The sequence below is a fragment of the Mariniflexile sp. genome, assembly GCF_052728615.1.
Map to the genome: position 1 here is coordinate 1 of NZ_JBFVFE010000017.1, position 57,671 is coordinate 57,671.

59 protein-coding genes and 2 pseudogenes (1 of these 61 running past the window's edge) are annotated in these 57,671 nt (G+C 35.1%); 21 read left to right on the plus strand and 40 right to left on the minus strand.

The features are described 5' to 3' along the window. Positions 1-116 precede the first annotated feature (116 nt). Positions 117-1,586 (plus strand): sulfatase, encoded by a 1,470-nt coding sequence (locus tag ACU1LP_RS08415; protein WP_445734025.1) that lies wholly within the window; start codon positions 117-119, stop codon positions 1,584-1,586. Between the two features lie 1,101 nt (positions 1,587-2,687). On the opposite strand, the gene ACU1LP_RS08420 is transcribed toward ACU1LP_RS08415, so the two are convergent. Continuing rightward, entirely contained in the window at positions 2,688-4,142 is a 1,455-nt protein-coding gene (locus ACU1LP_RS08420; protein ID WP_445734026.1) for a sulfatase family protein, read from the minus strand. 1 nt (position 4,143) lies between these two features. Then, positions 4,144-5,211: a glycoside hydrolase family 5 protein gene (locus ACU1LP_RS08425; protein ID WP_445734027.1), complete on the minus strand. Its 1,068-nt coding sequence runs from the start codon at positions 5,209-5,211 to the stop codon at positions 4,144-4,146. A 424-nt stretch (positions 5,212-5,635) separates the two neighbouring features. On the opposite strand from ACU1LP_RS08425, the gene ACU1LP_RS08430 reads away from it, so the two are divergent. The 5 genes from ACU1LP_RS08430 (at position 5,636) to ACU1LP_RS08450 (ending at position 12,341) form a co-directional block, all read left to right on the plus strand. Further along, complete coding sequence (locus ACU1LP_RS08430) at positions 5,636-7,912, plus strand: GH92 family glycosyl hydrolase (protein ID WP_445732825.1); 2,277 nt, start codon at positions 5,636-5,638, stop codon at positions 7,910-7,912. A 431-nt stretch (positions 7,913-8,343) separates the two neighbouring features. After that, positions 8,344-9,768, plus strand: a complete 1,425-nt coding sequence (locus tag ACU1LP_RS08435; protein WP_445736032.1) for a glycoside hydrolase family 125 protein — start codon at positions 8,344-8,346, stop codon at positions 9,766-9,768. A gap of 217 nt (positions 9,769-9,985) precedes the next feature. After that, the gene (locus ACU1LP_RS08440) at positions 9,986-10,801 is read left to right on the plus strand and encodes a T9SS type A sorting domain-containing protein (RefSeq protein WP_445736033.1); all 816 of its coding nucleotides are present in this window, start codon (positions 9,986-9,988) and stop codon (positions 10,799-10,801) included. 201 nt (positions 10,802-11,002) lie between these two features. Further along, complete coding sequence (locus ACU1LP_RS08445; RefSeq protein WP_445736034.1) at positions 11,003-11,278, plus strand: acyltransferase family protein; 276 nt, start codon at positions 11,003-11,005, stop codon at positions 11,276-11,278. Positions 11,279-11,420: 142 nt separating this feature from the next. Further along, positions 11,421-12,341, plus strand: coding sequence for an alpha/beta hydrolase (locus ACU1LP_RS08450; protein ID WP_445732231.1), 921 nt, complete (start codon positions 11,421-11,423; stop codon positions 12,339-12,341). 282 nt (positions 12,342-12,623) lie between these two features. Here the strand turns inward: ACU1LP_RS08450 and ACU1LP_RS08455 are convergent. The 12 genes and pseudogenes from ACU1LP_RS08455 to ACU1LP_RS08510 all read right to left on the minus strand — a co-directional run. Next, positions 12,624-13,139, minus strand: a pseudogene (locus ACU1LP_RS08455) (transposase); the annotation flags it as partial. 23 nt (positions 13,140-13,162) lie between these two features. After that, positions 13,163-13,585, minus strand: a complete 423-nt coding sequence (locus ACU1LP_RS08460; protein WP_445732232.1) for a helix-turn-helix domain-containing protein — start codon at positions 13,583-13,585, stop codon at positions 13,163-13,165. A gap of 93 nt (positions 13,586-13,678) precedes the next feature. Beyond that, entirely contained in the window at positions 13,679-14,458 is a 780-nt protein-coding gene (gene murI / locus ACU1LP_RS08465; protein ID WP_445736035.1) for a glutamate racemase, read from the minus strand. Between the two features lie 66 nt (positions 14,459-14,524). Beyond that, on the minus strand, positions 14,525-15,031 hold the full coding sequence (locus ACU1LP_RS08470) for an OmpH family outer membrane protein (RefSeq protein WP_445732234.1): 507 nt from the start codon (positions 15,029-15,031) through the stop codon (positions 14,525-14,527). Between the two features lie 30 nt (positions 15,032-15,061). Then, positions 15,062-16,066 (minus strand): OmpH family outer membrane protein, encoded by a 1,005-nt coding sequence (locus ACU1LP_RS08475; protein WP_445736036.1) that lies wholly within the window; start codon positions 16,064-16,066, stop codon positions 15,062-15,064. 281 nt (positions 16,067-16,347) lie between these two features. Further along, positions 16,348-18,963 (minus strand): outer membrane protein assembly factor BamA, encoded by a 2,616-nt coding sequence (bamA, locus tag ACU1LP_RS08480; RefSeq protein ID WP_445736037.1) that lies wholly within the window; start codon positions 18,961-18,963, stop codon positions 16,348-16,350. After that, on the minus strand, positions 18,896-19,636 hold the full coding sequence (locus ACU1LP_RS08485) for an isoprenyl transferase (protein WP_445732237.1): 741 nt from the start codon (positions 19,634-19,636) through the stop codon (positions 18,896-18,898). Before ACU1LP_RS08485 ends, bamA begins: the two co-directional genes overlap by 68 nt. Before the next feature lies 1 nt (position 19,637). After that, positions 19,638-20,324, minus strand: coding sequence for a type IX secretion system protein PorG (gene porG, locus ACU1LP_RS08490; RefSeq protein WP_445732238.1), 687 nt, complete (start codon positions 20,322-20,324; stop codon positions 19,638-19,640). A gap of 112 nt (positions 20,325-20,436) precedes the next feature. After that, entirely contained in the window at positions 20,437-21,321 is an 885-nt protein-coding gene (locus ACU1LP_RS08495) for an NAD kinase (protein WP_445732239.1), read from the minus strand. Between the two features lie 92 nt (positions 21,322-21,413). Further along, on the minus strand, positions 21,414-22,073 hold the full coding sequence (locus ACU1LP_RS08500; protein ID WP_445732240.1) for a CBS domain-containing protein: 660 nt from the start codon (positions 22,071-22,073) through the stop codon (positions 21,414-21,416). A 124-nt stretch (positions 22,074-22,197) separates the two neighbouring features. Next, positions 22,198-22,359, minus strand: a complete 162-nt coding sequence (locus ACU1LP_RS08505) for a hypothetical protein (protein ID WP_445732241.1) — start codon at positions 22,357-22,359, stop codon at positions 22,198-22,200. 32 nt (positions 22,360-22,391) lie between these two features. Further along, positions 22,392-22,859: a PIN domain-containing protein gene (locus ACU1LP_RS08510; protein ID WP_445736038.1), complete on the minus strand. Its 468-nt coding sequence runs from the start codon at positions 22,857-22,859 to the stop codon at positions 22,392-22,394. A gap of 166 nt (positions 22,860-23,025) precedes the next feature. Between ACU1LP_RS08510 and ACU1LP_RS08515 the strand changes: the two genes are divergently transcribed. Both ACU1LP_RS08515 and ACU1LP_RS08520 read left to right on the plus strand, forming a co-directional pair. Further along, positions 23,026-23,739, plus strand: a complete 714-nt coding sequence (locus ACU1LP_RS08515) for a pyridoxine 5'-phosphate synthase (protein ID WP_445734507.1) — start codon at positions 23,026-23,028, stop codon at positions 23,737-23,739. A gap of 166 nt (positions 23,740-23,905) precedes the next feature. After that, complete coding sequence (locus ACU1LP_RS08520) at positions 23,906-24,670, plus strand: alpha/beta fold hydrolase (RefSeq protein ID WP_445736039.1); 765 nt, start codon at positions 23,906-23,908, stop codon at positions 24,668-24,670. 448 nt (positions 24,671-25,118) lie between these two features. On the opposite strand, the gene ACU1LP_RS08525 is transcribed toward ACU1LP_RS08520, so the two are convergent. From ACU1LP_RS08525 to ACU1LP_RS08600, 16 genes and pseudogenes are all read right to left on the minus strand, one after another. Beyond that, positions 25,119-25,334, minus strand: coding sequence for a hypothetical protein (locus ACU1LP_RS08525; protein ID WP_445736040.1), 216 nt, complete (start codon positions 25,332-25,334; stop codon positions 25,119-25,121). Between the two features lie 905 nt (positions 25,335-26,239). Then, a complete protein-coding gene (locus tag ACU1LP_RS08530; protein WP_445736041.1) occupies positions 26,240-27,544 on the minus strand; it encodes a cryptochrome/photolyase family protein in 1,305 nt (434 codons plus the stop codon). A 22-nt stretch (positions 27,545-27,566) separates the two neighbouring features. Continuing rightward, positions 27,567-28,037, minus strand: coding sequence for an SRPBCC family protein (locus ACU1LP_RS08535; protein ID WP_445732582.1), 471 nt, complete (start codon positions 28,035-28,037; stop codon positions 27,567-27,569). 1 nt (position 28,038) lies between these two features. Beyond that, positions 28,039-28,500: a TspO/MBR family protein gene (locus tag ACU1LP_RS08540; protein ID WP_445732583.1), complete on the minus strand. Its 462-nt coding sequence runs from the start codon at positions 28,498-28,500 to the stop codon at positions 28,039-28,041. Then, the gene (locus ACU1LP_RS08545; protein WP_445736042.1) at positions 28,487-28,669 is read right to left on the minus strand and encodes a Lacal_2735 family protein; all 183 of its coding nucleotides are present in this window, start codon (positions 28,667-28,669) and stop codon (positions 28,487-28,489) included. The genes ACU1LP_RS08540 and ACU1LP_RS08545 overlap by 14 nt, the downstream gene beginning before the upstream one ends. 5 nt (positions 28,670-28,674) lie before the next feature. Further along, positions 28,675-29,217, minus strand: coding sequence for a glutathione peroxidase (locus ACU1LP_RS08550; RefSeq protein ID WP_445732585.1), 543 nt, complete (start codon positions 29,215-29,217; stop codon positions 28,675-28,677). Between the two features lie 151 nt (positions 29,218-29,368). Then, positions 29,369-30,052 (minus strand): SDR family NAD(P)-dependent oxidoreductase, encoded by a 684-nt coding sequence (locus tag ACU1LP_RS08555; protein WP_445736043.1) that lies wholly within the window; start codon positions 30,050-30,052, stop codon positions 29,369-29,371. Between the two features lie 3 nt (positions 30,053-30,055). Then, positions 30,056-30,286 (minus strand): hypothetical protein, encoded by a 231-nt coding sequence (locus ACU1LP_RS08560; protein WP_445732587.1) that lies wholly within the window; start codon positions 30,284-30,286, stop codon positions 30,056-30,058. 4 nt (positions 30,287-30,290) lie between these two features. Beyond that, entirely contained in the window at positions 30,291-30,989 is a 699-nt protein-coding gene (folE, locus tag ACU1LP_RS08565; RefSeq protein WP_445736044.1) for a GTP cyclohydrolase I FolE, read from the minus strand. 57 nt (positions 30,990-31,046) lie between these two features. After that, a pseudogene (locus ACU1LP_RS08570) lies at positions 31,047-31,320 on the minus strand (TIGR03643 family protein). Beyond that, a complete protein-coding gene (locus ACU1LP_RS08575; protein ID WP_445732589.1) occupies positions 31,317-31,745 on the minus strand; it encodes a hypothetical protein in 429 nt (142 codons plus the stop codon). The pseudogene ACU1LP_RS08570 and the gene ACU1LP_RS08575 overlap by 4 nt, the downstream one beginning before the upstream one ends. Positions 31,746-32,206: 461 nt before the next feature. Further along, positions 32,207-33,631, minus strand: a complete 1,425-nt coding sequence (locus tag ACU1LP_RS08580) for an SDR family oxidoreductase (protein WP_445736045.1) — start codon at positions 33,629-33,631, stop codon at positions 32,207-32,209. Between the two features lies 1 nt (position 33,632). Beyond that, positions 33,633-34,268 (minus strand): flavin reductase family protein, encoded by a 636-nt coding sequence (locus tag ACU1LP_RS08585; RefSeq protein WP_445732591.1) that lies wholly within the window; start codon positions 34,266-34,268, stop codon positions 33,633-33,635. Next, positions 34,268-35,578 carry an ABC1 kinase family protein gene (locus ACU1LP_RS08590; protein ID WP_445732592.1) on the minus strand — a complete coding sequence of 437 codons (1,311 nt, stop codon included), beginning with the start codon at positions 35,576-35,578 and terminating at the stop codon, positions 34,268-34,270. The genes ACU1LP_RS08585 and ACU1LP_RS08590 overlap by 1 nt, the downstream gene beginning before the upstream one ends. Positions 35,579-35,682: 104 nt before the next feature. Continuing rightward, positions 35,683-36,339, minus strand: a complete 657-nt coding sequence (locus ACU1LP_RS08595; RefSeq protein WP_445736046.1) for a TetR family transcriptional regulator C-terminal domain-containing protein — start codon at positions 36,337-36,339, stop codon at positions 35,683-35,685. A gap of 841 nt (positions 36,340-37,180) precedes the next feature. Further along, a complete protein-coding gene (locus ACU1LP_RS08600; RefSeq protein WP_445736047.1) occupies positions 37,181-38,083 on the minus strand; it encodes an alpha/beta hydrolase in 903 nt (300 codons plus the stop codon). A gap of 448 nt (positions 38,084-38,531) precedes the next feature. Between ACU1LP_RS08600 and ACU1LP_RS08605 the strand changes: the two genes are divergently transcribed. Further along, positions 38,532-39,593 carry a hypothetical protein gene (locus tag ACU1LP_RS08605; RefSeq protein ID WP_445736048.1) on the plus strand — a complete coding sequence of 354 codons (1,062 nt, stop codon included), beginning with the start codon at positions 38,532-38,534 and terminating at the stop codon, positions 39,591-39,593. Between the two features lie 232 nt (positions 39,594-39,825). Here ACU1LP_RS08605 and ACU1LP_RS08610 read toward each other — a convergent pair whose 3' ends face one another. From ACU1LP_RS08610 to ACU1LP_RS08635, 6 genes are all read right to left on the minus strand, one after another. Then, a complete protein-coding gene (locus tag ACU1LP_RS08610; protein ID WP_445733267.1) occupies positions 39,826-40,341 on the minus strand; it encodes an IS1096 element passenger TnpR family protein in 516 nt (171 codons plus the stop codon). 37 nt (positions 40,342-40,378) lie between these two features. Next, positions 40,379-41,401, minus strand: a complete 1,023-nt coding sequence (locus ACU1LP_RS08615) for a COX15/CtaA family protein (protein ID WP_445734430.1) — start codon at positions 41,399-41,401, stop codon at positions 40,379-40,381. A gap of 199 nt (positions 41,402-41,600) precedes the next feature. After that, entirely contained in the window at positions 41,601-43,025 is a 1,425-nt protein-coding gene (locus tag ACU1LP_RS08620) for a CCA tRNA nucleotidyltransferase (protein WP_445734429.1), read from the minus strand. Between the two features lie 357 nt (positions 43,026-43,382). Then, complete coding sequence (locus tag ACU1LP_RS08625; protein WP_445734428.1) at positions 43,383-43,772, minus strand: GxxExxY protein; 390 nt, start codon at positions 43,770-43,772, stop codon at positions 43,383-43,385. Positions 43,773-43,978: 206 nt separating this feature from the next. Next, complete coding sequence (locus ACU1LP_RS08630) at positions 43,979-44,539, minus strand: L-threonylcarbamoyladenylate synthase (protein ID WP_445734427.1); 561 nt, start codon at positions 44,537-44,539, stop codon at positions 43,979-43,981. 12 nt (positions 44,540-44,551) lie between these two features. Then, positions 44,552-45,619 (minus strand): glycosyltransferase family 4 protein, encoded by a 1,068-nt coding sequence (locus ACU1LP_RS08635; RefSeq protein WP_445736049.1) that lies wholly within the window; start codon positions 45,617-45,619, stop codon positions 44,552-44,554. A gap of 97 nt (positions 45,620-45,716) precedes the next feature. On the opposite strand from ACU1LP_RS08635, the gene ACU1LP_RS08640 reads away from it, so the two are divergent. Continuing rightward, positions 45,717-46,493 (plus strand): DUF5672 family protein, encoded by a 777-nt coding sequence (locus ACU1LP_RS08640; RefSeq protein ID WP_445736050.1) that lies wholly within the window; start codon positions 45,717-45,719, stop codon positions 46,491-46,493. Positions 46,494-46,576: 83 nt separating this feature from the next. Next, a complete protein-coding gene (locus ACU1LP_RS08645) occupies positions 46,577-47,338 on the plus strand; it encodes a lipopolysaccharide kinase InaA family protein (protein ID WP_445736051.1) in 762 nt (253 codons plus the stop codon). A gap of 69 nt (positions 47,339-47,407) precedes the next feature. On the opposite strand, the gene ACU1LP_RS08650 is transcribed toward ACU1LP_RS08645, so the two are convergent. From ACU1LP_RS08650 to ACU1LP_RS08660, 3 genes are all read right to left on the minus strand, one after another. Next, positions 47,408-48,163 (minus strand): glycosyltransferase family 2 protein, encoded by a 756-nt coding sequence (locus ACU1LP_RS08650; RefSeq protein WP_445734657.1) that lies wholly within the window; start codon positions 48,161-48,163, stop codon positions 47,408-47,410. 32 nt (positions 48,164-48,195) lie between these two features. Next, positions 48,196-49,242, minus strand: coding sequence for a glycosyltransferase family 9 protein (locus ACU1LP_RS08655; protein WP_445734656.1), 1,047 nt, complete (start codon positions 49,240-49,242; stop codon positions 48,196-48,198). Positions 49,243-49,349: 107 nt separating this feature from the next. Continuing rightward, entirely contained in the window at positions 49,350-50,165 is an 816-nt protein-coding gene (locus ACU1LP_RS08660; protein ID WP_445734655.1) for a 2,3,4,5-tetrahydropyridine-2,6-dicarboxylate N-succinyltransferase, read from the minus strand. Positions 50,166-50,492: 327 nt separating this feature from the next. Here ACU1LP_RS08660 and ACU1LP_RS08665 point away from each other — a divergent pair, with 327 nt between their 5' ends. The 10 genes from ACU1LP_RS08665 (at position 50,493) to ACU1LP_RS08710 (ending at position 57,008) form a co-directional block, all read left to right on the plus strand. Continuing rightward, entirely contained in the window at positions 50,493-50,810 is a 318-nt protein-coding gene (locus tag ACU1LP_RS08665) for a hypothetical protein (protein WP_445733218.1), read from the plus strand. Between the two features lie 114 nt (positions 50,811-50,924). Then, a complete protein-coding gene (ruvX, locus tag ACU1LP_RS08670; protein WP_445736052.1) occupies positions 50,925-51,338 on the plus strand; it encodes a Holliday junction resolvase RuvX in 414 nt (137 codons plus the stop codon). 155 nt (positions 51,339-51,493) lie between these two features. Next, positions 51,494-52,084: a peptide deformylase gene (gene def / locus ACU1LP_RS08675; protein ID WP_445736053.1), complete on the plus strand. Its 591-nt coding sequence runs from the start codon at positions 51,494-51,496 to the stop codon at positions 52,082-52,084. 54 nt (positions 52,085-52,138) lie between these two features. After that, positions 52,139-52,573, plus strand: coding sequence for a DUF5606 family protein (locus tag ACU1LP_RS08680; protein WP_445736054.1), 435 nt, complete (start codon positions 52,139-52,141; stop codon positions 52,571-52,573). Between the two features lie 73 nt (positions 52,574-52,646). Beyond that, positions 52,647-53,207, plus strand: coding sequence for a TlpA family protein disulfide reductase (locus ACU1LP_RS08685; RefSeq protein WP_445736055.1), 561 nt, complete (start codon positions 52,647-52,649; stop codon positions 53,205-53,207). A 178-nt stretch (positions 53,208-53,385) separates the two neighbouring features. Further along, complete coding sequence (locus tag ACU1LP_RS08690; RefSeq protein WP_445736056.1) at positions 53,386-54,351, plus strand: D-2-hydroxyacid dehydrogenase; 966 nt, start codon at positions 53,386-53,388, stop codon at positions 54,349-54,351. Between the two features lie 100 nt (positions 54,352-54,451). Continuing rightward, positions 54,452-55,315 carry a DNA cytosine methyltransferase gene (locus ACU1LP_RS08695; protein ID WP_445736057.1) on the plus strand — a complete coding sequence of 288 codons (864 nt, stop codon included), beginning with the start codon at positions 54,452-54,454 and terminating at the stop codon, positions 55,313-55,315. Between the two features lie 6 nt (positions 55,316-55,321). Beyond that, complete coding sequence (locus ACU1LP_RS08700) at positions 55,322-56,062, plus strand: DUF3883 domain-containing protein (RefSeq protein ID WP_445736058.1); 741 nt, start codon at positions 55,322-55,324, stop codon at positions 56,060-56,062. Then, positions 56,059-56,283: a hypothetical protein gene (locus tag ACU1LP_RS08705; protein WP_445736059.1), complete on the plus strand. Its 225-nt coding sequence runs from the start codon at positions 56,059-56,061 to the stop codon at positions 56,281-56,283. The genes ACU1LP_RS08700 and ACU1LP_RS08705 overlap by 4 nt, the downstream gene beginning before the upstream one ends. An 89-nt stretch (positions 56,284-56,372) precedes the next feature. Continuing rightward, entirely contained in the window at positions 56,373-57,008 is a 636-nt protein-coding gene (locus ACU1LP_RS08710) for a hypothetical protein (protein WP_445733000.1), read from the plus strand. A gap of 144 nt (positions 57,009-57,152) precedes the next feature. On the opposite strand, the gene ACU1LP_RS08715 is transcribed toward ACU1LP_RS08710, so the two are convergent. Beyond that, a protein-coding gene (locus ACU1LP_RS08715) for a lycopene cyclase family protein (RefSeq protein WP_445736060.1) crosses the window boundary here: on the minus strand, positions 57,153-57,671 show its end. The gene runs 627 nt beyond the window's last position; the window shows 519 of its 1,146 coding nt (coding positions 628-1,146); its start codon lies beyond the right edge, outside the window; the stop codon is at positions 57,153-57,155.

Consider the following 57,671-nt stretch of genomic DNA (forward strand, 5'->3'; position numbering starts at 1 on the left):
AAAGTGAAAAGTCTTTAAAGCACTGGTTTTACTGACTTTTCAACTTTCTTTTCAACATTCGCTTGCGGATTTAAGGTCTAATTATTGATTTTAGTAGTTCATTAAAAATCACTAATATGATATTGAAGTTTCCGTTTAAAATTTTATTGATAGTACTTACTGTATTTTCTTGCACCTCTAAAAATACTACAAAAAAAGCACCGCCAAATATTGTATTCATTTTAGCTGATGATTTAGGATGGGCAGATTTACCTATGTATGGTAATACGTTTAACGAAGCTCCCAACCTAGAAAAGCTAGCCCAAGATGGTATAAAATTTACCAATGCCTATGCTGCAAACCCCGTTTGTTCGCCAACCAGAGCTAGTATCCAAACGGGATTATACCCTGCTAGAATGGGAATTAATGATTGGATTCCCGGACACTGGAGACCTTACGAAAATGTTCTTGCCTCCATAAATACGGTTCAACATTTACCTTACAATACCGAAACTCTAGGTGAACTCCTAAAAAAAGCAGGTTATACCACAGCTTTCTTTGGAAAATGGCATTTGGGAAATGACGAAAAATCCATACCGAAAAATCGAGGTTACGACGAAAGTGTAATATTTGATAGTGCACCATTTTTTGGATATCAATCTACAATGCAACCAAAACAAAATTTTCCAGAAGATATGGTACTTTCTGAAGCATTAACGAATCTGAGCACCGATTTCATAACAAAAAATCAAGACAAACCATTTTTTCTATTCATATCACATTTTGATGTGCATGTTCAACTGGACGCCCAAAAAGAGCTAGTGGAAAAATATTTAGACAAGCCTAAGGCAAAAGATTATCCGTCCAATGCGGTATATGCAGCTATGATAGAAAACATTGATAACAGTGTTGGTCGTGTAATGGCCAAGTTAAAAGCTTTAAATCTGGAAGAGAACACAGTCATTGTTTTCTTTTCTGATAATGGAGGATTGGTACATAGATATGACAAAATACCTTTGTTAGACCCACATAGTTTGCCATTTTATGAGAATGATACGCTACAATATATTGCCACTTCAAATAAACCTTTAAGAGGTGAAAAAGGAACCGTTTTTGAAGGCGGCATCAGGGAACCTTTAATAATAAAATGGCCTGGGACCGCAAAAAAAGGCGCCCAAAATAATGCCTTGGTAAGCAGTATAGATTTTTTTCCAACCCTATTAGATATAGCCAACGGCACTTTAGAGAAAAATCAAGTTATGGATGGAAAAAACATAGTTTCCGAAATAAAAGGAGCGAATAGCGATATTAGTCGAACCCTTTTTTGGCATTACCCAGTTTATCACCATGATGTACCTGCCAGTGCCGTGAGAAAAGGCGATTGGAAGCTGATTCAATATTTAGATGATAACCACGTTGAATTGTTCAACTTAAAAAAAGATGTGGGAGAAACCACAGACCTTTCAAAAAAAGAGCCAGAAAGGACAGAAGTTTTATTAAACTTATTAAAGAATTGGCGTAAGGACATACATGCTGAAATGCCAAAACCCAACCCCAATTTTGATGAAGCCAAACGGAAAGAATGGGGCAAACATCCGGATGCTTAAATTTATAAGAAGAACTCGTCGAAGTATTTTAACTTATTGATTTTAGTACACAATGCGAATCAAGTGTTGAAAGTATTAAAACCCATAAGGATTTAGAATACACTATTAGGGGCGTTAGCCCTAAAATCGTCGTAGATACAAACGTTAATGAAATAAAAAGGGGCGTAGCCCTGTTATCTTCACAAAATAACACGATAACGAACAAAAAAGATATAACCTGAAATCTAATAAACATGGGAAACACGTACACAATTATTTAATCATAGATGTCAGGGCTAACGCCCCTAATTCATCTTCATGTCACATTTTGCTACAAAGACAACAGGGCTAACGCCCCTAAGTCAAACGCGCACTCCAATTTTCAGTCGGCTGAATAGTTGCAATATTTTAACCCTTGATTCGCATACACAATAAAAATATCCCATAGTGAACTCGTTTAAATTTTTCCCAATTTGTAATACTAAACCGGTTTAAACTTTTGAAAATCGAATTTGAATCTTTATCTGTATAGAATTTCATAAATTACTTAAATTTAAATATCAAATGTAACTTTCCCCTCTCGGGAGCTAGCGTGTAGCCACATGTTTTTAGGGAAATAATTGTTTTGCCCGTAGGGCATTAAGTATTTTAGAAACAGATGACTTCCCAATGTTATACTCCGTAGGAGTTATGCCCAAACACCCATTTCGGATGCCATTATGTACTGAACATTATGGAATACGGCATTGATTTTTATGTTTATCCCCTACGGGAAACTTGTGGTAGGTAGAAATTGTATGGCTAAAATACTGTAACCGCTATGCGGTATGCGCGTAAAAGCGCTGAAAAAAATCAATAAACTTGTAGTACACGGTAACCTATTGAAAGGGGTTAGTGGTGGGCTGAACTTTAAGGAAAATAATAGGCTTCGATTAAATTTAGGTTTTTGAAATATTAAAAACCCACCCCTAACCCCCTCCAAGGAGGGAACATCTCCACTTTATGTTTCAAATTTTTAAAAGCTTTCGTAAATAGTTTCTAATTAATCTTACCTCAGAACCTACCAAAAAGGGGAATTAAACCAGAAAAAGATTAAACAGACTTTTTGAACAGCCTCAGTTATTATCGAATAATACTATCCAGTTTTTTAAGAAGTTTTTGTTCTAATTCTTTATTCTTTGATATTAACAACTGCTCAGGGTTTTTATTTAAATTATAGAGTTGAAACGGATTTTTAACCTGTGTAGTGTCTGGAACTTCTATAAAGCCACCACTACCCTTTCCTTTCACAAAAACCATGTCTTTATCTCTTAAGGCAAACATGCCCACCACGGAATGGTAAACCATACTGGTACGCATACTATCTTTAGGATTTTCTTGCAACAGAGCTGGTAAAAAAGACTGACTGTCCTTTCGATTTGAACCTTTACCTTGATCCAAATAAACATCTATAAGATCCGCAAAAGTGGCATAAAAATCGGTAGTGGAAATGAGTTGATTGGACACCGTGCCTTTCTGTATTTTCCCCGGCCATTTAACAATAAATGGTACGCGGTTACCGCCTTCATAAATATCGCCTTTTCTTCCTCGCCATGCGCCATTGGCAAAATGTTGAAAAGTTTGCATCTCCTCACTTTTTAATGCAGATCCATTATCTGAAGTAAAAATGATAATGGTGTTTTCATCAATATGCAATCGTTTTACTAAAGCCTCTATCCTGCCTACCACACCATCCACCTCAGCGGCTAAATCGCCATAGTTTCCAGCTTGACTTTTACCTTTAAACCCATCTTTAGGAATCCAAGGCGTATGTGGTGCCGTTAATGGCAAATATAAAAAGAAAGGTTCCTTCTTTTTGGAAAAATCAGTAATGGTCTTTTCAGCATGTTCGGTTAAATTATCTAAAACTTTGTAGTGATCAAAATTGGGAGCTGCCAGTCCTTTTCGCCAATAATCATCTTTATAAACTTTAGAACCCCCTTCAGAATAATGGGTAGGCAATTCGGTTACTTTATTGTTTTCAATGTACACATAAGGTGCTATGTCTAAAGAAGCTGCAATGCCGTAATAATAATCAAAACCCAAATCGGTGGGTCCTGCCGTTAAAGGTTTATCGAATAAAACGGAATCCTTTTCTTTTTGCCAACCTAAACCCAAGTGCCACTTTCCTATGGCTGCTGTTTGATAACCATTCTTCTTTAAAAGTGACGCGATGGTTTTGGTTTGTTTAGTTATAATCAAAGAATCATAACTCCAAGTAACCCCTTTTTTCAAACTGCTCCTCCATGCATATTGCCCTGTTATAATTCCATAGCGCGTTGGCGTACAAACGGAGGAATTGGTATGGGCATCTGTAAACAACATCCCTTCCTTAGCTAATTGGTCAATATGGGGCGTCGGGATTTTAGAGTTTTCATTATAACATTTCGGGTCGCCGTAACCCATATCATCTGCTAGAATCAAGATGATATTGGGGTATTTTACTTGGGGTTCGTCCACCTTTTTTTTATTTGAAGACCCACATGAAATAAGGAATCCAATGGCGCAAACCCCAACACGAAACTTTAATTTTGACATATCACTTTTTATTCTTTTTAAAATACGTTTTTAACAATTCCCAACGGGGTGCATTCACGATTTGTGTGCTATCATTTCTGTTGGTAATATTCATTTCCGGATCCCATACATGGTTTTCGCGAAATGCGTGGTATGCCCAGGACCAGTTGTGCTTTTCGGCAATTTCTATAACATCGGTTAAATAACGAATGCCATCTTGCCCAGTCCATCTAGGACAACTAAATTCCCCCACTAAAATGGGGATATTAGGGTGCTTTTGAGAAAACGCTATCAGTTCTTTTTGTTCCTTTTCAAGATAAGCTCTATCCCAAGTAATACCATCTATTGTTGTTGGATACGGTACATATTCGCCTTCTTCCCAAATGTTTTGATGTGTAAAAGGCATGGGCATGTAGGTATGCGTCTCGATGCAAATATTATCATCCAAAGGAATATCCATAATCTCTATACCTTTATGATAACCTTGCATAACCTTTGTTTTTTCATTGTAAATACGAGGTAATGCATAAACAATTGTATGTATGGTATCTACTTCCCTGATAGCTTTCGTTAATTTTTTATACAACAAATTAAGATCTTTGGGTGTGTTTAGGGGCATATCCACATCTACTTGTGGTTCGTTAAGCAAATCATATCCAGCAACCACACTCCCATGCGAAGCACATTGTTTTGCCAGTTTCTTCCAAAATTCAATTAAAATATCGTGATATTTAAAATCGTTGAAAAAAGGGTCGTTCCCGAGCATGGTCCATTTATGCATCGTACCAGGATATCTGTGTGGATCAATTATAACATCAACCCCATACTTTTCTCCCCAATCTAATACAGAATCTAATTTTTGGAATGCGGTTTCATTATAATTATAAGGTGCTTCCAATTGCATAAAAGTGCAAACCGGCGTACTTAAACGCATCAAATTGGCTCCGGAATTTCCCAAATCCTCAACATCCTTTTCGGTAATATGACATCCTACATTAACACCTCTATAGGTTTTCCTTGTATGTTTACTTTTTACAGCAGAAGCTATTTTTTCTTTTAAAGTTTTATTTTTATCAAATCTGCATGACATAAAAAAAGCACTTATAAAGATTATGAGAATCAACTTGGTACAACCTTTCATTTTTTATACTTTGTTTAAATTAATTTTATCATCTTATTCCAAAGGTGTTTCTTTTTGATGGTTTAACCATATTATTTTATAAATTCAAAGGCAATAACTATTGGTCTATTTAAAAAACAGGTTTATTAAAATGGGATTTTCAAGTATAAATACCACATGTATAACCCAAAAAAAAAGATGTCAAACACCACATAAACAACCTCTTAGTAAATATGAAATTTATGATGTGCAATAAAAACCCGATGCTAATTTGTCCTTAAATCAATACGATTTCTTTGTTGTTATATTATCTCTTGTTTTCTAAAATAATAGCCTTGAAAAACTCTTCTGCCATAATTTTATTTAAAATTAAAAATATATAATCTGTTACTACATGTTATCAAGAACAAAGATTAAGTACACCTTCGTTTTAACCCTATTTATTATTGCATGCCTTTATAGTTGTAAATCTGAAACTGAAAAATTAATTGATAATAAAGATCAACGAACTTTAACATCTTACGTAAACCCATTTATTGGTACAGAAGGAAATGGGTCGCACCACACAGAAGGAAATGTGCACCCAGGTGCTGTTCGCCCATGGGGCATGGTAGCGTTTAGTCCGCAATCGTTCGATTTCACAAAAATGGAATTGGCAACAGGCTATAGAAATGATCAAGATAAAATATTTGGTTTTAGTTCTGTAAATTTTTCTGGGGTAGGTTGTCCCGGTGCTGGGAGTGTTCCCTTTAAATTCTTTGCAAAACCTTTTCAAGGCAACTATCTAGGGTCAAAATATTCCGAACAAGTGGCAAGTCCAGGGTTCTACAGTGTAAAACTCGACGATGAAAACATAAGGGTAAGTGCTACAACCACAACAAGATCTGTTTTATTGAAAGTGGAGCTTCCAGCAGGAAAAAGCCACGTGTATTTAGATTTAATGGCACAACAAGGCCATGTTAAGGGCGGGGTTGTTGAAGGTTATACCAATAATTCAGTAAAGGGCTATCAATTAGAGGGGTATTTTTGTGGAACTGAAAACAGAAACAATGTTTATTTTAATGCTGAATTGGATAAAAAAGCAGATTCAACATACCTAACCTACACAAATAAGACCAATCCTAAATTCAATCAAAATTTAGAACAAGAACCCAGTGGCATCATATATGTTTACCAAAATGAAAAACCAACAACCATTTACATAAAAGTTGGAGTGTCGTATGTTTCCACCGATAACGCCTTACTGAATTTAAATGAAGAGCAACAAGGTTTTCAATTTGAAAAAGTCAAAAAAGAATCGGAAGATGAGTGGGAGCAAGAATTAAGCAAAATTACTGTTGAGACAAATTCCTTAGATGACAAAACTGTTTTTTATACCTCATTATACCATGCCCTTCTTATGCCCATTACCTATAGCGATTCCAATGGCGAGTACTTAAAGATGGGAAGTGAAGAGATAGGTAAAACCAACCATACACGTTACACGGCATTTTCACTTTGGGACACTTATAGAACCACGCATCCATTGTTCACTTTGGCTTACCCAGAAAGACAACTGGAAATGATCCAAACCATGTTAGACATCTATGATGAATCGGGATGGTTGCCAAAATGGTCTATTTTTAATTCTGAAACGTATTTAATGACGGGCGATCCAGCACCCATTGTTATAGGGGACGCTTATATTAAAGGCATTAACCAATTTGATATCAACAAAGCTTATGAGGCCTTCGAAAAACACGCCAACCACGTTGAAGGTAATTTGATGCGAAGAGGCTTAAAAGAATATAACAGCTTAGGATATATTGCTATGGATGGCGAATTTAGCGATGTGAAGAATTTTCAATGGGACAACGGCATTGTATGGGGTGCGGTTTCTAGCGTTATGGAATTCAATCTTTCAGATTTCAACATCGCCCAGGTTGCCAAATCATTAGGAAAAGACGCCGATTATAAAAAGTATCTGAAACATTCCATGTCTTTTATGAACAATTATAATGATGACATGGCACTGTTTCAGCCAAAGAATAAGGACGGGAGCTGGTACGAACCTTTTGATCCTACACAAGAACTTTGGAGTGAAATGAATTTTGGCTTACGGGGAGGCCCCGGTTTTTGTGAAGGCAGCTCGTGGCAATATCTGTTTTCCGTACCGCATGGTATAGAAACCTTAAAGAAAAAAATGGGAGATGAACGATTTTTGTCACAGTTAAATACCTTGTTCGACAAAAATTATTTTGATATGACCAATGAACCCGGTTTAGGCTTTCCTTACTTTTACAACTACACCGAACAAAAAAATTATAAGACCGCAGAAACCGTGCACCGTTTGTTAAAGGAACATTTTACAACCAAGCCCAACGGCTATCCCGGAAACGATGATGCAGGTGCCATGTCTGCTTGGGTGGTGTTTTCCATGATGGGCATTTATCCAGACACTCCAGGGTCTCCAGAGTATTTAGTAACTGCTCCTGTGGTTGAAAAGGCGACCATCCAATTGAATCCTAAATTTTATAAGGGTAAACAATTGGTTATTGAAAGAGACGGCCCTATAGATGGTGTCATTAAAAATATGTCTTTTAACGGAAACCCTATTGATTACAAAATAAACCATATTGATATGACTACCAACGGTGGCACTTTGGTTATTAAAACTGAAAAGACAAAATAAACAACCTCTGGGAAAAGTACGAGAAATCTAAAGTCCAAAAAACAAAAACACTCGACAAATATTTAACGTAAATCTACTTCTTTAATAAGTACTTGACACGCTTAAATCATTAATAATAAGCCTCCTATATAATTCCTCTCCTTTTTTTCAAGGGGAGAGCCTGTGCCGAATTTATTTCGGTATGCCGATAGGCGGAGGGGTTAATAGCAGTAAATCATTTTAATACAATTACTTAAGTACATGACAAAAATTTATTAACATCAAATTATTAAAAGAAGCTCCTGAAATAATTCCTCCCCTTTTTTCAAGGGGAGGTGCCGATAGGCGGAGGGGTCAACTTTAATAGTTATTTTAATGAAATATCTTTTTTTGTCATGTACTAAATACAATTACATATTTTTGTCAAGTATAAATGATCATATTTTAAATAGATGCAACGTAGAAAATTTATAAAAAATACAGCACTTGTAGGTGGTGGATTATGTTTTTTGAATCCGTTATCCATTTCCGCTGATTCATTTTCTGAATTTCCAGTAGTTAGAACCCTAAAAAAAGACCGAAACTTTAATAGTCCAGCCATAGAAAATGCTATTTCTGAATTTCAGAAGAAAGTATCAGATAAAGAATTGGGGTGGTTGTTCAACAATTGTTTTCCAAATACTTTGGATACCACGGTTACCTTTGAAGAATCAAACGGAAAACCAGAAACCTATGTGATTACTGGCGATATTGATGCCATGTGGCTACGGGATAGTTCTGCACAGGTATGGCCTTATTTGGAGTTTGTAAACAAAGATGAACATCTAAAAAAACTAATTGAAGGCGTTATTAGGAAGCAAACTACATTCATCTTAAAAGATCCCTATGCCAATGCGTTTTACAACGACCCTTTAAAAAAAGGCTATTGGCAAAAAGACAACACTGATATGCAGGCCGGGGTCCACGAAAGAAAGTGGGAAATCGACTCGCTTTGTTATCCCATTCGATTAGCATATCATTATTGGAAAACTACAGGACATGTGGCGCCTTTTAATGAACATTGGAAACAAAGTATACTCGAAACATTGCGGGTATTTATAGACCAACAACGAAAAGAAAGCCGGGGAAATTACTCTTTTCAACGCGAAACAGAACGTGCTACTGATACCTTGCCCATGGGAGGTTATGGGTATCCTGTAAATCCTGTCGGACTTATTTGTTCAGCATTTAGGCCCAGTGATGATGCGACTGTTTTTCCTTTTTTAATTCCATCCAATTTCTTTGCGGTAGTCAGTTTAAAACAAGCTGCGGAAATGATAGAAGCTATTTTTAAAGATTCAGAAACCGCTAACTCATTAAGATTATTAGCAGACGAGGTTTATAAAGCATTGCAAAAACATGCGATAGTAGAGCATCCAAAATACGGAAAAATTTATGCTTTTGAAATAGATGGCTACGGGAGTCACATACTTATGGATGATGCCAATGTGCCCAGTTTATTATCCTTACCGTACTTAGAGGCTGTAGATAGAGAAGATCCAATATATGAAAATACCAGAAGGTTTATTTTATCTTTAGATAACCCATTCTTCTTTAAAGGCACAGCTGCCGAAGGTATTGGAGGTCCACATGTAGGCATGGATATGATTTGGCCCATGGCAATAACCATGAGAGGGTTAACAAGCACAGATAAAAATGAAATCAAAACATGTATCCAACTGTTAAAAACAACCCATGCGAATACGGGGTTTATGCATGAAACCTTTCATAAAGATGACCCCACAAATTTCACAAGAAAATGGTTTGCTTGGGCAAATACCCTGTTTGGAGAGTTTTTATGGAAAACTTACCAAAGTAACCCAGAACTTTTACAATAGTGGTTATGCGGAAATATTTCTTGTCCAACTTTTTGTGGCAAGTCCGGTTGCAAGGTTTTTTGTTTTTATTTTGAATCTTACGAGATTTTCAATACATAATATCTAATCTCTCCTAATTAACAAAACCACAGTTGTTTAGCACTATATTTTTATGTATCCATGGTTATTACCTCTATCTTTATTATTATTATTATTATTAACCATAACTTTTTTAAATATGAATAACAAAACTACCTATCAAAATTTTATCAAAAAAACTACATTAAAGTCTCTATTCGCTTTATGTATATTTTTTACGGCGCACAATTTTCAGGCTCAAACCATTATAGAGAATTTTGAAAACCCTGCTAATTATTCCTTTGGTGCTTGGGGAGGAGCCATATCCGAAGCAGTTGCCAACCCAAATACATCTGGTATTAATACCTCTGCTAATGTGGCTAAATTTACTAATGGAGGAGGTGTTTGGACTAATGGAAATACGGTTAATTTAACTACTGTACAGAATTATAGTGATTTGATTTCACTTCAATTCTCATTAAAAGCTCCAAATGGTAACTGGAGCATGGTGCAATTACAAAAAGCAGGTGTTAATGTTGCCGAGGTAGGATTTATTCCTTCAGGGACATCAGATTGGCAATTAATTGATGTAACTTTAGAATATAAAGGTGCTGCTGGGACTGAAGCTTCAGCCACATATGATTCCATTGTGTTTTTCTTAAATCCTAATGCTGATTCCTCAGGAGATGTATGGTATATTGATAATATAGCCAATTCGGCTACCCTTTCTTCAAAGGATTTTAATCAGGATAGCTTAGAAGTTTATCCTAATCCTGTTAGTAATGTTCTTAAATTAAAAGGAAATCAAATAGCTTTAGATGGTGTTAAAATATCTATTCTTAGTATTACTGGCCAATTAATAAAAACATCTAACAGTGCTTCTATTAATGTATCCGATATTAAAACGGGTTTATACCTTGTTTCTATTCAAAATAAATTAGGGCAAATCACTACAAAAAAGTTTATAAAAGAATAATTTAGTTGCTTTTTGTTAGCACTAACAGCGTTTCTATGCTGTTAGTGCCTTTTTTTTGCAAAAAAACCTGCGCAGTATTTTATTGGTTTTCTAATTTTTTAATGAGACTAAAGTGAATCAAACAATAAGCTCTGTAATCTAGAATTTAGTTACACTATATTTTGAATAATACCGCGGATTGGTGGCAATGAAAACTTATGGATGAATGGTTTGTATGACTCATTAACCGTAATCTTTATCTTCCCATTAATCATATATATAGGGGCAAACGGTAAAAATAAAAGCAAACTAACGAATAAAATTTGTGCTTTTCTTGGCGATATATCGTATCCACTTTATATCATTCACTTTCCATTTATCTATCTTTATTGTGCATGGGTTTTTGATAATAACATTACAATAAGCCAAGGAATATGGGTAGGAACAGGACTTTTGATAGGTACATTGCTAATTTCATACCTATCATTAAGATTATAAGATATACCAATCAGAAAATGGCTGGCGAATCATTTTATGAGATTAACGAAATAAAAACTGAACACAACAATGTGTTATAAGTAATGTGGAGTAAGTGCTAAATATGAATGAAGTAACCAATTAATAAACGACGGACCAAATTATGAGAAAACATATATTCTTTAGCCTTTGCTTGCTGATAACTATTAACAACTGTTTTAGCCAAAACCAAATCATTCCACTTTGGACTGAAAATATTCCTAATCAAAAAGTATCTAATGAAGTTGAAAAACAATACTATGAAGGTGACATATTTTGGATAGGCAATGTACAAGAACCAGCTATGCAGGTCTATCTTCCAACAAAAAGAAGCGCCACAGGCAAAGCCGTAATCATTTGTCCGGGTGGTGCATACCATCATTTAGCCTATGATTGGGAAGGGACAGACATTGCCAAATGGCTCAATTCAAAAGGCATTACTGCGTTTGTTTTAAAATACAGATTACCAGAATCAAAATCTTTAATAGTTAATCATCAAGCACCATTACAAGATGCTCAAAGAGCCATCAGATTGGTTAGATACAACGCTGAAAAATGGCATATTTCCAAAGATAAAATCGGAATTATTGGTTTCTCTGCTGCTGGTCATTTAGCGTCCACATTAGGCACACATTACGACGAAAACACAATAAAAAATAAGGATTCAATTGATTCTTTGAGCGCACGACCTGATTTTATGATATTAATGTACCCCGTAATTACCATGAAGGCTCCCTATACCCATGTAGGTTCAAAGACTAATTTATTGGGAGCTAACCCAAAACAAGATTTAATTGATTTTTATTCCAATGAATTACATGTGAATAAAAACACACCGCCTACCTTTATTTGCCATAGTACCGATGATGATGCGGTGCCTGTAATGAACAGCATTCAATTTTATCAAGCTTTAGTAAAAGAAGGTGTTTCTGTGGAAATGCACATCTTTCCCACTGGTGGCCATGGATTTGGTTTGGCTGTTGGAAAAGGATATTTGCAAAATTGGACTACCCTACTTTCAGATTGGTTGGAGAATCTTAAATAATCTTCTCTTTAGTAGATGACAAACATTTAGAATAAAAACATAAACCTCACAGATTTTGAAAACATACATATTCGGAAGTTGAAAATTTTTGATAAACCGTTACCCTCCTTGGTGGGGCTAGGGGCAACGTCATTTAGTTAAGAGACAAACAAAAGAAAACCATTGAGTTATGAGCTAAAGTCCAGTTACTTTGTATACTACTTTGCTTTAATAATTCCGAATTTAAAATTTAATAGGGTTACAAGTTGGTTTTTATATTGGTCGAAATTCTCGAAGAATTCTTCAATGGCAGTCTTGAATGTTTTCAAAATCTGTGAGGTATTTGTTTTTCATTACTTTCTTTTTGAAAAATTTCCATAGCCGTTCTATCAAATTCAGGCTATATGCTGGTAAATACACTAGATCTATTCCAAGTCCTTCCGCTTTGCCCTGTGCCGTTCTTCCCTTTTGATATCGGGCATTGTCCAGTATTAAGCAAATGGTCTCTGCTTGGTTATATTGTTTTTTGACGGCTTCTAATAATCGTACGATGGAGCCTGCATTGCAATTTTCTTCCTCAAGCAATACGGTCGGTTGCATCGTTACCGGATTAATTGCCCCTATTATATTCAGCCTTCTTCTGCCTGTATTGGACGAAATCTCTTTTGTCCCTGCTTTTCCTATCTCTTGCCAAGCATAATCATTTTCTACATTGTGTATCTGGTGCATTGGGTCAGAAAACAACAAAACTTCTCTATCATTCCTTACCGCACATTCATAAAGGTATTCCATTAAGGCTATAAAGTTTTTTTGAACCTGGACATCTTGTGCTTTTCCTGGTGCTAACCTTGTTTTTTTATAAGAGCAACGGAGTTTTTTTTTAGATAGCGGCTAAGCCAACTATGTTCTATTTCTATGTTTAAATCGGTTTTTATATAATCTTGTAATTGCGAAACGGTATTTACGGAGTTCGATTTAATATACGATTTTATAGTCTCTTTATGCTCGTCCAATGCCGATGGACGGCGACCGCCGTACTTTAAATCTCCCAAAGCTACTAATCCAACGCAACGGTATATTTTGACCCAATCGGTTACTGTGTCTATGTACACATCCAACAATTCCGCTACTTCTTGTCGCTTCATACCCTTGTCCAGCATATGTAGGCATTGATACCTGCGCAGGATCTTGCTGTCCTTGACCTCGCGCTTTATCCGTTTCAAATCAACTAATTCTTCCTCGGTCAAATTTACTTGGTAGCTCATAATCTTTAATTTTATGAGGCAAATATACAAAATCGTAATTATTAAAGCAAATTAGTATAAATGGTTTATATAGACTTAGGTTACCTGGTTCAATCAAAAATCCAGATATTCAACCTCAAACTTATTCTCTAAAAGAGCCGCCATAACTTCAGGATTTCCATTTGTGAAAAATTGATTTTTTGGAGTGGTTTTTTGAGGATTCAGCAAACCGTTAAGTTGCAAAACAGATCTGGTTTGCCTCGCCACGGCTTCGCCCGAATCTATAATCTTAACATGCTTAGGAAGTAATTCCACCAATAAAGGTATTAAATAAGGATAGTGGGTACAACCTAAAACCAAATAATCAATATTGGCATCAATCATGGGCTGTAAATATAATTTCAATAAAGCTTTCATATCTTCAGAATACAATTGCCCACTTTCTATAAGCTCTACCATACCTTCGCCAATACGTTCAATAACTTTAATATTGCTTGCAAACAAATCCGTTGTTTTATGGAAAAGTTCACTGGAAAGTGTGCCTTGTGTAGCAAGAATACCCACCGCTTTGGTTTGAGTGTTAAGAGCCGCTGGTTTAATGGCGGGCTCAATACCAATAAAGGGAATGTTATAAGCTTCCCGTAAAATGCTTATGGCATTGGTTGTAGCCGTATTGCAAGCCACCACTATAAGTTTACAGCCTTCGTTAATTAAGTATTCGGTATTTTTAATACTCAGATTTATTATGGCCTCTTTGCCTTTTGTGCCATAGGGTGCATTGGCACTATCGGCTAAATAAATAGTATTTTCATGAGGTAAAAGCATGTTAATTTCTTTCCAAATGGAGGTGCCTCCAACTCCGGAATCGAAAATACCAATAGGTTGTTTGTTCATAATTTAACAAAAATAAAAAAGCTGCCTTTTAAAAGACAGCTTTAAGTAGTTTTATTTTTGATGATATTATATACCCAATGCTTTTTTAACATCGTCCAAGAGGTTTTTGCCATCGGCTAAAATGGTAACTCCTTGGGAAGAATCCAACACATATTCAAAACCTTGTGCTCTACCCACTTTTAAAATAGCGGCTTTTGCTTTTTCGGTAATGGGTTGTAATAAATCCATTTCTTTTTTCTGTAAATCTTTTTGGGCATCTGCTTGAAATTGTTGGATACGTTGTTGTTTTTCCTGAATTTCCTGGCCTCTTTTTGCGTTTTCTTCCTCAGATTTTGTAGCGGCTTCCGCTTCGTACTGCTTTAACAATGTTTGAAACTCGGTAACAGAACTTTGAATATCCGTTTGATATGTTTTGCTCAATGTTTCCAATTGCTTTTGGGCTTCTTTCATCTCGGGCATTGCCGTAATTAACTCTTGCGTGTTTATATGCGCTATTTTGCTTTGGGCACTCGTAAAGCTTACGGTTCCAATACATAATGCAGTTGCTAATAAAAGGGTTTTTAATTGTTTCATTTTTAAAATAGTATTAATGTGTTATAAATTTTATTTGTTTGTACTGTCTTTTGCCTTTTGGCGTTCTTCTAATATTTTATTTTTTTTGTCCTCAAGTTCTTTTTTGCGAGCTTCCCGCTCTGCTAATTTTTTTTGTCTGTTTTCTTCAATAAGTTGCGCTTGTGTTTTTGTTTCCTCTACTTTTGGTTTTGCCTCTGGTGTGGTTTCAATAGGTTTAGCCGCTTCTTCTGCTTTTGCATCAGGCTCATCTGAAGAATTTCGAGCATCCAGTTTTTCTTGTTTTGCCTTTTCGCGTTCTTCCAATATTTGCTGGCGTCTATTCTCTGCTTCTTTAACTCTGGCTGCACGGGCATCCAGTTTTTCTTGCCTCGCTTTTTCTATAGCACTTTCGCGTTCCGTCTTCTTTTCTTCCAGTGCTTTTTCCCGCGCCTCCAGTTCATAATTAATTTCAGGAACCAGTTCTTCATCTTTGGCAGCTTTTCGTTCTGCTTTACTTTCTGCCTGTGTTCTTTTGGCGCTTCTTGTAATGCTTCGTACCACTTGGTCGCTCAAATCAAATTGTTTTGCCGAATACAGCATCACGGTTTCCGATTTATCTAAAATAATATCATACTGTTTGGTGGCTGCCATATCTTGCACTGCTGCAAAAATTTGATCTTGTATGGGCTGCATCAATTGTTTTTTCTGGATGAACAAATCGCCATTGGGCCCAAACCGTTTTTGCTGATAGTCTAAAATTTCTTTTTCCTCAAAAGCAATATCCTCTTCACGCTCATCAATAAGTTCTTTTGTTAAAAGGGCTTTTTCGTTGCTTAAATCCTTTCGCTTTTGTTCAACAGTACTTAATTTCGCTTGGATTTCGTTTTTCCATTTATCTGCTTTTGAATTTAATTGTAACGTGGCTTCTTGGTATTCGGGTACATTTTCTAAAATAAATTCCGTGTCTATATAACCAATTCGTACACCTCGTTGCGCATATAGTGAAAAGTTTAGCATAAAAACTAATGTCAGTATAAAAAGAACGTTATGTTTCATGTGTCTATATGTATTGTTTTTTAACGGTCATCCCGATAGCTATCGGGACTTCCATATAATCATTCCCTTGGCTATCGAAATTTAGTTATGGAAGTTTCATGTGTCTGTTTTTAATATTTAATTACTTTTAAATTCTAAAACCGACAGATGATTTTTTGTATTTCTGCCACATCTTTGAATTAATTCTTCAAAATTAACGAAATTTAATCTTAAAAATTTTAATTCCCAATTAAATCATCAAAGTGTTATTAGAAAATATCGTGCCAAAATAATTTTTACAATTAAAATTGTTGTCCAATAATAAAATGGGTTTCCCATCCATTTTTCTTGGTTTCACCTGGTAATGAATCAAAACCATAGCCGAAATCGATGCCCAATAAACCAAATGCAGGCATAAAAATACGGATGCCTAAACCAGCAGAACGTTTAATATCGAACGGATTGTAATCTCGAAAACTATTATAAGAAGCACCTCCTTCCAAAAATGTTAAACCATAAATTTTAGCTGATGCTTTTAAGGTGATGGGGTAACGCAGTTCCAATGAAAATTTATTGTAAATAGCGCCTCCATCTTGATCTGACAACGACTGGTTTGGGTAACCGCGCAATGCAATTGTTTCCCTGCCATCTAAACTATAAGTGCCTAAACCGTCGCCCCCCAAAAAGAAACGCTCAAAAGGGATAACGCCTCTATCGTTATTGTAGGCACCCAAGAAACCAAATTCCATACTCGGTCTTAATACCAAATCTTTAGTTATTTCGGTGTACCAATCGCCTTTAAAGTTTATTTTATAGAATTCCAGCCATTTGTAGCGTTCTTGGTCGATGCGTGCCAATTCCGCACTGTTTCGATCCGTATTTGCTTTTGCTCTGTCTTCTTTTAACTGCGCATAGTCTACACCATCAAATAACGAGTATGGAATGGATAATTTTGCCGTCACACCAAATTTTGAACCCCCCGTTGGATAAATAGGATCAACACTGGTGTTGTCTCTACTTAAGCCAATGGTGTACGATAAGTTGTTGGCATAGCCATTACCGAAAGTGAATAGTCCTGTGTTATAATTATTCAAATCATAGCGTTGAAAACTTATGGCTTGTGATAGCACGAAGAAATCATCTGGCACCTGTAAACGTTTCGCTAAACCAAAGGTAATACCGGTAATATTAAAACTTTTTGATTTGTCGGCATTTCTTGTTCTATAATCATATAAAAACTGTTTGGTTTGCGATATGGATGTAGAAAACTGTACGGGGCGTTTCCCGCCCAACCAAGGCTCGGAAAACGAGAAACTATAGGTTTGGTAAAATCTGCTCGCTTGCAAACGCAATGCCAATTTTTGACCGTCGCCCATTGGGATGGGTTTGTACGCATCCTTATTTAAAATATTTTTTATGGAGAAATTGTTGAACGATAAGCCTAAAGTTCCTATAAAGCCACCGCCACCATAGCCTCCTTGTAATTCTATTTGACTGGACCCCGTTTCTTTTACCGAGTATTCCATATCAATGGTGCCCTCGTTTGGGTTTGGGTTGTTAAAGTTTGGCGATATTTCCTGGGCATCAAAAAAGCCTAATTGCCCAAGTTCCCTTACGGTACGCACCACATTGGCTTTACTGTACAGTTGCCCTGGGCGGGTTCTAATCTCACGGTATATAACATGGTCGTTGGTTTTATCGTTCCCAACTACCGATACACTATTAAAATAAGCAGGTTTTCCTTCTGATATCCTAATTTCCATATCAATAACATTATTGGCCGCACTTACCTCTACAGGATTGATGCTTGAAAATAAATAGCCGTAATTTTGATATAGGTTTGTAATATCGTCGGCATCTGGTTTGCTGTTATCCGCAATACGTTTTTGCAGCAATACGCCGTTATAGGTATCGCCTTTTCTTATGCGTAACATTCTGGTTAACTGTTCATTGGAGTAAACAGTGTTTCCAATAAATTTAATATCGCCAAACGTGTACTGGGAACCTTCATTAACGTCTATTTGCAAGGAAATGGTTTTGTCGTCATTGTAAATAATGCTATCCGATACAATACGCGCATCTCTATAGCCATTCTCTTTATATTTATCTACCACCTTGGATAGATCTGCTTGATATGCCGAGTCAATAAATTTAGAACGTTTTAGGATACGAAGGCGATTGATTTTTTTGGTGCCCTTCATACTTTTCCGAAGATATTTATCGCTCAGCACATCGTTTCCGGTAAATACAATATCTTTTATTTTAACTTTTTCGCCTTTGTCTATATTAAGTACCATATTAACCCGTGCCGTTTGCACAGAATCTTTGACCTCAATGGTATTGATATGCACTTTCGTGTTTAAATAGCCTTCTTTTTTGTATTTTTTTATGAGAAAGTTTTTTGTGGTTGTCATGAGGTTTTCGGTAACTTTTACCCCTTTGTTTAATTTATTGTCTTTAATGATGCCTTCTTTTTTTCCTTTTTTAACGCCGTTAACTTTCAATTCGTTAAGTTGGGGCAAATCGGACAATTTAATTTCTAGGTACGCCACATTGCCTTCTATGGCTGTGATATAGACTTCTATATCGCTGAACAATTTCGAGTTCCAAAGTTTTTTAATGGCATCACCAATTTCCTCACCGGGAATGGCAATTTCCTTACCTTTGCTCAATCCTGAATAGGCGATGATGGTTTGCTCGCTAAACGATGTGTTGCCAGACACCGTAATATCTCCTAGGATGTATTTTTTGCCGTTGCTGTAAGGTAGGTCTTGCGCTTTAATACCCATGCTGCCCATTAAAAGCAGTAGTAAAGTGAAGTGTTTTAAAAATGTTGTCAAAGATAAAATATTAGCTAAGTTGTTCACTTGTTTTCCCAAATCGTCGTTCTCTTTTTTGATATTCAATAATAGCTTCATACAAATGCTGTTTTGTAAAATCTGGCCACAATACGCTCGTAAAATACAATTCGGCATAAGCAATTTGCCATAGTAAAAAGTTGCTTATACGTTGTTCTCCACTGGTTCTAATAAGCAAATCTACGTCTGGTAAATTTTGCGTGTAAAGATGCTCATTTATAATTGATTCATCAATTTTTTCGAGCGAAATTATATTATTTTTAACTTTAATACTAATCTCTTTAACAGTATTTAGTAATTCTTCGCGAGAGCCATAACTCAAAGCTAGGGTTAAAGTCATTCTATTGTTCCCTTTTGTTTGCTCCATAACTTCGTGGAGTTCTTTAAAAACTTTTCTTGGCAAGGTGTTCAAATTGCCTATGGCAGAGAGTTTTATGTTATTGTCCTGAAGGGTTTTTATTTCTTTTTTTAATGAAGACACTAAAAGCCTCATTAAGGTTTGGACTTCTAGTTTTGGGCGGTTCCAGTTTTCGGTTGAAAAAGCGTAGAGTGTTAAATTTTCAATACCAAGTTCAGCGGAAGCTTCAACAACTTCTCTAACCGCTTTGGTGCCGTTTTCATGGCCAAAAGCGCGCAGCATCCCTTGTTTTTTCGCCCATCGCCCATTACCATCCATAATGATGGCGATGTGTTTTGGTAGTGATTTGGTCTGTACGCTTTCTTTTAAGTCCATTTTAATTTTTACAATAACAAGGTTTTTCCCCAAATGTATAGGTTAAGGTAATACCCGAAAACACATACCAGTCATTATTATTGATATTCCCAAATCGGTTTGGCAGATGCGCTATATTATCTGGAACACTTCCATCCAATTCATCTGAAAAAGTATAGCGCGCTCCCACTTCCACGGCTAAAATAAAATTCCCGAAATAATTGGTTTTAAATCCCAAGGCCATAGGGATGCCATAAGCCCAACTGGAATTGTTCTCATAGGTTTGCACGCCATTTGAAAAGTAATAATTTTTGTAGTGCGCAACGCTTATGCCGGTATATATATAAGGAGTCGCTATTTTATCGCCAGAGTGCAAATCGAAATCCATAAAGGTAAACTCCATACCCGCAGCCACTTCCAATAAGTTGGAATTAAAGTAATAGTCCCTTTGTATGCGTCTTGGATCGTCCGATTTGCTGTCGTCTGCTTCTAAATCGGAGTATATTAACGAGATTCTCCAAGAATGTCTTGGACTTCTATTCCATTTATATAAAATACCAAGAGCGGGATTTTTTGGCGCAATATAATCGGTAGCGCCAACATCGCCAATAAAATTACTGGCCCCTACAAATACACCTACCTCGTTAATTTGAGAGTGGGTTAATTGAACTGTTAAAACGCTTATTATCAATATGGTTAAATGCCTCATAGATATCCAAAAGTTTGCAAATATAATAAATAAGATCAGCCTAATATAATTTGGGCTAAAGAACTGGTTTAAATTGTATTAGTGTAAAACAGTATTTATGTGAAATTATTGCCTAATTCCGTCGGTCTTCTCCCCAAAGCAGTTTTTTTCGAAGCGTATCTAAAAAGCTTTCATCTAAAAGATCGATCATTTTAATTTTAAAATCGGCTTTTTTAATTTTAATGGTGGTGCCATTCTCTAAGGTGGCAATGCGGGAATCCAGGGATATTAAATGGCTTTCTTCACGCCCTTCAACTTTTAGCTGGATTTCGGTGGAATCGGGGATTATCAATGGGCGTGCACTTAAATTGTGTGGTGCAATGGGCGCTAAAACAAAACTGTTGGTATCGGGCGTTATTACGGGGCCGCCACAACTCAATGAATATCCGGTTGAGCCTGTTGGCGTGGAAACAATCAGGCCGTCGCTCCAATAGGATGTTAAGTATTCGCCATTTAAATAGGTTTCAACGGTAATCATGGAGGTGGTGTTTTTTCGGCTTACCGCAATTTCGTTCAATGCGAAATTCAATGATTTTATCTCGTCGTTTTCAGGCGATGTTTCAATGGATAGCAAGCTGCGTTCTGAAATTCTGTACTTCCCATCTATAATGTTTTGAATGGCCTTTTCAATTTGGTCAACCTGTATGGTAGCCAGAAAACCCAGTCTGCCCGTATTGATCCCTATGATGGGGATATCCATATCCTTCACAAAAATAATGGCCCTTAAAATTGTGCCATCGCCGCCAACGCTTACCAGAAAATCGAATGATTTGTCTAAAGTGTCGAACGTTTTAAATGATTTGTAATCGTCAAAGTTTGGCGCTTCCTTTTTTATAAGATTGAAAAACTCGGTTTCAATATAGGCATCGGCATTTTTCTTTAATAAATAATCAAATAATCGCTCTACGGATGTTGTAGTGGTTTTGTTATAAAATCGTCCAAAAACGGCAACCTTCATGTGTAAATTTTTATTGTTTTTATAGGTCACATGGTGCATCCACGTAATCATTTTATATAAAACCAACTTTTAGTAATGGATGGTTCATACTGTTAAATGTTTAAATATTTATTCAAATAGTCCGATCGTTCTTTCAAACTCTCTAAATAGCTGTCTTCTTGGTGCCCAGAAACAATGTTATAGCTGTATCGGCGGAAGGTTTGAATGGTTCCATTGAGTCCGCTATTGCTTATTTTTAAGGTTATTTGAACCAGATCGGGTTTCATTTTAGACACAAAAGCACCTAATAACCTGCCGTTGTTAGATTCTACTATTTGGCTAATTTCGCTAAAGGAATAATCGTTGATGCCTTTTTCAATAACCAAAACACCTCCAGGGTCAGAGAAAAAAGGCGATTCGCTAAATAAGCTAATCACCTCTTTCAGTTCATAATAGCCTAAATATTCATTTTGGTCGTTTAAAACGGGCATGATGTTAGTGGAATTTACAGCAAAAGCTTCTAAAACATCCAGCCAAAGGGTAGAATCGCGCACAAAAAAACCTTCAATGGCGTGTTTGTAATCATCAACCGTTTTGTCGCTTTCAAAACAATGTGCGTCGTTTTCAGAAAAACTTCCTAAATAGATTTTATTAGCATCCTGTATAGGAATGTGCGAATAGGTCAACTGGTTAAAAAGCTGTTGCAAATCGCATATTTTGCTCGTGCTATTTAATGGTTTTATGTCGTTTATGATAAATTCTGATAGTTTCATCTGTTGATGTTTATTGTTTTTGATTGGTCAGATGTTACATCCATATAATCATTTTTACTTTGTAATAAAATTTATTTATGGATATTTATTACTCTATTTTACGTTATTCCGTATGATTGTAATGTTAGACACTGGGCTTTATACGGCCTCTTTCTATACTTTTTTGTTTTAAATATTCCAAAATTTCTTCTTTGGTCATTTTCGCGAACATGGCGCTCAGCCTATCTTTTTGCTCTCTTGCAAATTTGACGGCATCAAACTCTTTTTTTATATTAGTTTTACTCATAATTTCCTGTTTTTTATTTGATAACCATGAACCTATTCTATTTCATAATTCATTAAATCTCTTGGTGAGCGGATTTCCAATTGTTTATAACCATTTTTGATATTTATGTAATTATAGCCACGTATTCGCTCAATGTTTACGACATGCTTAAAATTCCAGCTGACTAATAAATCAGCTTGGTAGATTGTTGCAAGCGCTATGTGCAAACAGTCTGCATAACTTGTTTTTCCAACTACCTTTTCGTCGATATATTTGGTTGCCAAATCAACTGCTTCATCTTTATCCTTAAGAAATTCGGTATAACTTTCGTCAAGTTTTAATATGAGCGTTTTGATGCGTTCAGGTGCAAATTCCAATTCTTCGTCCAACATTGTAGAGAGTAATATAATAAATTCACCATTTGATATTCTTTCGAAAAGCGGTTCTGTAAACTCTTTGAATTCCGAATCGAAATATCCTCCGAAAACTGAAGTGTCCAAATATATCCGTTGTTTTTTCATAATAAAAGTTTGCGAAATTCAGAAAAAGTGTTAACTATTTCAATGCTCTTTAAAAACCTCCAATTTTTAATCTAGCTCTTGCTTCTTAAAAGCACTACAAATTAATCAAAAAAAAAGCAACTAAGCATCTTCTACTTTGTATTTTTGTCATTTAAGACAATGATGCATGACAAAGTTAAGTGTAAATATTAACAAGATAGCCACTTTAAGGAATTCCAGAGGGGGTAATGTGCCCAATGTAGTTGAATTTGCCAAAGATGTGCAACGTTTTGGTGCCCAGGGCGTAACCATACACCCACGGCCCGATGAGCGCCACATACGTTACCAAGATGCGCGCGATTTAAAACCTGTTGTTTATACCGAGTATAATATGGAGGGCAACCCTGTAGAGTCGTTTTTAAAATTGGTTTTAGAAGTAAAACCTACACAAGTAACCTTGGTGCCAGATGCCGAGGATGCCATAACAAGCAATGCTGGTTGGGACACCATAAAGCACAAAGGTTTTTTGGTGGAGGTGATTAAGGAGTTTCAGCAAAACGGCATTAGAACTTCTATTTTTGTCGATCCTGTTTTAAAACAGATTGAAGGCGCCAAAGCCACGGGAACCGATAGAATTGAACTGTACACCGAAGCCTTTGCGCATCAATACAGTTTAGGAAACAAAAAGGCTATAAAACCATATCTAGAAAGTGCAGAACTTGCCAATTCATTAGGTCTGGGCGTAAACGCAGGACATGATCTGTCGTTAGAAAACATTAAGTTTTTTAAAGATACCATCCCAAGTTTGTTGGAGGTTTCCATAGGGCATGCCTTAATTGCAGAAAGTCTGTATTTGGGTGTTGAAAATGTGATTCAGATGTATTTGCACCGTTTAAAGTAGGCAGTTGCAGTGTTCAGTCGCAGTCGCAGAATTCAGGTAAAGTTTCAAGTTTAAAAGGTTTCAAGTTCAAAAATCGTAATTTCGTCAATCGTCAATCGTCAATCGTCAATCGTCAATCGTTAATCGTCAATCGTTAATCGTCAATTCAAAAATTGTTCATCAAAAAATGCTTTTACATTCAAACATTATAGGCAAAGGCCAACCATTTATCATTCTGCACGGTTTTTTAGGGTCCAGCGATAATTGGAAAACACTGGGCACTCAATTTAGTGAACAAAATTTTCAGGTGCATTTGGTCGATCAACGCAATCACGGGCATAGTTTCCATAGTGAAGAATTTAATTATGATGTGCTGGTTGAAGATTTAAAAACGTATTGCGATACACATCAACTTAAAAACATCCTATTGCTTGGGCATTCCATGGGCGGAAAAACGGCCATGTTATTTGCTACACAATACCCTGAGTTGGTTTCCAAATTGATAGTTGCCGATATCTCACCACGTTTTTACCCCATACACCACGATGGTATTTTAAATGGATTGGCTGCCTTAAATTTTGATGTGTTGAAAAGCAGGGGAGAAGCCGATACCATTTTAAGTAAATATATTTCTGATTTTGGAACGCGTCAATTTTTGCTAAAAAACCTTTATTGGGTTGAAAAAGGAAAATTGGCCTTAAGAATGAATTTAGAAGTTTTAAAGGATGAAGTCGCAGAAATAGGCGAGCCATTACCTTCACAGGCTACTTTTGAAAAAGACACCTTGTTTTTACGCGGCGACCGTTCCGAATATATTGGCGTTGATGATGAAGATATCATTGTAACCCACTTTCCAAAAGCTAAGATTGTAACTATTTCAAATGCAGGCCATTGGTTGCACGCCGAAAACCCCACAGACTTTTTTGATGCTGTTATGGCTTTTGTTACCTAATTTATTTTGTAATTTTATGATAAGTACATGACAAAAATTGGAAAATAAATGTTATATAACTAATTGTCAGCAGTTTAATAATCTCATGTGTTCCAGACCTGTCAGGTTTTAAAAACCTGACAGGTGGGGTGTCAAATTTGAAGTATCTAAAATTTAAAATTCCGTTCTCTTTTTTATCTTCAATAATGAATTTAAAAATGACCTAAAGCCTTTATTTTAATTGCTTTTTAGGTTTTTAACACCGAAAAAGTTTAAAAAACAGACCGAACGATTTTTTATGAATAGGCACAAATTTGACACCCCACCTCACAGGTTTTCAAAACCTGTGAGGTCTGCGTAACAAACAAGCCTTAATATACGAAATGTGTGTAGTATAAAATTTTTGTTATGTACTAAAAAGCCCCCATATTTTCAATGGAGGCTTTAAAAAAATGATGATAACCTTAACTTAAGGTCTTCCTTTTAAACGTTTTTCAATTTTTTGTTTAATGCCCGTTAAGCGTTTCATAAGATCCATAATTTCAGGGTCTTGATCCTCTTTATAAATGGTATTTAAATTTAATATAAGGTCTTTAACTTCTCGTGAAGCTTCTATGCGTTCGCTTGTTGTTTTAAAAGTTTGTTTTCTTTGTTCGAACTCTAAAGCGTTGTCAATAATTTCCATGAATTTTAATTTATTTTTGATAAACTTGCGATAATGTTAATTATCAGAATTTCGCAAGTTACTAAAACTAATAAAGTTATCAGTTTTTAACTGGTATTATTAAAGAAATATTAACAAATCAGGGCAAACGCTTTTAGGAACTTAATAATCTTTGTGGTCCCGATTGCCATCGGAAAAGCCTCCCCACAATAGCGCATGTAGTTGATATTCGGTTGTTTTATGCCAAAATCGGGTTGTTCAGTGAAAGAAAACTGAAAAACAACTTTGGCACCTGGAAAGGAACTTATTTTCACATTAAAACCATGCCCATGTTGCTTTTTGCATCATCCATGTCCCTTTAGGGACAAAATATGGGTAGCCCAACAATATCCAGTTTTAAAGTCGTGCCTTTGGGTACGACAGATGTGATCTATGTCCATTTAGGGACAAAATATGGGTAGCGGCAATTATATCCAGAAGTGGATTCGTGCCTTTAGGTACGACATAGGGCAGCATTGAAAGAAGGATATTTGCAATCTGATTTCATGCATGGCATTGTTTTAAAATCCGCTCTCCCATCCTGTACCTAAAGGCACAGAAAACCAGCGTATTGATATGCCACTACCCAAATGAAGTCCCTAACGGGGCAGGGCAACGCTTTTATGGACTTAATAATCTTTGTGGTCCCCATAGCCATCGGGACGAGTAATGTTTTGTATGTCTTTGTGTTACAGCTATTGCACAGAGATACACAAAGCAAAAAACAATATTAAACAAAGGAGCTTATCATGAGCCATATAAGAACATTCTTTAAAGGCGTTTGCCCTGTTAACAAATAACGCATTGGATTGCTGCAATGCAGTTTCAATTTGTTATTTGAGTTTTATTTTATTATGATGGGATTCCTGCATTCGCAGAAATAAAAATTAATTCAATGCCTCTTTGTAAACCTGCAAACAGCGTTCTCGGGCAAATTTATGGTCTACAATAGGTTTTGGGTACGTTAATTCTTGAAAGTCCGGACACCATTGTTTAATATATTCCAGATTTTTATCAAACTTTTCAATTTGGGTGGTGGGATTGAAAATACGGAAGTAAGGTGCAGCATCAACGCCACAACCGGCAACCCATTGCCAATTCCCAACATTGCTTGCCATTTCGTAATCGTGGAGTTTTTCGGCAAAATAAGCTTCACCCCAACGCCAATCGATAAGCAAATGTTTACATAAAAAACTACCAACCAACATCCGCACGCGGTTGTGCATAAAACCCGATTGGTTCAGTTGTCGCATTCCAGCATCTACCAACGGATAGCCCGTTTTTCCTTCACACCAGCGTTTAAATTCATCTTCGTTGTTTCGCCACTCGATGCGGTCGTATTTGGGTTTAAAACTTTCGTTTGCTGTATGCGGGAAATGCCATAAAATGTGCATAAAAAATTCGCGCCAAATAAGTTCTTGCCAGAATATCTCGTTTTTTTCAGCAATCGCTTTTTGAATCATGTTGCGAACGCTTACGGTACCAAAACGCAAATGAGGTCCGAGTCTGGACGTAGCATCTTTTGCCGGGAAATTTCTGGTGGCTTCGTAGTTTTTAATTAGGGTTGGTGTTACCGTATGATCCGGTATTTTTTGATTGGACGTTTTAAAACCGATATCAGATAAACTTAAATTTGGTAAATTTTTATCCTTTATAAGATTATCAAGATGTGGTTTTGTCTCAAAAAATTCTAGTTTACTTGGTTTAAAAGTTGATTTCCAAGTTTTCATATATGGTGTGTAAACCACATAAGGCGTGCCATCTGATTTTACAATTTGGTCTTTTTCAAATATAACCTGGTCGTTAAAAGTTTTAAACTCGATCTCTTTTTTTGAAAGCAGTGTTTCTATTTCCAAATCGCGGGTTTTGGCATACGGTTCATAATCATGATTGGTATAAACCGTTTCAATAGAATGATTTTCAATTAACTGATTAAAAACATCCGCAGGTTTTCCATGATAGATGGCCATGCTACTTTCATGTTTTTCCCCAAGCAATTTTCGTATTTTTTGCAATGTATGATGAATAAAAGTCACTCGGGCATCATCAACTGGAAGTGCGTCTAAAATTTCAGAATCAAAAATAAAAATGGGTAAAACGGGATTATCTCCTTTTAAAGCTTCGTATAGACCTTTGTTGTCATCTAGCCTTAAATCACGTCGAAACCAGAAAATATTTATTGATTGTTTCATTTAGGGTTATAGGTTTATGGGGTTATGAGTTTATGTAAACTCCAAACAATGCTTCCAGCTTTTTGGTTCGGTAATTAAAAATTTCTTCCAGTTTTGGTTTTACTAATATAGGATGGAGTAGTTGACCTAAAAACCCAAAAGGGACTTTATAATCTATAATGTCTTCCATTTCAACACCACCTTCAATTTCTTTAATAAAATGTTTGTGGTGCCATAGTGCATAAGGTCCAAAACGTTGTTCGTCCACAAAATAATGCTTGTCTGTAACATGGGTAATTTCGGTAACCCATTTGGTTTTAATGCCTAATACAGGCGTTACGATATATTGAATAATTTGTCCTGCAAACATGGGTCTGTCGGCTCCAGATAAAATATGAAAGCCCATATAATTGGGGGTAATAACTTTTAGATTCTTAGGACTGGATAAAAAATCCCAAGCTTGTTGCAAGGTAATAGGTAAATTTTGCTTTTTATGAAGCGTGTATATTTTCATCCTAATTATTCAATAAAATATAAGCGTTAAGTGAAGTTGCGATACATAACCAAACAAAATAGGGGAGTATTAAAAGTGTTTTGGCTTTCAAATCGTTTTTGAATGCCATTAAAAATATGCCCACCACAATTGTTAATGCTGTAATGACGGCTAAACCTAAACCAACTACATGTTGATTGAAGAATATGTAATTCCAAATAACATTTAAAATAAACTGTATCAAAAATAAAATTTTGACTTTGGTTGATGGCAATTTCAAATAAAGGTATGCCATGTAAATTGAAAAGCATATCATAATGGTAGTCCATGCTGCCCCGAATACCCAACCTGGGGGCGTCCATGGTGCTTGGTTCAATGCTGTGTACCATTCGCTTTGTGGGCCATTATCCATTAACCAACTTCCTATACCCAATGCAGCAAAATTGATAATGAGAAATACAATGATTAATTTAATGAGCTTCATGTTTCTTTTTTAATTCTTCAATTCTTGGCAACAATGCCTGTGCCATGGCATATTTTTCATCACTAAGTTTTCTGTTTATGCTAGATAACTCATGCCATTCTTTCATTAATTTTTTGAAATTGGATTCCATTTTTTCAACTTCTGATTTTTTTCTAAATAATTTAAACATAGCTGTTATTTTAAGTGATTTATAATTTTGTCGCTTAGCGGATTGGTAATAGAAAAATAATAATCTATCAATTCCCCTTTTTTACCTACCAGATACTTTTGAAAATTCCATTTAACAGACGAACTGGAACTTCCATTTTTATCTTGTTGGGTCAGCCATTGGTAGAGCGGGTGCTGGTTGTTCCCTTTTACATCCACTTTTTCGGTCATTAAAAAAGTAACACCGTAATTGGCTTCACAAAAGGTTTGGATGTCTTTAGCGGTTCCGGGCTCCTGACCCCCAAATTGGTTGCACGGAACGCCAATTATCATCAATTTGTCTTTATGGAGATCATAAAGTTTTTGCAAATCTTCATACTGCCCTGTAAAACCACATTTGGAAGCTACATTTACAAAGAGGATGTATTTGTTTTTGTAATCGGAAAGATTGATGGGTTCGCCATTAAGCGCATTTATTTTAATATTATAAATAGATTCTGTCGGATCTGTTTTTGGTTTTGAAGTGCTAAATAGTGAAAATAGACAACAAGTTATCATTAATACTTTCATGTGTTTATATTATTTATTTCATTTTTTAGTTAAAAATCTGTGCTTTAGCTTCTAAAAATTTTTTAACCGCGAATCCGCAAATTAATTGTCACAGTGTTCATCCATATAATCATTTTGAGTACCAAGAATTCGATGTGGAAGTTTCATATTTTTAAATTTTAAAGGAAACGATACCGCAATCCATTTCGATTATTTGTCCGGACATGGAAGCTGCTTTATCCGAAATCAAAAATTCAGCCATACTTGCAACTTCATTAGGATCCAAGAATTTTTTAAGTGGATGACGTTCCATGATATTTTCAATCATTTTATCGTTTCGTAGTAATTTTGAAGCTAAATCGGTATTGGTAACCGTAGGTGCAATCGCATTTATTCTAACGGTTGGTGCTAATTCAGCGCCTAACGATTTTACCAATCCTTCCACCCCGGATTTCGCCGTAGCAACACTCGCATGGTAAGGCATTCCTAATTTGGAAGCTACCGTGCTGAACACTAAAATAGAGGGCTTATTGCCTTTTTTTAAGGCATCTAAATATTTATGGATCGCTTTTACGGCACCCAATACGTTTATTTCAAAGTCTTCCCTAAAATCATCTAAACTTAATCGTGAAATGGGTTTCAAGTTAATACTTCCCGGGCAGTAAATCAAACCGTCCAAAGATTTAATTTCTGGTAATTCATCCGCAAGAATATCGCAGGTATGGTGGGTTAAGTTTGCATGACTTAATTCTGGTGCTGTTCTGCTTATGTTTATAATTTTATGGGTGTCTATTAAAGTATTTACAATAGCCTGTCCTATACCTTTGCTTCCACCAACAATCACAATAGTTTGCATACTTTATATATTGGTAATTAAATGTTTACCATTCAAACGTTTTTCAACTTTTCGTTTTATGGCTGTCAATCGTTTCATGATGTCCATAATCTTGTCATCTTTTTTCTGTTTGTAAATGGCATTCAATTCCAAAATCAAGGATTTTGCTTTTCTTGAAATTTCAATTCTATCACTTGTAGTCAGCGATCTTAGTTTGGTCTGTTCAAATGCTATGGCTTCGTTTATAATATCCATGATTTTAATTTTTTAGATAGTTTTGTAATTCTGCTATTTTGGATGCGGTATTGAATTTTCCGCCATAATACGATGTAACCGTTGCCGATGATTCGTCTTTTATACCTCTAGACGATACGCATAAATGTTTGGCATCTATAATAACAGCCACATCTTCTGTTCCTAAAATATGTTTTAAATCTTCGGCAATTTGATTGGTTAAACGTTCCTGTACTTGCGGACGTTTGGCATAATATTGAACGATTCTATTCAATTTTGAAAGACCGATTACTTTTCCAGACGAAATATATGCCACATGCGCTTTGCCAATAATGGGCACAAAATGATGTTCGCAATTGGAATAGAAGCCGATGTTTTTTTCAACCAGCATCTGGTTGTATTGGTATTTGTTATCAAACAGAGCTATTTTTGGTTTATTGGCAGGATTTAAACCAGAGAAAATCTCATCAATGTACATTTTGGCAACACGTTCGGGTGTGCCTTTTAATGAATCGTCGGTTAAATCCAGGCCCATAACTTCCATGATTTCTTCAAACAATAACGCAATGCGTTGTTTTTTTTCGATGTCCGAAAGTTTGAAGGCGTCTGCTTTCATCGGGGTTTCCAAACCTGCATATAAATGGTTTTCTCCAATATCTTCAGGAGAAAATCCATGCAATGAATGGTTGTTTTTTTTCTTTACTTCTAATGTTTCCGTATTCATAGTGTCTTTTTTATCTGCTGTCTTTATTTACCCATCCCATAAAGCAAAGCAACGTTATTATTTTGAAATTGAGTTGTGTGTTATCTGTTTTTGTCTTGAACATTTGAATCTGCATTTTTCAAAAATTCGTAATTTTTGATGTTTAGTCGTACGCCCTTGTACCCGCTTACGCCGCATTTTAAAACTGCCGGGTTTCATTTCCCGACGCATAAATTCAATAACCTCTTGTTCTTTAATATTAAACTGAAATGTTGATGGCATCAAAAGGTGTTCGGTCTTCCCAAGCCATTTCTATAATACGATCTGTGTCTCTTTCACTACAAATTTTCATATTCCCGAAAAGTTATATTGCGCATCAAATTTTATTTTTTCATTTTGAATCTTTTCAAAAAAACCTTTGTTTTCTTTAAAAGTGGTGTTTTTTTTAAAATGAATAAAGCGGCCTTGGGCATGAATACTGATGCCGTTGGTTTTGTAAATAACCAATTGGTAATATGGAATGACCCAAGTGAAATTGTTCAAACCTTTATTGATCCGAATTAAAATTCCTGTTGGGCGTAATTCCAAATTTGAATAGTTTACATCTGAAACTTTGTTAAGATAATTTTTCATATTAGGACTTGCCTCCTCAATAATCATGCGTTTAGAACCAATGCCTCCCATTTTGATAGCTTGAAAAAAACTAAATGATTTACCTACCACGTCGTTTATCAGGTTGTTATGCTCTTTATTTGTATGTGTCGTATCCAAAATCATATTTAAAGATAGTCAAAATTTTAAAATGTTTAATGTTTTATTAAAAAAATTAAACAAAAATTAACATGATAAGTATTTTTTAGTATTGAATGATAAAAATGTTTACAGACTGAAGTTTGTTCTATTTTTAAGGTGGTTTCGATTAATTTTCAGGCTTTTGAACTAGTTTTGAAGTCCTTATAAAAATTTAGGATTTAAATTATTTAAAAAATAATTACAGTGTTTATCGGTTTAGTACATGAAAAAAAAAGATATTTCATTAAAATAACTATTAAAGTTGACCCCTCCGCCTATCGGCATACCGAAAACACGGTACAGGCTATCCCCTTGAAAAAAGGGGAGGAATTATTTCAGGAGCTTCTTTTAATAATTTGATGTTAATAAATTTTTGTCATGCACTTAAGTTTATCAGTTAGTTACGACCAAGTCTTTATTCTTTACCGGTCAAAATGATTTTTTTATTAAGCTTCAACTAATTTATTTATCATACCACTAAAAATAAACCCATGAAAAGGTAAAACACTATACCAATAAAATCTACCAGCTAATCCTCGAGGTCTAAACGTGGCGGTTTGTTTTAACAGGCCATCTTCAATTTTAAATTCCAGCCAAGCTTCACCGGGAAGTTTCATTTCGGCATATAACAATAATTTTTTTTCTTTTTTATCACTAAAAATCACGCGCCAAAAATCCAACGCATCGCCAACATCCAATTCTGATACATGGGTTCTTCCACGACGTAAACCAATGCCGCCAAACAACTTATCTAAATAGCCCCGTACTTTCCAAAGAACGTTACCATAATACCAACCCGTTGTTCCGCCAATGGACCATATTTTGTTGATCGTTTTTTCTTCGTCCATCACTTTGCGCTCTTTATAATCTGTAAAACAGCCATATTTGGGAACATTGATATATTTATGAAGACTGTTTTGTAAACGCCCGCTACTCACCATAGAGTCTTTCCAGCTGGAAATGATACTGTTTTGCTCTATTTTCTCGAAGGCCAATTTAACGGATTCGGTGTAGGTTATGGGAGTAACATCTAGAATTTGATTGATATCGCTAGGTTTTCCAACAATTTCAACGCCCATGCTATCTACTAAATTAGATGCCAATTTGTATGATGTAGACGTAACAAAGTACAGCCAGTAAGACGATAATTTTGGAGTCATGACAGGAATTGTGAGAATGTAGCGTTTCAAACCTCTGATTTTGGCAAATTTTAGCAGCATTTCCTTATACGTCATTATTTCCGGACCAAAAATATCAAAGGATTTGTTGTACAGTTTTTCATTGCCTTTTGCTTTCGATAAAAAAGCAAGAACATCCCGTACCGCCAAAGGTTGTGTTTTGGTGTTAAGCCATTTGGGGGCGACCATAACAGGGAGTTTTTCTACCAAATCGCGAATAATTTCAAACGATGAACTACCGGAGCCCACAATAATACCTGCTTTAAAAACCGTAAGCGCATAGGTGTTGGAAGCCAAGATTTCCTCTACGTTTTTTCTGGATTGCAAGTGTTTTGAAAGCTCTGCTTCGTTAGTGATACCACTTAAATATATAACCTGTTTTAAGTTGGTTGCTTCAAAATGGCTTTTGAAGTTTTTAGCACAACTGGCCTCCAAACTCTCAAAATCTTTTGAAGTGTTGGACATGGAGTGTATTAAATAATATGCCACATCAACATCAGTCGAGATGTTTTTTAAGGTTTCAGGTTTTAAAAAATCGGCTTCAACAATGGTGATGTTTTCATCTTGAAGATAGGTTTTGTCCACTCGCAAGGCATCTCTAACAGCACAAACCACCTGATGTCCTTCATTGATTAATATGGGAATCAATCGTTTGCCAATATAGCCTGTAGAACCTGTAACGAGGATTTTCATTTTATATTTTAATGCTTGATAAATCTTTGGGTCTTTGGTATTCTAAGCGCGCTTTTAATTTTGGAAGTGCATAACCGTCCAGTCCATTTATAGATACTACTTTAGCTTCAGACAAGTTTATAAAACCATCATTTTCCAGAAGGTTGTCTTGAATATAAAGATCTTTTATTGCTCCAACCAATAAAACAGTGCCGTTCTCTTTTATGGGATATTCCTCTACGTAAGTCATGGCCATTTGCACGGGCGAATGTTTTACAAAAGGAGCCGAAAAGCCGTTTTTGTAATCTTCTTCCAAATGTGTAACATCAAATTCCGAAATAGCCGAATCATATTTTGCTGAGGTATGGTGTGCATCTTCCAAAATGGACTCGTGAACATGGTTTATGGTAAAATACCCTGTTTCTTTAATATTGTCATAGGTATTTCTAATAACAGTGGTTGGGCGCAAAAAAAAGCCCAACAATGCAGGGTCCGATCCCATGTGGGTTACCGAACTGAAAATAGCCACGTTGGAAATGCCTTTGGAAGATTTTGTACCAATTAAGTTGGCCGATTTATAACCAGAGCAACTATTAATGAGGTTGATTCGGTACAGATGATGCATAGCATCCATATCTTTTACGCTAAAATGTAGCATTATAAATTTTTGAAATTATTGATTTTTATATCTTTTGCTTTTAAATCGAACATTAAATTATACAAGCCAAAGAAGGTTCGGTTGATGTAAATAAAATGTTTCGATCCTCGGTTCCCGTTCATTTTTCGCAATTCGGTACTTTTTGAATAGCGCTCTCCCAATTCTGCTATTTTCCCAAAGAAATCGGCATCCGAAAAATCAAAACTTTCAACATGGAAGGGTTGTGTGAACAGACTTAACAACTCATGAAACATCTCTGTGAAAAATGCTATTTCTTCTTTGGAATCGTCTTCACGAAGAATCTCCAGTTCGTATAGTTTAGCTACGAAATAATCTTTATCGGATATATTTTCAGGTTTTGCCAGTTCAAAATACGGGATGTAAAATTCGTTTGGAATGGTTTTCATACAACCAAAATCCAACGCAATCAATTCCCCTTTTTTTGACACCAAAAAATTACCCGGGTGCGGATCGGCATGTACTTTTTTCAAATTATGGATTTGGAACATATAAAAATCCCAAAGCGCTTGACCTAATGTGTTTGCCGTTTCCTGATTGGTGTTGTATGCCGTAAATTCCGAAAGATGTTCGCCTTCCATATAATCCATGGTAATAATTCTATCCGACGACAATTCCTCATAATATTGAGGAAACAAAAGATTGGGGATGTGAGCGCAAGCAGAAGCAATTTCCTTGCTTTGTTGCACTTCCAGCACGTAATTTGTTTCCTCAATTAACTTTCCTTCAACTTCCTTAAAGTATTTATCTGAGTCTTTCCCCTTAATATTAAACATTTTCATAGCAATAGGCTTAACAAGAGCCAAATCGGACGCAATACTTTGGGCAACACCGGGATATTGGATTTTCACAGCAAGTTTTTTTCCGTATTTTTCTGCCAGATGCACTTGGCCAATACTGGCAGCATTTACCGATGTTGGGTTGAAGGAATCATAGAGCTCATTTGGCATTTTGCCAAAATAATTTTTAAACGTTTTGAGTACCAAAGCAGGCGATAGTGGCGGTACCGAAAATTGGGCCAGCGAAAATTTTTCTACATAAGCTTGTGGCATGATGCTTTTTTCCATGCTTAACATTTGCGCCACTTTTAGGGCACTGCCTTTTAGCTGTTTCAGGCCATCATAAATATCTTCGGCATTATTTTCATTTAATGTTGCGCGTGCTTCAACCTCGGTTTTTGTTAGTTTATCACCGTAGTATTTTAAGTAATTAACGCCCACTTTGGCGCCCGTAGAAACCAATTTGGAAGCACGGTGTATTTTTGAAACAGGAATGCTGTCTATTGTTTTCATGTGTGCATATCTATTGTTTTTCAACGGTCATCCCGATAGCTATCGGTGCTTCCATACAATCATTATCTTGAGTTTAAAATATAGTTATGGAAGGTTCATGTGATTTAATCTGTGTATATTTTTTCTTTGAAAATGAATTTCCCAAAGTCAATAACACTTTTTAAAGGCGCGATATTTAAAACATCAAAACTGGTGTTTACCGATTTTTCAATATAAATATCTGTTTTTTCAAAGGATGCCGAAGTGTCTTCCATCCAAAACTTCATGGTAAGGATCAATTGGATCCAAGCTGATTCTTGCAATGCCTTATTTTGAATTTTCTCAAATTGTTCCTGTTTAATATCCAAGGTTTCAATATCCAAAAGCGAAATAAAGTGTGTGAAACTCTTTTTTAAACCAGACAATAACGATACATTTTTTAGACTGTTTTTATGCTGGTTGAGTGCGTAAACCACATAACTTCTGTTAGCCGTTAAATTCTCAAAAAAAGTAAAGTAAAAACTTAGTAATTTATTGCGGGCATCAAAAGATTGAAACTCGTCGCTTTTATGTAAAACAGCCATGGTGTTATCAAAAAAAGCTTTTAAAATGTGTTTTTCAAGGGCTTTAAACGATCCGAAAAACTCATAAAATTTTGCTTCTTCAAAATTATTGGCCTTGGAAAAGGAATAAACGGATTTTGGTTGTGCGCTGTGTTCTAAGACATGATCCATGTAAAATGAAATAATGTCGTTTTCTGAAATAGTTTTCTTTTTTGCCATGATTTCCAGTTATTGGGCAAATATACAAAATGTTTAATCTTTTTTTGTTAAAAATAAACAAAATAAAATGATTCGAATTTTTATTCGATGAATTACCCAAGTTTGTATCTCGTTTGAATGGTTTCAAGTTTTGATACATTATATGTTTTAGTGCCTTTAGCTTCTAAAACTTGAAACATGAACGCTACGTATGGTATTTAATATTTGGAGGTTTGTTAAAAGATTAATTAAAAACTTTTACAGAAAAATCCTAAAAACTTAAAACATGAACTAATACTATTTCCCTCCTTGGAGGGGCTAGGGGTGGGTTTTTGTTTTTTTTATTATTAATGCGAATCAAGTGTTGAAAAGTAAAACCCATTACGATTTATAAGACAATATAGGGGGCGTTAGCCCTAAAATCGTCGTAGATACAAACGTTAATTAAATAAAAAGGGGCGTAGCCCTGTTATCTTGGTAAGATAACAAGATAATGAACAAAAAAGATATAGCCCTGAAATTTAATAAACATGGCAAACACGTACACAATTGTTTTATAAAAGATGTCAGGGCTAAAGCCCCTAATCCGTCATCATGGCTCATTTTGCTACTAAGACTATAGGGCTAACGCCCCTAAGTTAAGCGCGCACTCCAGTTTTCACTCGGCTGAATAGTTACAATATTTTAATCCTTGATTCGAATTATTATCATAAATTCTTTACTCATGGGACAACCCACCCCTAACCCCTCCCAAGAGAGGAACGTTACGTATAGTATTTTTATTAAAGAATTTAGAATCTGCAATTTATAAGCAATCTCTATACAGTTTTCCAGATTAAAAATTGGAAAAAATTTGAAGAGTTTACTGTGTAATCTTAGATTGATAGAATTTTTTCTGAAAAATCACTTTATTGATAAAAATATAGGCTTGCCGAATATCATCGGTTGGTAAGTCGAAATTATAATGCCCTTGGTTTAAATAACTGTAAAGCATGAAACTTGAATTCAGAACTTCCAGTTTATCAGCAATTTTTTTTGAACCGTCAATCAGTAAAAAACCTTTCCTTTTTAAATCGCAAGATTGATGCGGACCCCTGTTATAGGGAATGGTTTTATCATCAACACCATGATAAAAAGCAGCAGGTGTTGCGTTTTTTTTGGTAATCAAATCGGCATTCAATACCGCCCCGGAAACCGAAATAATTGCTGCGGGTTTAATATCCGCATATCTTTCCAAGTTATTTATAACCAGTTCGCGGTTATAGGTAATGTTTAAAACCGTTTCGGCACCTGCGCTAATACCCAACAAGATGATTTTTTTGGCATCAATCCTAAAATTGTCCTTGTAATTGATCAGATATTCCAAGGCACTTAACAAATCATCCGCAGTATTGCTATATACTTCCATTTTTTCCTTCACGGGAAAATTACAGCCAAACGATTTGTTTTTTGCCATTAACCTATAATCTATGGAGGTTACAACGAAGCCCTTTTTAGCAATGTTTTCAGCTAAACTTATTAATGATTTGTCATTTCTTTTGCCCGAATTAAAACCGCCACCATGTACAATAACAAACAGAGGTCTTTTTTCTATGGAATCATTTATAGGTTCGTAAACATCCAATTTTAACGTGTCTTTGTTTTTTATGGCGTAATTAAATGTTTTACTTGAAATGCTATCGAAAACCGGATCTAAATATCTGTTTTGGGCTACTAAAAAAGAAGATGTAATTAATATGATAAATGTTGCTATCTTGGTGTTCATGTTATTAAAAACAAGTAATTTAAGGAGTTTTAATTTTCGGCAAATGTAATGCAAATACAATCGTTTAAAATGTTAGTTGTCAACATTTATTATCTGTTGTTAATTTATAGCTAAAAATAGTTGTTATGGCAATAATGTGTGCTTTAACAATAGTCGGCGATTATTGTTTGGGAGTTGTGTTTTTAATTGAATCTTGATTTGCGTTAGGGATTGCAGCGGCATCCTTTTGGTTTTCTTTGATAGGGAAATGACCTTAAAAAACAAACTTATATATTTGGTTGTGGATTCCTGCCTTCGCAGGAATGACAAAAACCAAAAGATATAGCGAAAAGCCCGACCCCGGTTCCTGAACTTGTTTCAGGATAAAGGTAACGCCCCCAAAACACAAAATCAATATTTTGCGGATTTAAACATAAAAAAGCTTTAAATTTGAATAATTTTATTGCCTATGCAAGATTTAAAAATTTCTAAGAGGAAACCCTCATACTCCATTACGCCTAAGTTGAACGACTATCTTTCTGAGTATAACAGAAATATAAAACTGCCCATTTTTTATGATGATTTATTGCGTTTTCAAGGATCGATAGTGGTTTACGACAAGGAAGATAACGATACCCTATGGATCCGGGTTTACTACAATGAATTTGAACGCGAGGAAATAGAATTGTCGTTAAAAAAAGTGTACACCATTTTGCATTCTGATGGTAATGAAAACACCCTGCCTTTTCTAAATGTGGATGCCATTGATTATTGTACGTTTGGAAACTCGAAACCTTTCAGGATAAAAATAAGGAATATTTTAAATGATAATTTCACGTATTTTTATATTAAAGTGGCCGATGCCTCTAGGGTGTATGGCTTGGAGTTGGAGCACATGCTATCGCCCTATAACTTTAATTTTTTGGTTTATGACAATACGTTAATTGAAGAGCACATTGCTGGAATTCCTGGTGATGAGTTCATTAAAAAGTTTTTGCCCAAATGCGATAAATCTGAAAAATCGCAAATAGCCAAGGAGTTTGTTAAATTTAACGAGCGCTGCATGATACGGCTTTTGGGCGATATGCGCTCGTACAATTACGTGATTGTGCCTACGCATGATTTTGACCATGTGGTTTATAAAATTAGGGCTATAGATTTTGACCAACAATCTTATGAGGGGAAGTTTAATATTTATAGGCCGCAGTTTTTTAAGGAAAACTTAAAAATGGTTGAATTGGTATCTGAAACGTTCCAGAAATTATCGATAGACCAGTATAAAATTGAAGAACGGTCCATTTTAGTAAAGCGTTTAAAGAGCTATAATAATCGCATGGGTAAGTTGTTGGATTGTATGGGTGAAGAACCCATTTCCAATGAAGATAATGTAAATCTCTTAAAAAAAACCATTTACGATTACACGCATGATAAAAAATTTAAAAAGTGCAAAAACATGAGTGATATACTCAGAAATGCGTTGGAGTTTTTAACCCATAATTATGAGAATATAAACCCTAAGAATTTTAGGTAATTTGGTTAGTTGCCGGAGGAGACACACTAAAAAAAATTAAGCCGCGAATTCACAAATTTTCACTAATATTTGAAAAATCTTTAGATTTTTATTCGTGCGATTTTTTTAGGACAATCATTTCACAAATTTTAGATGAGCTTAGCTCATTTATTTGTGATGATTAGTGATCTCGATAGTCATCGGGACGTGGCAAAACAATAAAGTGGCATTGATTTAATGCGTTTACCCTGAGTTAATTCCAGTTTTCGTCAAAATCCAAATTGTCGTAGTCTTCAATATCCAAATCGTCTTCAAATTCGTCAAAATCATCATAGTCATCATCGGCATCAAAAGATTTTTCGGGTGCCGTATCCGGAATTTGCCCGTGTAAAAACATTAAATTAGGGTAATCTATACCGTGGGTTTCTTCAACAATTTCAGCCAACTCAACAAAAAACGTCCACATGCTTAAAAAGTCGTAAACGTATATAAGTTTGGGCTGCATCTCAAAAACAACTTCGTTAATAAGGGTTTCGCTCATTAAGCGAGCCGATTCGTCTTCACTTAAATCGAACAGTGAAATTTCCTCACCTTGGTTCCATTGGTTATCGCTTAAATAAAAGGATGCCATTTCGGTACCGTCAAACCCAAAAGACTGGGTGATGATGTTGTGTAGATCCTCAAGGGTGTCGGTTTCCCGAATTTCCAAATCGCGAAATACATCGTCATCCACATCGTTGTCAAGTATCACTCTAAATCTGTAAACCATAACTAAAAAATATTTTACAAAGGTATGTTTTTTTACGTTATTTGGTAAATCTGTGCAGGGTAAAAGTCATAATACTTAACAAGAAAAAGGCACCTACTTGATGTGCAACGCCTAACCAAACGGGCACTTGTAAAATGATGGTAAATATGCCCAGTAAAAACTGCACTCCAACCATAAGCAATAAATAATTTATTGCATTGGATTGTAATTTTGTAAGTTCCATTTCTTTTGATTTTTTCCAAATAAGGAAAATAAATAAAACAACGATATAAGCGAGTATTCTGTGTGTAAATTGTACCCCGCTTTTACCTTCAATAAAGTTTTTATACAACGGTCTTTGCTCCATATAAACGGTTTCGTGCATGAATTTGCCATCGCTCATCATGGGCCAATGGTTATGGATAAAACCGGCATCAAGTCCCGCAACAAATGCACCGTATATAATTTGGAGCAGTAAAATGGCAAGTCCCCAACGGATTAGGTTTCTAAAGCCAATATCCACTTTTTTAATGCTAGGAAACATTAGATCCAACGCCACCCAAAACGTGTAGGCAAAGGTTACAAAGGCGGTTGTTAAATGGGCCGCTAAACGGTAATGGCTCACATCGGGGTTGTCCACCAAGCCACTTTTAACCATGTACCAGCCCATAAAACCTTGAAAAGCCCCAAGACCCAGCAGTACAATAACTTTTTTTATGGTTGGTTTGGTAAGTTGTTTGGTTATTAAAAAGTATAAAAACGGGATAAAAAACACCAGCCCGATCATTCTGCCAATAAAACGGTGCAACCATTCCCAAAAGTAAATATCCTTAAAATCCTGAAGGTTAAAATGGTTGTTAAGTTTTTGGTATTCGGGGTATTGTTTGTACAGGTCGAAGGCTTCGTTCCATTCCAATTCATTCATGGGCGGGAGTGTTCCAGAAATCAATTTGTAATTGGAAATGGATAAACCAGAATGCGTTAGTCTGGTAATGCCACCAACCACTACCATAATAAAAATGAGTGAGCATCCTGTTAATAACCAGTAGATGACTTTTTTGTTGTCTTTTGTTGTTGCCACGAATTTATTTTCTATTGTCTATTTTTATTTTTTATTCGCTGTACTTTGGAAATCCGTCTTCGGTCTCCTGAATATTCTCTATTATTTATTTCTATTTTCTATTTTTTGTACACCCGTCATCCGTCTTCGGTCTCCTGTCTATTTTCTATGTTCTATTCTCTATTTTCTGTACATCCGTCTTCGGTCTCCTGAATATTCTCTATTCTCTATTTTCTGTCGTCAGACCCAACGCTTTCCCTTTTTCCAACATCAACTTAAACGCCGCATTGTAATCATTTGGAATATCGCCTTCAAGAATGGCTTCTTTGATGGCTTCTTTTATAATTCCTATTTCTTTTGATGGTTTTAAACCAAATGTTTGCATAATTTCTTCACCGGAAATGGGGGGTTGGAAATTACGAACGTGGTCGCGTGCCTCCACTTCAACAATTTTTTCGCGAACCATTTTAAAGTTGTTGTGGTATTTGCTGAACTTTTTAGGGTTTTTGGTGGTAATGTCGGCTTCACAAAGCGTCATTAAATCGTCCACATGATCGCCTGCATCAAAAACCAATCGTCTGACTGCGGAATCGGTAACTTCTTCATTGGCCAACACGATGGGGCGCGAGCTCATCAATACCATTTTTTGGACAAATTTCATTTTGTCATTCAATGGCATTTTTAACCGTTTGAACAAACGGTATGCCATTTTAGAGCCTTCAAACTCGTGCCCATGAAACGTCCAACCTACCTTTTTACTGAATTTTTTTGTTGGGGCTTTTCCAATATCGTGCAACAAAGCCGCCCAACGTAACCATAGGTTGTCTGTATTTTTAGCGATATTATCGACAACTTCCAAGGTGTGGTAAAAGTTGTCTTTATGGCGTTGCCCTTCCACTTCATCAATGCCTTTTAAAGCAACGAGCTCGGGCAAAATGTAATCCAATAGTCCCGTTCTTTCCAAAAGCAGAAACCCAACGGAAGGTTTTTCACTTTCAAGAATTTTGTTAAGCTCCACAACAATGCGTTCGTTCGTTATGATTTTAATTCTTTCGGAATTTTTGGAAATAGCTTTTAATGACTGGTCTTTGATTGTAAAATGAAGCTGTGTTGCAAACCTAATGGCGCGCATCATGCGCAACGGGTCGTCGCTATACGTGATATCTGGATTTAATGGCGTGCGAATGATTTTATTTTTTAAATCTTCAATACCATTAAAGGGGTCTAGCAAATCGCCAAAATGAGCTTCGCTTAAATCCAAGGCAAGGGCATTTATGGTAAAATCCCGTCGGTTTTGGTCGTCTTCAAGTGAGCCGTTTTCAACAGCTGGGTTTCTGCTGTCTTCATTATATGATTCCTTTCGTGCACCAACAAACTCAATTTCAATAGCATCGTATCGGAGCATGGCGGTACCGTAGGTTTTAAAAATCTGTACTTTTGGTTTGTTGGGTAAGTTCTTTGCCACCTGTTTGGCAAGTTCAATGCCATCGCCAATGGCAACTACATCAATATCTTTGGCATCGCCACGTTTTAAAATAAAATCGCGGACAAAGCCACCAATTACATAGCTGTCTACATGTAATTCTTTAGCAGATTGTGAAATTATTTTGAAAATAGGATGTTGTAATGCTTCTTTGTAATTCATATTTTACCGCAAATTCGCAAATTATTTTTCTTTGAATCTATAATCGTTTTACTCTTTAACAAAAATTACTATGTAAATTCACTGTTATTTTAATATCGAATATTCTTTACCGCAAATTCGCAAATTATTTTTCTTTGAATCTATAATCGTCTTACTCTTTAACAAAAATTACTATGTAAATTCACTGTTATTTTAATTTCGAATATTCTTTACCGCAAATTCGCAAATTATTTTTCTTTGAATCTATAATCGTCTTACTCTTTAACAAAAATTACTATGTAAATTCACTGTTATTTTAATATCGAATATTCTTTACCGCAAATTGCTTCGCCTGTTCGCTATCGCTCGGGTCGTGAATTATTTTTTCTTTGAATCTATGATGCGTTTGTACTCCAAGGAAATTAAGTTAAAATTGACTAAAAGCGCTAGCTTATAACCCGATATTTTTAAATAATTAAGGCATTGATTATAATGGTTTGCATGAAAACACTCCACTGTTTTTATTTCTAATATAATACTGTTGTACACAACAAAGTCAGCATAAAATTTATGTTTTAGAAAAGTATCTTTATATTTTACTTTAAATTCTTTTTCTCGTTCAAATGGAATATTATTTTTATTAAACTCATACTCTAAAGCATCCTTATATACGATTTCTGAAAAACCTTTACCGAGATTTTTATGAACTTCAAAAAGAATACCTACTATTTTATAGTTTTCTTCCTTGAATATATAATCCTCTTCCATTTAATAAATAATAATTTGCGAATTTGCGGTTATTTATTCCCTAATATTTATTACCGCAAATTCGCAAATTTTATTTCTTGAACTATGATATGTTTGTGCGTCAAGAAAATCAAGTTAAAATTGGACAAAATTGCGACTTTATAATAATGTTTTTTATATGATCATCATTCATTCTAATAAATAATAATTTGCGAATTTGCGGTTATTTATTCCCGTATAATCTTCACAACCCCATTGTTGCTCAATTTAATAATGGATGATGGTTTATTGCAAATTTTTTCGTGGTGCAAATTTACAACATAGTCCACACCTTTTAAAATAGCTGATGATATTTCTTTGAACGATTTTGGTGTGGGTTCACCACTTACATTCGCCGACGTAGAAACTATGGCACCATTAAGTTTCCGGCAGAGTTGAAAGCAAAATTCGTCATCAGGAATTCTAATGGCAATAGTGCCATCCTCTGCAATTAAATTGGATGCCAGATTTTGAGCGTCATCATAAATGATGGTGGTAGGTTTATCGGTAATGTCTATAATATTCAAGGCTACTTCAGGTATGTTTTTTACGTATTTTTTCAGCATTCTGTCGTCTGCCACCAAACAAATCAAGGCTTTGGAATCTGTGCGTTGTTTTAGTTCGTAAACTTTTTTTACGGCTTCTTCATTTGTAGCATCACAACCTATGCCCCAAACGGTGTCTGTGGGGTAGAGGATTAGTTTGCCTTCTTTTAAAACTTGTATTGCTTTATTTATTTCGGTTTGCATAGTAGTTTCCCGTTAAATTTCATTAAATATTTTTTCAAGTTGTTCTATGTTTTTTTTCCATGAAAAATTAACGGAAAAATAACGATTTCCTTTGTTGGCAATTTCTATTCTGTAGGCATCATCATTTAATAATAGCTCAATTTTTTCAAAAACATCATTGACATTTTTTGGTTCAATAGCCAACCCTGTTTCATTATTTATCAAATAATCTTTATGGCCTCCAATATTAGTTGCTACCAACGCACAGCCACACGATAGCGCTTCACATGGAGGTAGGGCAAAACCTTCCTGAATGCTTGTTGTTAAAAAAATAGCATGGGAATTATAGATTTCTGGAAGATTTTTTGGCTGGGAATAATAATTGAAAATTTCTGGAAAGTTATGTGGTTTTATTGGAGTGCCAAACATTGAAATAGTAACCGAAGGGTGTTTTTCTTTAATTTTAAGTAAAGCATCCATGCCATACGAAGTACCTTTTCTTTTTTCATTTGAATAAAGCATCAAAATAGAAGGTAAACGTTTTTCAATCCCATTTTTTATATAAAAAACGTTGTTATCGATGGCATTGAATAAAGTATATGTTTTTTTTACTGATTTCGGATTGACAATTTCATACAGATATGTTGCAATAACAATATTGGTTGTTTTGGGTAAACCATACGATTTTAATAGCAGTTCTTCATGGCCTTTCCAATTTTCATAATCTTGAATTAGGTTTATTTTTTTCCCTTTTTCATCACTTAATCTATCTACTTCCAAAGCAGTTGCCCACCATGTGGATATAATAAAATCGGCATTGGAAATATAGGCATCAGTAACCCTTTTAACATTAAAGGATTTTATATTTGGATTTAATTTAAACCATTTGGGGCGACTTGTTTTTCGTAATTTGTGTAAAATAGCTCTTAAAAAATAGGGTTTTTTATATTTAGTATAAGAAGTGTTTAAAGAATGATATATTTGTATTTCATATCCTTTTTCGGCTAAAAGATTAGCATACGTGTACATGACTTTAGGGCCGCCATTGGGACGTTTTGTTGGAAAAGGTAATATAAAATTGATTTTTTTTGAATGTTCCATTTATAAGAAATTTACATTCAATGATAATACTTAATTTTAACACATACAAACTAAAAAACAATCGAATTGCACTTAAAACATATAAAATAAAATATTTATGCAAAAAAAATTGGTAACCATCATAATACCTATATACAAGGCAAACCTTTCCAAAACAGAGCAGATGTCTTTAAATCAATGTATGAAGGTGTTGGGCGAATTTGATATTGTTTTTGTTCAACCAGAAAAACTAGATAGTTCATCCATAAATTTTGGAGGAAAAATAAGAACAGAATTATTTCCAGATCATTATTTTGAAAATGTTTATGGGTATAATAGTTTGATGCTATCGGAAGATTTTTATAAACGTTTTTTAGATTTTAAGTATATGCTAGTTTATCAATTAGATGCGTTTGTTTTTAAAAATGAATTGAAAGAATGGTGCGATAAAGGCTATGACTATATAGGAGCGCCATGGATTGCTTCACCAAACACCATAGTAAAAAAAATACTTGGAGTGTTCGATTCTAAAAGGAAAAAGGAGCGGAGCAAAATATTTTTTAAGGTCGGTAATGGTGGATTTTCGTTGAGAAACATTCCTAAAAGTTATAAAATAGCGCAAGAAATGAAAAGCGAAATTGAAACTAATTTAAAGCGAGACAAAAACGATTTTTATATCATGGAAGACGTTTTTTGGTGTATAACAGTGCCCAAACATTATCCTGATTTTAGTATACCAGAATATAGAGAAGCCTTAGGTTTTGCAATGGATAGAAAGCCCGATTTGGCATTTAAACTCAACAAAAAAATACTTCCTTTTGGCTGTCATGGTTTCGATAAACCAAAAGTTGAAGGATTCTGGAAAGATATTTTGATTTCAAATTACGTAGGGTAGAAATTTTCCAGGATTACCAATAAAGTTTAATAACTTGTTTTTTTTGAAATTATAATATAAAAAGTAGTTGATAGTAAATACAAATGAAGAATCATATTGAAATTAATTCAGCTTTTAAAAATGATAGTCCCTTTTTTAATCAAATTATTTTAAATTATGATATTGGGGGCACGCCATTTGGCAATCAAGATAGAAATTCATTAAAATTATTTCAATTTAAGGGTATGACTGTTAATGTCAAATCTTTTAGAATCCCAAACATCATCAACCAAATAGCCTATCGTTTTTTTAGAAAAAGTAAAGCGCAGCGCTCTTTTGAATATGCCAATAAACTTACCCAATTGCAAATTGGCACACCGCAACCTATAGCATATTTTGAATATGGAACCCCATTTTTGTTCAAAAAAAGCTATTATATAAGCGAGCACTTACCGTACGATTTAACGTATAGAGAATTAACAACGGATTTAAACTACCCAAACCATGAGGCCATTTTAAGGGCGTTTACACGTTTTACTCATAATTTGCATAAAAACAATGTTCATTTTTTAGATCATTCTCCAGGAAACACCTTGATCCAATTAAATAACGGTGATTATAAATTTTATTTAGTTGATTTGAATAGAATGAATTTTGAACCCATAGATTTTAAAACTAAAATCAAGAATTTTTCAAGACTTACTATTCATAAATCGATGGTTGAAGTGATGAGCGATGAATATGCAAAATGTTCAGGTTATAATTATGAAACTGTATTTAATCTTATGTGGCAATCTACACAAGATTTTCAAGAAAAATTCCATCGAAAAAAACGGTTAAAGAAGAAGATGAAGTTTTGGAAATGATTATTTAGTCGCGGTTGCAGTCGCAATCGCAGTCAAGGATAAACCCATAAACTTTTTAAACCCATAAACTTATTCCCTGCCCCGTCTAAACAACCACAGTTTCACATACCGCATAAAAACAACGTACCCTTGAATGAAGCCAATGGTCAAGCCTACCACGCCATCCCTAAAGCCACTCTGGACAATATAGTGTTTAAAAAATCCCCAAAAAGGCTTCACTACAAAATGATACGGTGTTAATCTGCCCGTTTTTTTATCATAATCCTTGGCTTGCCAAGAGGCGTACCGGTTCATTTTTTCAATGTACTTGTCAAAGGTAATATACGTGTTATGGTATAATTTGTTTTTTAATTTGCCAACAGTACCATTGGCAATAATTTCTTCATGCACATATTTGTCTTCATACTTGCAAAAATCACGTTTGAATAATCTAATCACCGAATCGTTTCGCCAACCACTGTAATGTACGGTTTCGCCCATAAAGTGGTTCAATCTACCAATCCAATAGGCAACCACTTCCTCATTTGGATTTTTTAAAATATCAATGATTTCATTTTTAAGTTCAGGCGTTACGCGTTCGTCAGCATCCACCAATAGAATCCATTCGTGGGTTGCTTGCGGAATCGCCCAGTTTTTTTGGGAAGCGGCGTAATCAAATGGCCGCTGAATCACTTTTACCCCAAGGTCGATGGCTTTTTCATAGGTTCCATCGGTGCTAAAACTGTCAACTACCAAAATCTCATCGGCGAAACGTACTGAAGCGATAACCGCTTCGATATTGTGTATTTCGTTGCCTGTGGGGATGATGGCGGTTAGTTTGGTCATTATAAACTCTTATGTTAAAGAAAAATGAAAAGCTAATTTATGAAAGTCTTAAGTTTCTCAATAAAAAACCTAGGCTTAAATGCTTTGTAAAGTTGTAAAGCGTTTTTTTTCATGCTCTTTTCAGCTTTATTGGAATACAGCTCTGGCTTAAAGTCTTTTAAATGCACATTTACATGGTTGGCGTCTTCAAAGGTTCCCCAAGTAGCTGTGTCAATCCAAGGTGAAAAAATGGCGAATGTTCTAACATGCAATGCTTTTGCCATATTGATAGCGCCACCTTCATTGCCAATCAAAGCATTGCAATGGTAGGTAATGGCTAAAAAATCTCGCAGGTTTTTACCAAAAACATCAAAAGCGATGTGTTTTTGCGTTTCGGGTTTGCATAAATCAAAAATAGCTTTGGCTTCCGTTTTCTGATTGGGAATGTAATTAAATAACACCTGGCCTTTGGTTTGTTCAACAACACAATCGATGACCTCTGCCATATATTCAAATGGATAGGTTTTATTCATACCACTTCCTAAAACACTCACCATATATAATGGTTGGTTTAAACGGATTTGGTGTTTTTCCAAAAAGGATTTACTGGTTTCAATTTCTTCTTCAGATAGAAAAATTTCAGGTTTGCTAGATCTTTTATAGATGCCCAAAGGCTCTAATAATTGCAACCGATTTTCAATAGCCAATCCACTGCGGGAGGTTGCTCTTTTTTTTCGTTTCACATGGTGATGGTACAAAAACGATGTATAATGTTTATGATAGGAAATTTTTGTTTTGGCACCAGAAAACAGCGTGATGAGGTTGCTGGATAATTTTGAATACACATCAATAACCACATCAAATTTTTTCCTTCTTATAACTTTCGCAAGTTTAAAAAGTTCTTTTTTGCTCGACTCAGCTTCTTTTGTAAAAAAGATAAAGTGATCGATGTATGGATTGTTTTCAACCACAGCAAATGTGTGGCTGTTTATCAAGTAATGTAATTCGGCTTGTGGGTTTTCATCTTTAATAGCCTTAAACAAAATACTAGATGTCAACACATCGCCAATCATTTTATTTTGTATGATGAGTATTTTCAAAGGTTTTTATTTAATGACAAATTTTTAGTTGACGGATGACAGATGACCGATGACCGATGACCGATGACCGATAACTGAATACTGCGACTGAATACTGCGACTCCCTATTAAACCGCTACGTCGTTTTCACGAAGTGCATTGTTCAACGATGTTTTCTTATCGGTACTTTCTTTACGTTTCCCAATAATCAACGCACAAGGAACTTGATATTCGCCCGCAGCAAATTTTTTGGTATAACTACCAGGAATCACTACCGAACGTGCAGGTACGCGACCTTTCATTTCAATAGGTGTATCGCCCGTAACATCAATTATTTTCGTGCTCATGGTCAGCACCACATTGGCGCCCAAAACAGCTTCGGTTTCTACACGAACGCCTTCAACAATAATACATCTAGAGCCTACAAATACGTTATCTTCAATAATTACAGGAGCCGCTTGTAAGGGTTCTAAAACACCACCAATACCAACACCACCAGATAAATGGACGTTTTTACCTATTTGTGCACAACTTCCAACAGTCGCCCACGTATCAACCATAGTACCTTCATCTACATAAGCACCAATGTTTACATAACTTGGCATTAAAATAGTGCCACGGGAAATATAAGCACCATGTCTTGCAACGGCATGAGGCACCACACGAATCCCTTTTTCAGCATAACCTCTTTTTAACGGAATTTTATCGTGGTATTCAAAAATTCCGACTTCAAAAGTTTCCATTTTTTGTATAGGGAAATATAAAACAACGGCTTTTTTCACCCATTCATTCACTTGCCAACCCTCTTTTACAGGCTCTGCGACTCTTAATTCACCTTTATCCAATAATTCTATAACAGCCCTTATGGCAGCTATTGTTTTTTCATCTTTTAAAAGGTCTCTATTGTCCCAAGCTTGTTCTATGGTTTGTCTTAATTCGGTCATCTGTGTTATAATTTTTGGCAAATATAATAGGTATCGGTTAAAAAACGGGAATGAAACTAGGATAATATGAATTTTAGAATGATTGAAATGATGTCCTTAATCGACCATTTTCATAAAATTGAGAAATCATTTTTCCTTTAAATGAAAAAGATTAACCGATGAACGGCATTTTGAGTGTATTTCGTCTTTTCAATTTAGCAGTTTATCTATTCATCGGTATAAATATGCCGCTCCACTACTAATCGAAAATTAAGTACATACAACTAATTTATTGTGCGTAAGCTTTAATGTGCCTATATATTTGTCTCATCAAACAATAACAAACCGATGAAAACGAATTTCTACTTATTATTAATATTCTTATTAGCTTTCACTTTTGGAAATGCACAAAGCACTACTGAAGTTGTAAATAATGAAATTAACAATACGGTATCTGTTTCCCAAAATGATGATCAAGTTACTGCAACTGTTGAAACTACAACCAATACAGTAAACGAAAATGAGGTTTTGTTGATTGATGCTTCTGATGTAAAAGAATCTATCGCACGTTCAAGCAGTGATATTAAAATTTACTTCAACCGTTTAAGAAATGTAGATAATTTAAATTTAATGTTTCCTAAAATGAACAAAGCTGTTAAGGCTTAATTTAAAACGAGTTCATATTCATATATTATACTAAGGTTAAATCAATTGAAAAGGCTTTCTTTAAAAGAGAGCCTTTTTTAATTTTATGCCGTATTTTTGCATTAAACAGATTTTATGGCTCGAATTTTAGCAATTGATTATGGTATGAAACGCACTGGTATTGCCGTAACTGATGCATTGCAAATTATAGCTTCAGGACTTACAACCGTTAATACCAACGAGCTTCTTCTTTTTTTAAAAGAATATGTTGCTAAAGAAGATGTTGAATTGTTTATAGTAGGAGAACCAAAGCAGATGGATAACACGGCATCAGAAAGTGAAGCGTTGATTATCCCTTTTTTGGAAAAACTACAGAAACAATTCCCTCATATTCCCATGCAACGTGTGGACGAACGTTTTACTTCCAAAATGGCATTTCAGACCATGATAGATAGCGGATTGAAAAAAAACCAACGGAAAAATAAAGCGTTGGTTGATGAAATTAGCGCAACACTTATTCTTCAAAGTTATTTGTATTCCAAACATTGATGGTGCAAATTTATTCGAGTAAGGTTGAATGGTCTTATTTCCATTCATGATTTTTCGTTTTTAAATTTGTGTGAATTCCTGAAATTCGTGTCTTATTCATTTAGAATTCCTAAATAAGTATTGTATTTTTGCACCAAATAACAGAAATTCCAACCATGATTTTACCCATTGTAGCCTATGGCGACCCTGTTTTGAAAAAAGTGGGAGTCGATATTAGTAAAGAATATCCAGATTTCGATGTGCTTCTCCAAAACATGTTCGAAACCATGTATAATGCTTTTGGCGTTGGTTTGGCAGCACCTCAAATAGGTTTGGCCATTCGACTTTTTATTGTGGACACCACGCCATTTTCTGATGATGAAGATTTAACCGCCGATGCACAAAAGGAACTAAACGGTTTTAAACGTGTTTTTATAAATGCCAAAATAGTGAAGGAAGAAGGCGATGAATGGGCGTTTAACGAAGGCTGTTTAAGTATCCCGGATGTGCGCGAAGATGTGTTTAGACAACCAACGGTAACCATGCAATATCTTGATGAAAATTTCGAACCACATACCGAAGTTTTTAATGGTTTGATAGCTAGGGTAATACAGCATGAATACGACCACATTGAAGGTGTTTTGTTTACCGATAAACTATCAAGTTTAAAAAAGCGTTTAATAAAAGGAAGACTTACCAACATATCCAAAGGAAAGGTTGATGTAGATTATAGAATGCGCTTTCCCGACCAAAAAAAGAAACGATAATATTTGCAATACACCTATAAACAAGTGATATTTGTCACTTTCAAAAAATAATTTATGAGTTTAGAAAAAGTACTTGCCATAGCAGGAAAACCAGGATTATACAAATTAATTGCCCAAACACGTGGTGGTTTTGTAGCTGAATCATTAATAGATAAAAAGCGATTATCGGTTAGTGTTCAACAAAATGTGAGTGTGTTGAGCGAAATTGCTATTTACACTTTAAGCGAAGAAGTGCCTTTAAAACAAGTGCTTAAAAACATCAAGAAAAAAGAAAATGGTGGACAAACTTCTGTTAAAGCAAAAGACAGTAAAGACAAATTAGAGGAATATTTCTTTGAAATTTTACCTGATTACGATGAAGATAGGGTATATGTTAGCGATATTAAAAAGGTAATACAATGGTATAATTTATTGCAAGAGCATAAGATGCTGGATTTAGAAGACGAATCTAAACCTAAAAAAAATAAAGTAAAGGACGAAGAAGAGTAAATAAATACTTCGTTTTCATTAAATTTAAGGCATGGTTTCAAAACAGGAATCATGCCTTTTTTAATTAGTGATTATGAGCATTTCAAAGAAAACAATTGGTAATATCATTTTTTTAGTGGTAATAGCGGTATTGATTATTCCACAAACAAGGCAACCCATCCAAGTTTTAATGCATAAGGCTTTGGCTTTTGTAAAACCTGTAACAGTACGTACCGAGAAACTTGCCAAATTGCCTAATTACAACTGGAAGTTAGCTGATGAAAACAATGCTGTTTTTGATTTTGAAGAAGCTAAAGGACAAGTGGTTTTAATTAATTTTTGGGCCACTTGGTGTCCGCCATGTATTGCTGAAATGCCCAGTATGCAAAAGCTTTATGATGATTACCAAAATAAAATCGTGTTTCTTTTTGTTACCAACGATCCGTTTAGCGCCATCGACCCCTTTTTAACAAAACACAATTACACTTTTGAAGCGTATAGACCAGCAGAAGATTATCCGGAGTTTTTCAATATATCCACCATTCCCAGAACTTTTTTAATAGATAAAGATGGTAATGTTGTAATAGATGAAAATGGCGCAGCCAATTGGAATAGTAATTCAATTAGAAAAACTATAGACGGATTGCTTGAATAATATTTAAGAATATACCAAAAATGTAATTAAGCTCAAATCATTCATAACAAATCCCTTCAATAAGTCCTCCCCTTTTTTCAAGGGGAGGTGCCGAAGGCGGAGGGGTTAAAAGTTGCGATTTCGAGAATATGGGATGTTTTTGTCATTTACTAAGAAATAATATATAAAAAACTTGAAAATGAATATAGTTGTTTTAGATGGTTATACGTTAAATCCTGGGGATTTAAGTTGGGATAAATTTAGAGAGTTTGGAGATTTAAAAGTTTGTGACAGAACCGATTTTAATCCAGACGAGGTTTTAAAAAATATTGGTACTGCAGAAATTGTTTTTACAAATAAAACACCTTTGCCAAAGGACGTGCTTAATAAAGCTTCAAACTTAAAATATATAGGTGTTTTGGCTACGGGTTTTAATGTGGTAGATATTGCAGCAGCCAGAGATTTAGGCATAACCGTTACCAATGTGCCAGTTTACAGCACCACTGCCGTGGCACAATTTACCATGGCTTTACTTTTGGAAATGTGCCACCAAGTTGGTGATCATGATAATGCGGTTCAACAAGGTAACTGGACAGCATCGTTGGATTTTTGTTTTTGGAATTCCCCACTTATAGAATTGTCAGGAAAAACCATGGGTATTATTGGTTTTGGCAGGATTGGGCAAGCCACTGCAAAACTAGCACAGGCATTTGGGATGGATATTTTGGCTTATAATAGAAGCAAAAACATGGAATTGGAATCGGCTACCTGTAAGTATGTGGAATTGGATGAACTATTAAAATCATCCGATGTTATTAGTTTACATTGTCCGTTATCAGAATCCAATAAAGGCATGATAAATAGTGATGCTATTTCTAAAATGAAAGATGGCGTGATGATAATCAATACTTCCAGAGGTGGATTAATTCATGAATCAGATTTAAAAGATGCCCTCAATTCTGGAAAAGTAGCAGGCGCAGCAGTGGACGTAGTTTCTGTGGAACCTATTAAAGCAGATAACCCATTACTTTTGGCTAAAAATTGCATTATTACACCTCATATTGCGTGGGCACCCAAAGAGTCTAGAAGCAGATTGATACAAACGGCCGCTGAAAACTTGGAAGCTTATTTGGAAAGTAAACCTGTGAATGTGGTGAATAGATGAGTAAAGCATTTAGTTGCGTAAAATTTAAACTAACATTCGGTTGTTAATTAAAATTTTGGAATAAAGCTAAATCATTTAAATAGATAATTATCTTTACAATATGTACAGAGAAAAACTAAAATTTATTGACCTCTTTTGCGGAATTGGGGGTTTTAGAGTAGCTTTTGAGCAAGCTTGTGAGGAAAATGATATTCAACCAGATTGTGTGTTTTCTTCGGATATTGACAAATATGCCCAAGAAAGTTACGAAGAAAACTTTGGGGAAAAACCTTTTGGTGATATAACCAAAATTAATGAAAACGATATTCCAGACCACGACATTCTTTTTGGCGGATTTCCGTGCCAACCTTTCAGTATCATCGGACAAATGAAAGGTCTAAACGATACACGAGGAACATTGTTTTTCGATATTGCGAGAATAATAGAGGCGAAAAAACCAAAAGCCTTTATTTTGGAAAACGTCAAGCAACTTGTTGGACACGACCAAGGAAAAACTCTAAAAGTCATTGTTCAATCTTTAAAGGATTTGGGTTATCACGTTCAGTATAGTGTTTTAAACGCTCTTGATTACGGTTTACCTCAAAAGCGTGAAAGAGTTGTAATAGTTGGACACAGAGAACCAATTATGTTCACATTTCCAAATCCCGAAAAACCTTATAAATCATTAAACGAAATACTGGAAACCAAGGTTGACGAAAAATACTTTGCTTCCGATTTTATTCAAGAAAAACGAAAAGACAAACACCAATCTTCCTATTATCCATCAATTTGGCACGAAAATAAATCGGGCAATATTTGTTCATATCCTTATTCTTGCGCACTTCGTTCGGGAGCTTCACACAATTATCTTTTGGTAAATGGCGAAAGACGTTTGACACCAAGAGAAATGTTTAGACTACAAGGATTTCCGGATTGGTATAAAATTGTTGTGAGCGATGCGCAAGCGAAAAAACAGGCTGCTTAAAAATTTATGATAAAATCCATACGTAAAAAATCAATTCTTGTTGGACTCTTTCTTTCAAAATTCGATAAAAAAGGAATTGCATCATTAGGCTTGCAAAGTTTTACAGAGGCTTTCAATGTTTTAGGACTTGCAATTGGAGCGAAACCTGCTTCAATCAAAAACTATCGTGATGAATTTGACCCATATTTTCCGAATAATAGAAAAGGTTGGCACAAAAGAGAATTTAGAGAATATTGTCAAACAATTTATAAAGAATATTCAAATTTAGATTTTTTAACTTTTCAAAAATTGATTAAGTCTTTTACAATTGACAATTATGACATAGAAGAAATTATTGCTCAAACTGATGAATCAGAAAACTTAAATGCTGTTGCGAAAAGATTATTGACAGGCAATGCGGCAGAGAAATATTTTATTAACAATTATAATTCAATATCAAATTTTGATGGCTTCAATTTAAAACAAACTACAAATTTAGCTTGTGGTTTTGATTTTAAATTATCAAACGACAATGATTTTTATTGTGTTGAAGTAAAGGGAATTTCTAAATCTTCTGGAAACATTTTATTTACTGAAAAAGAATATAAAATGGCAGAAATTTATAATGATAAATATTGTCTTTTCGTTGTAAAGAATTTTGTTGAAAAACCATACCACGAATTTTTCTTTAACCCGTTATCGAGTAATTTAATTTTTAAAAGAACAGAAACTCAAATTACTCAAATAAATTATAATACATCATTATGAAAAACAAATGGGAATGTCATTTATGTGCAAAAGAATTTTCATTAAAAAAAATGATTTCTGGTTTTTTAGGCAACTTTCATCCTATTTGCAAAAAATGCGCTGATAAATGTATTTCTGAAAATAATATTCATAAAAAGAGATTAACTTTTCATTATAAATATGGAGAAATAAAAATGTGTGAAGGAGTTCCTGTAGAATCAAATTTATATAATCAAAATTAAGAACAGTCAATAAATCGGTTGCTGCCTTCCCACTAAACCAATTCAATTCAGATTTTCCGTACTTACTCGGACAAGAAATCGTCTACCTTTTGGCAAGTAAAGGACGTGGCGACCTCGAAGGTTCAGAATGGGAACAAATCTTCGCAATTTGCATCGGAGCAGATTGGAAACCTTCAAACGTCGGACTTGACGATGTTGTAATGGGAAACACAGCTTGGGGCGCAAAATCTGTAAAGTCTTCATTAAAAGATTTTAAAAATCTAAAACAAATCCGACTTATTTCGGGCAGAAATTCACCAATCTATTCATATGGCGGAACAATCGACATAACTGCTGACCCAAATGAAATTGGCGAACAGATTTTGGAAATTTGGAACGAACGAGTTTCAGCAGTTCGCGAAAAATTCAAGAATTTACGAACTGTTGTTCTTGTCAAATCAAACGACCTTTCACAAGTTGCAGTTTTTGAGTTTGATACAATCAGATACGACCCAGAGCTGTACGATTTTCTTTGGAATCCACGAGGAAATTTGGAAGGTTTCGTGAAAGGAACTAAAACCAAACGCTTTACTTGGCAACCACACGGTTCACAATTTACAATCCACGAGCCTGTTCCTGAACATACGTTGATTTTAACTATCAAGCAACCTGAAAGATTGGACAAGGAAAAAATTCTTGACGCAATCGGATTTGATAAGTCTTGGGTAACAATAGAACGGAAATAAAAACTTTGCATAGCAAAGTATGCTGATTTTTTTTAATTATTGGCTCTATAAAACAGAAAAAAGCTTAATCTGAAGATAAAATATTAGAACTCTGAAAATACTAAAAGAGATGCTTAACTACACATAATCATAAACAAACCATTGTTAAAACGTCTTAAAAAAAGCTTTTATAAAAGACCATGAAAATAAAGACCACATGATGCTGATTTCTTCAAAAAAAGTGGATTCTTCGTCCAAAAACCTAAACATGGTTTTAGTGGAGTTTTTGTCGTAAAACTGTTGAAAGATCCATTCACCTTTATGGTTTTCATCTTTTAAGACATTTAAAAAAACCCTGTCGTAAAATTTAAATCTTTTTTTAAATAAATTTTCTGATGGCGTCTTGTGGGATTTTATATTATCAATAATTTTTGCTACTTTTTTTTCGGTATGTTTAAAAGAATATCCCGTAGAGCCTTTAACCCAGCCACCACCTGTGCCAATTTTTGTAATGCGTTTTGAGTTTGATTTTTCAAAAGGAAAATCCGTCATGGGAATTTTCCCCATTTCAGTTTCAACAATGGTATAGGCATCAATTTTCAAAAATGTTTCAATGTAGCTTTTAATGAAGGTATCATATACGTTTTCATCTACCAGATTTTCCGTAAAATAAGTAAACTCCAC

Excerpts from the sequence above, each read along its gene's own strand:
- ACU1LP_RS08425 (WP_445734027.1), bottom strand. The coding sequence starts at position 5,211 with ATGTCATGCAGATTTGATAAAAATAAAACTTTAAAAGAAAAAATAGCT.
- ACU1LP_RS08415 (WP_445734025.1), top strand. The coding sequence starts at position 117 with ATGATATTGAAGTTTCCGTTTAAAATTTTATTGATAGTACTTACTGTA.
- ACU1LP_RS08560 (WP_445732587.1), bottom strand. The coding sequence starts at position 30,286 with ATGGATATTATAAACGAAGCCATAGCATTTGAACAGACCAAACTAAGA.
- ACU1LP_RS08440 (WP_445736033.1), top strand. The coding sequence starts at position 9,986 with ATGAATAACAAAACTACCTATCAAAATTTTATCAAAAAAACTACATTA.
- ACU1LP_RS08695 (WP_445736057.1), top strand. The coding sequence starts at position 54,452 with ATGTACAGAGAAAAACTAAAATTTATTGACCTCTTTTGCGGAATTGGG.
- ACU1LP_RS08495 (WP_445732239.1), bottom strand. The coding sequence starts at position 21,321 with ATGAAGGTTGCCGTTTTTGGACGATTTTATAACAAAACCACTACAACA.
- ACU1LP_RS08600 (WP_445736047.1), bottom strand. The coding sequence starts at position 38,083 with ATGAACACCAAGATAGCAACATTTATCATATTAATTACATCTTCTTTT.
- ACU1LP_RS08460 (WP_445732232.1), bottom strand. The coding sequence starts at position 13,585 with ATGAGCTACCAAGTAAATTTGACCGAGGAAGAATTAGTTGATTTGAAA.
- ACU1LP_RS08515 (WP_445734507.1), top strand. The coding sequence starts at position 23,026 with ATGACAAAGTTAAGTGTAAATATTAACAAGATAGCCACTTTAAGGAAT.
- porG (WP_445732238.1), bottom strand. The coding sequence starts at position 20,324 with ATGAGGCATTTAACCATATTGATAATAAGCGTTTTAACAGTTCAATTA.
- ACU1LP_RS08470 (WP_445732234.1), bottom strand. The coding sequence starts at position 15,031 with ATGAAACAATTAAAAACCCTTTTATTAGCAACTGCATTATGTATTGGA.
- ACU1LP_RS08450 (WP_445732231.1), top strand. The coding sequence starts at position 11,421 with ATGAGAAAACATATATTCTTTAGCCTTTGCTTGCTGATAACTATTAAC.
- ACU1LP_RS08595 (WP_445736046.1), bottom strand. The coding sequence starts at position 36,339 with ATGGCAAAAAAGAAAACTATTTCAGAAAACGACATTATTTCATTTTAC.
- ACU1LP_RS08445 (WP_445736034.1), top strand. The coding sequence starts at position 11,003 with ATGAATGGTTTGTATGACTCATTAACCGTAATCTTTATCTTCCCATTA.
- ruvX (WP_445736052.1), top strand. The coding sequence starts at position 50,925 with ATGGCTCGAATTTTAGCAATTGATTATGGTATGAAACGCACTGGTATT.
- ACU1LP_RS08525 (WP_445736040.1), bottom strand. The coding sequence starts at position 25,334 with ATGGAAATTATTGACAACGCTTTAGAGTTCGAACAAAGAAAACAAACT.
- murI (WP_445736035.1), bottom strand. The coding sequence starts at position 14,458 with ATGAACAAACAACCTATTGGTATTTTCGATTCCGGAGTTGGAGGCACC.
- ACU1LP_RS08645 (WP_445736051.1), top strand. The coding sequence starts at position 46,577 with ATGAAGAATCATATTGAAATTAATTCAGCTTTTAAAAATGATAGTCCC.
- ACU1LP_RS08620 (WP_445734429.1), bottom strand. The coding sequence starts at position 43,025 with ATGAATTACAAAGAAGCATTACAACATCCTATTTTCAAAATAATTTCA.
- ACU1LP_RS08420 (WP_445734026.1), bottom strand. The coding sequence starts at position 4,142 with ATGTCAAAATTAAAGTTTCGTGTTGGGGTTTGCGCCATTGGATTCCTT.
- ACU1LP_RS08585 (WP_445732591.1), bottom strand. The coding sequence starts at position 34,268 with ATGCTACATTTTAGCGTAAAAGATATGGATGCTATGCATCATCTGTAC.
- ACU1LP_RS08635 (WP_445736049.1), bottom strand. The coding sequence starts at position 45,619 with ATGGAACATTCAAAAAAAATCAATTTTATATTACCTTTTCCAACAAAA.
- ACU1LP_RS08550 (WP_445732585.1), bottom strand. The coding sequence starts at position 29,217 with ATGAAAGTATTAATGATAACTTGTTGTCTATTTTCACTATTTAGCACT.
- ACU1LP_RS08555 (WP_445736043.1), bottom strand. The coding sequence starts at position 30,052 with ATGCAAACTATTGTGATTGTTGGTGGAAGCAAAGGTATAGGACAGGCT.
- ACU1LP_RS08575 (WP_445732589.1), bottom strand. The coding sequence starts at position 31,745 with ATGATTTTGGATACGACACATACAAATAAAGAGCATAACAACCTGATA.
- ACU1LP_RS08530 (WP_445736041.1), bottom strand. The coding sequence starts at position 27,544 with ATGAAACAATCAATAAATATTTTCTGGTTTCGACGTGATTTAAGGCTA.
- ACU1LP_RS08500 (WP_445732240.1), bottom strand. The coding sequence starts at position 22,073 with ATGAAACTATCAGAATTTATCATAAACGACATAAAACCATTAAATAGC.
- ACU1LP_RS08690 (WP_445736056.1), top strand. The coding sequence starts at position 53,386 with ATGAATATAGTTGTTTTAGATGGTTATACGTTAAATCCTGGGGATTTA.
- def (WP_445736053.1), top strand. The coding sequence starts at position 51,494 with ATGATTTTACCCATTGTAGCCTATGGCGACCCTGTTTTGAAAAAAGTG.
- ACU1LP_RS08540 (WP_445732583.1), bottom strand. The coding sequence starts at position 28,500 with ATGAAGCTCATTAAATTAATCATTGTATTTCTCATTATCAATTTTGCT.
- ACU1LP_RS08625 (WP_445734428.1), bottom strand. The coding sequence starts at position 43,772 with ATGGAAGAGGATTATATATTCAAGGAAGAAAACTATAAAATAGTAGGT.
- ACU1LP_RS08545 (WP_445736042.1), bottom strand. The coding sequence starts at position 28,669 with ATGTTTAAATTATTTAGAAAAAAATCAGAAGTTGAAAAAATGGAATCC.
- ACU1LP_RS08510 (WP_445736038.1), bottom strand. The coding sequence starts at position 22,859 with ATGAAAAAACAACGGATATATTTGGACACTTCAGTTTTCGGAGGATAT.
- ACU1LP_RS08665 (WP_445733218.1), top strand. The coding sequence starts at position 50,493 with ATGAAAACGAATTTCTACTTATTATTAATATTCTTATTAGCTTTCACT.
- folE (WP_445736044.1), bottom strand. The coding sequence starts at position 30,989 with ATGAATACGGAAACATTAGAAGTAAAGAAAAAAAACAACCATTCATTG.
- ACU1LP_RS08520 (WP_445736039.1), top strand. The coding sequence starts at position 23,906 with ATGCTTTTACATTCAAACATTATAGGCAAAGGCCAACCATTTATCATT.
- bamA (WP_445736037.1), bottom strand. The coding sequence starts at position 18,963 with ATGAAGCTATTATTGAATATCAAAAAAGAGAACGACGATTTGGGAAAA.
- ACU1LP_RS08580 (WP_445736045.1), bottom strand. The coding sequence starts at position 33,631 with ATGAAAATCCTCGTTACAGGTTCTACAGGCTATATTGGCAAACGATTG.
- ACU1LP_RS08685 (WP_445736055.1), top strand. The coding sequence starts at position 52,647 with ATGAGCATTTCAAAGAAAACAATTGGTAATATCATTTTTTTAGTGGTA.
- ACU1LP_RS08640 (WP_445736050.1), top strand. The coding sequence starts at position 45,717 with ATGCAAAAAAAATTGGTAACCATCATAATACCTATATACAAGGCAAAC.
- ACU1LP_RS08475 (WP_445736036.1), bottom strand. The coding sequence starts at position 16,066 with ATGAAACATAACGTTCTTTTTATACTGACATTAGTTTTTATGCTAAAC.
- ACU1LP_RS08630 (WP_445734427.1), bottom strand. The coding sequence starts at position 44,539 with ATGCAAACCGAAATAAATAAAGCAATACAAGTTTTAAAAGAAGGCAAA.
- ACU1LP_RS08535 (WP_445732582.1), bottom strand. The coding sequence starts at position 28,037 with ATGAAAATATACACGCTTCATAAAAAGCAAAATTTACCTATTACCTTG.
- ACU1LP_RS08430 (WP_445732825.1), top strand. The coding sequence starts at position 5,636 with ATGTTATCAAGAACAAAGATTAAGTACACCTTCGTTTTAACCCTATTT.
- ACU1LP_RS08435 (WP_445736032.1), top strand. The coding sequence starts at position 8,344 with ATGCAACGTAGAAAATTTATAAAAAATACAGCACTTGTAGGTGGTGGA.
- ACU1LP_RS08660 (WP_445734655.1), bottom strand. The coding sequence starts at position 50,165 with ATGACCGAATTAAGACAAACCATAGAACAAGCTTGGGACAATAGAGAC.
- ACU1LP_RS08610 (WP_445733267.1), bottom strand. The coding sequence starts at position 40,341 with ATGGTTTACAGATTTAGAGTGATACTTGACAACGATGTGGATGACGAT.
- ACU1LP_RS08605 (WP_445736048.1), top strand. The coding sequence starts at position 38,532 with ATGCAAGATTTAAAAATTTCTAAGAGGAAACCCTCATACTCCATTACG.
- ACU1LP_RS08650 (WP_445734657.1), bottom strand. The coding sequence starts at position 48,163 with ATGACCAAACTAACCGCCATCATCCCCACAGGCAACGAAATACACAAT.
- ACU1LP_RS08485 (WP_445732237.1), bottom strand. The coding sequence starts at position 19,636 with ATGGACTTAAAAGAAAGCGTACAGACCAAATCACTACCAAAACACATC.
- ACU1LP_RS08590 (WP_445732592.1), bottom strand. The coding sequence starts at position 35,578 with ATGAAAACAATAGACAGCATTCCTGTTTCAAAAATACACCGTGCTTCC.
- ACU1LP_RS08505 (WP_445732241.1), bottom strand. The coding sequence starts at position 22,359 with ATGAGTAAAACTAATATAAAAAAAGAGTTTGATGCCGTCAAATTTGCA.
- ACU1LP_RS08680 (WP_445736054.1), top strand. The coding sequence starts at position 52,139 with ATGAGTTTAGAAAAAGTACTTGCCATAGCAGGAAAACCAGGATTATAC.
- ACU1LP_RS08700 (WP_445736058.1), top strand. The coding sequence starts at position 55,322 with ATGATAAAATCCATACGTAAAAAATCAATTCTTGTTGGACTCTTTCTT.
- ACU1LP_RS08705 (WP_445736059.1), top strand. The coding sequence starts at position 56,059 with ATGAAAAACAAATGGGAATGTCATTTATGTGCAAAAGAATTTTCATTA.